Source organism: uncultured Microbacterium sp. (genome assembly GCF_963521645.1).
Lineage (GTDB): Bacteria > Actinomycetota > Actinomycetes > Actinomycetales > Microbacteriaceae > Microbacterium.
The window spans coordinates 111,029-168,038 of sequence record NZ_CAUQVQ010000001.1; the positions used below are offsets into that span (position 1 = coordinate 111,029).

Sequence of the window (57,010 nt, forward strand, 5' to 3'; positions counted from 1 at the left end):
CCTCACACGCGAGCGCACATCCCGCAGCGCGCGAGAACCGGAGGACACATGCCCGTCACCAGCGAAGCAACCACCACCTGGACCGGATCCCTCATGGAGGGCTCGGGCACGGTCGCCTTCTCCTCCTCGAAGCTCGGCACCTTCCCGATCAACTGGAAGGCGCGCAGCGAGGGCAGCGACACGACCACCACTCCTGAGGAGCTCATCGCCGCAGCTCACGCGTCATGCTTCAGCATGGCACTGTCGCATGCGCTGGCCGAGAACGGCACTCCCCCGGAGCGCGTCAACACGAGCGCATCGGTCACCTTCAAGCCCGGCGTCGGGATCACCGGCAGTCATCTGAACGTCAACGCCGTGGTCCCGGGGATCACGTCCGAGGCGTTCCAGACGCTTGCGGCCGAGGCCAAGGCGGGATGCCCCGTGTCTCAGGCCCTTGCCGGCATCGAGATCACGCTCGAGGCGACTCTGGCCTGATCCGGTCAGCCCCGAGCGAGGCGGATCGCCTCCCTGATGCTCGCGCGCGCGTCCTTGCGGCGCCCCGCGGCATCCTGGACGACACCCAGTCGGTACCGCGCTCGCCAATCGGCGGGCGCGGCAGCCGCGTCGTCCGCGTACCGAGCGATCAGCGACTCGGAATCGGCGCGCGCGATACGACCGCTCGGCGTCAGCTCGGTCTCCGCCACCGGCATGCCACCTTCCGCGTCGAGCTCCCGCCCGAGTCGATCGGCTGCGAAACCGAACTGCATCTCGCGGACGAGGGCCCACCCGCCGATCGGTGCCAGGACGATCAGGGCGACGCCCATGCCGATCGATACGGGCGTGCCGACAGCGAAGAACATCACGGCGAGCCAGACGCAGACGGCGAGATAGACCAGCAGCGCGCCGGCCATGAGGCCGACGCCGATCCGGGACATCACTGTCGGATTCCGATGTCGATCATGCTCTCCAGCCCGACGACGACTCCTGTCGCGGCGGCGGCGAAGGGAACAGCGATACGGATGCCGGGCGCGTACGCCAGAGCGGGCTCGACCGTGTCATGAGTGAAGGTCAACGACTCCCCGGGACCCGAGAGGATGACTTCCTGCTTCGCGATCACACCGGGCCTGCGGAGTGAATGCACGGGCACACTGCCCACCTGCTGACCGCGAGCCCGCTGGTCGGCGTGGGGCGCGCTCACGGGCCCGCGATCCGCTCGCGCGGCCGCGATGAGCTCGGCGGTCCTCACTGCGGTTCCGCTGGGCGAGTCGACCTTCTTTTCGTGATGCGCCTCGACGATCTCGGCCGAGCCGAAGAACGGTGCCGCTGCCGCGGCGAGAGCCGATCCCAGCACGGATCCGAGCGAGAAGTTGGGGATGAAGACGATACCGGTGCCCGCGTCTTCCACCAGAGGTCGCACGAGCGCGATGCGCTCGGCCGACCATCCGGATGTCGCCACGAGTACATTGATTCCGCGTTCGACCGCTGCCCGCACGACATCCACGCTGACCTGGGGCGTGGTGGCGTCGATGACGAGATCCGCGCCGCTCAGCTCCGCGAGGTCGCTCCGAGAATCGAGTACGCGCATGATCTCGAAGCCCTCGAGATCACCGACCACGGAGCGGATGATCGAACCGAGCTTTCCGGTGCCGCCGACGAGTGCTACCTGCGTGGTCATGCGTTCAGTCTATTCGCGACAGCGCGCCCGCCCTGCTCCCCCACGCCGCGGCGGACGGCCGACGCGGTGCGGGTGAGGAGCCGCTCAGACGGGCATCTGATCGGGGATGCCCGTGCGCAGCTCGACCGGCAGGTGAGCGGTGTCGTTGTGCGTCAGGAGCGTCCACGGGCGCCCCTGCTTCTGAGCGATCACGGTGAGTCCGCAGTGCGCCTGGTTCAAGGTCATCCAGCGCCACTCCGGCGCGCCGAGGACCTCACGCACGAACCAGGAGATCACGAAGTTGTGGGTGATGAGCACCTCGTGCACATCACCCGGCTTGCGGACCAGGAACTCGTTGACCGCGTCGAACATCTGAGCCCGTCCGGCCTCGACCTCGGCGTCTGTGATGGACCCGAAGAACGGCTCGTAGGCTGCAGGGGTCTCCTCGGTCATGCCGGTGGGCACGCAGTCGAACAGCAGAGCCGTCGGCTGGGGATCGACCGACGGCAGTCGCGCGGCGAGAGCGCGCGCCGTCTCGTTCGCACGCAGCAGCGGGGAATGCCACACCGCGTCGAGCGGCAGGCCCGACAGCCGGTCGGCGATCAACTCGGCCTGTCGCTGCCCGCGCGGCGAGAGCGGACCGTCAGTGAGGCCGTGCTCGGCATCCTGATGCTCGCCGTGCCTGACCAGATATATGTAATGCGTCACTCATTCGCTCGCTTCGTCGACAGCGTCCTCCGGAAACCTCCACCCTATGCCAGGTATATGACAAGGGTGTGTCGACGCTCAGTTGCCGGCCCGAGTGAGGTCGGCGATCTGCACACGAGACAGGGCTGCTCCGGCACCCTGCATCAGTTCGTCGACATGCTCGGCGGCGAAGGTGTTGACGATCGGGGCGACCACGGTCCGCTGCGAGAGCAGCCAGGCGATCGACACCGCCGCGACCGGGAGATCGAGCTCCTCCGCGACCTGGTCGAGCGCCTTGAGCACCTTGGCGCCTCGCCGGTTCAGGTTGCCGCGCAGCTGCTCGCCCCGCACTCCGCGCGACGTGGCCGACTTGTGGCGGTGGCGTCCCGAGAGGAATCCGTGCTCGAGGGCGTGCGACGGCGTGACGGCGAGGTTCTGCGCCCCCGCGACGAGCCGCAGATCGCCCTCGAAGGCCTGCCGTCGAATGAGGTTGTACGGCGTATCGATGACCTCGACGCGCGGGTACCCGGCGGACGCGAGTATCCGGGCCTCGACGAGGCGCTCGGGTGTGAAGCCGTACGCTCCGAGTGCACGGACCTTGCCGGCCTCGACGAGCCACTCGACGGTCGCGAGCGTGTCCTCCAGGTTGGTCGTCGCGTCGAGGGTCGCGTCCAGGTGGAGCACGTCGATGCTCTCCACGCCCAGGCGCGTCAACGATCCCTCCACGGCCCTGACCAGGTTGGTGGATCCGAGTCCCGGATTGTCGGCATGGGCACCGATGCGAACGCTGAGCAGGATGTCATCCCTCACGCCGCGGGATCGCAGCCACTGCCCGATGATGTGCTCGCTGCGCCCGCCGGAGAACCCGTCCGCCGTGTGGATCGCGTTGCCGCCGAACTCGATGTAGCGGTCGAGGATTCCGTGGCTCGTCTCCAGGTCGACGTTCCACCCGAACTCCGCTGCACCGAGCATGAGGGGGAAGGTCGTGAATCCGGTCTCACCGAGTGCGACGCGGATGCCCTCACCGACCCCGGGACCGACGATGGGTATCGGTGCGGAAGGGTGCTCGACGAGCTCTGCGTGTGCGCGCTCGGGCGGTGTCCCTGCGCCTACGCCGAACAACCGCATATCCTCACCCCCGCATGGATCGGCGCGAGCCGATCTGCGTCACTGCTACTGGTGCACCCCCCGGTGCGTACTTCGAGGGTATTCGAGAACCGTGGATGCGCTGACCAATCTGCGGAACGGCGGGAGAACTTCCCGTAACGGTTTGGTCACATCGGATACGACGAAGCCCGGGCGGCCCGTGAGGGCCGGCCCGGGCTCGTGTCAGAGCGCTCGACTACTCGGAGGCGGCCTCTTCAGCAGGAGCCGCGTCCGCAGCCGGAGCCTCGTCGATGACGGGCTCGAGCGAGAGCTTGCCGCGGTCGTCGATCTTCGTGATCTTCACGAGGATCTTCTGGCCGACGGAGAGCACGTCCTCGACGTTCTCCACACGCTTGCCACCGGCGAGTTTGCGCACCTCGGTGACGTGCAGCAGTCCGTCCTTGCCCGGGAGCAGCGACACGAACGCGCCGAACGTCGCGATCTTGACGACGGTTCCGAGGAACTGCTCGCCCACCTCGGGGTTGGTCGGGTTCGCGATCGCGTTGACCTGGGCGCGGGCGGCCTCGGCCGAGGGGCCGTCGGTCGCGCCGATGTAGACGGTGCCGTCCTCCTCGATGGAGATCTGCGCACCGGTCTCGTCCTGGATCGCGTTGATCGTCTTGCCCTTCGGGCCGATCAGCTCACCGATCTTGTCGACCGGGATCTGCACGCTGATGACGCGCGGCGCGGTCGGCGCCATCTCGTCGGGAGCGTCGATCGCGGCGTTCAGCACGTTGAGGATCGTGAGACGCGCATCGCGCGCCTGCGTCAGCGCGCCCGCGAGCACCGACGACGGGATGCCGTCGAGCTTCGTGTCGAGCTGGATCGCTGTGACGAACTCGCTGGTACCGGCGACCTTGAAGTCCATGTCGCCCAGCGCGTCCTCTGCGCCGAGGATGTCGGTCAGCGCCGCGTAGCGGGTCTCACCGTTGACCTCGTCGGACACGAGACCCATCGCGATGCCGGCGACGGGGGCGCGCAGCGGCACACCCGCGTTCAGCAGCGATAGGGTCGAGGCGCACACGGAGCCCATGGACGTCGAGCCGTTGGAGCTCAGCGCCTCGGACACCTGACGGATCGCGTAGGGGAACTCCTCGCGGCTCGGCAGCACCGGCACGAGGGCGCGCTCGGCGAGGAAGCCGTGCCCGATCTCGCGACGCTTCGGCGAACCCACACGGCCGGTCTCACCGGTCGAGTAGGGCGGGAAGTTGTAGTGGTGCATGTAGCGCTTGCTCGTCGTGGGCGACAGCGAGTCGATCTGCTGCTCCATCTTGAGCATGTTCAGCGTGGTGACGCCCATGATCTGGGTCTCACCGCGCTGGAAGATCGCCGAGCCGTGCACGCGCGGGATCACCTGGACCTCGGCGTCGAGCGGACGGATGTCCGCCAGGCCGCGGCCGTCCATGCGGACGCTCTCGGTGAGGATGCGACCGCGGACGATCGTCTTGGTGACCGACTTGTACGCCGCGGCGAACTCGAGCGGAGCCCCCGCCGGCAGCTGGCCGGCCTCGACCGCTTCGATGAGCTGCGCCCTGACGCGGTCCTTGACCTCGTCGTCCTTGCCCTGACGCTCCTGCTTGTCGGCGATCTGGTAGACGTTCACCAGGTCGTCGTAGGAACGCTCGGCCACGAAGTCGTAGACCTCGCTGGAGTACGGCGGGAAGACCGGGTACACGCCCGGCTCCTTCGCGGCGGTCGCCGCGAGCTCGGCCTGAGCCTTGACCAGCTGCGCGATGAAGGGCTTCGAGGCCTCGAGGCCCTGCGCGACGACGGTCTCGTCGGGCTTGGTGGCGCCGGCCTTGATCAGGTTCCAGCTGCCCTCGGTGGCCTCGGCCTCGACCATCATGATCGCGACGTCTTCGGAACCGTCGGCCTTGGTGACCACACGGCCGGCGACGATCAGGTCGAAGACGGCCTCGCTGACCTGCTCGGCGGTCGGGAACGCGACCCACTGGTCGGCGTGCTCGCCGTGGCCGGGGATGAACGCGAGGCGCACACCGGCGACGGGACCCGAGAACGGAAGTCCCGAGATCTGCGTCGACGCGGAGGCCGCGTTGATCGCGAGAGCGTCGTAGAACTCGCCCGGGGCGATCGAGAGGACCGTGATGACGATCTGGACCTCGTTGCGCAGACCGTCGACGAACGACGGACGCAGCGGACGGTCGATCAGACGGCAGACGAGGATCGCCTCGGTCGAGGGACGGCCCTCGCGGCGGAAGAACGAACCGGGGATCTTTCCTGCGGCGTACGAGCGCTCTTCGACGTCGACCGTCAGAGGGAAGAAGTCGAAGCCTTCACGCGGGTGCTTGCCCGCGCTCGTCGCCGAGAGGAGCATGGTCTCGCCGTCGAGGTACGCGGCGACTGCGCCCTGAGCCTGCTGCGCGAGGCGGCCGGTCTCGAAGCGGATGGTGCGGGTGCCGAAGCGGCCGTTGTCGAGAACGGCCTCGGTGGCGGTGATTTCAGGACCTTCCAAGAGGTCTCTCCTTCTTTGTTTAGACTCGCGAATCCGTGTGACGCGCGAGCGCATTCATGAAGGAGCGGATCCGGCCGGATACGGGCGCGCGGGCATTCCCGCGAATCTCACCTGCGCTGGCCACCAGTAGAAAGCCACCCGACGTCTCGCCGAGGAACCCACCACAGGGGACCAGCTCTCCGCCGATCGCTCCATGAGTCGATATGAAGTTGTGCGGTCGACATACGCCGACCTCGTCCAGCTTATCAGCGGGGGTCCGGAAAACCGCGCGAGCGCGGCTCTCGCGTTCCGACATGTCCCGGTCATGCCCTGTTCACCCCCCGGATCCCGCGCGGCGAGGAGCCTCCGGTGTCCTGTCTCCATGCGTATGTCAGTCATCGGATGCGGGTACCTCGGTGCCGTGCACGCCGCCGCGATGGGCTCGATCGGACACGAGGTCGTCGGCATAGACGTCGACGGGCCACGGGTGACGATGCTCGCGAGCGGGACGGCGCCGTTCTTCGAGCCGCAGCTCGACGAGCTTCTCGAGCAGGGTCTCGCATCGGGTCGCCTGCGTTTCAGCACCGAGATGAGCGATGCAGCGGGAGCGGACATCCACTTCCTGGCCGTCGGCACGCCGCAGGCGCCCGGCGGGCACGCGGCCGACCTGCGCTTCGTGAACGCCGCGATCTCGTCGCTGCTCCCCCACCTTCAGCCCGGTGACGTGGTCGCCGGGAAGTCGACAGTGCCCGTCGGCACGGCCGAGCGTCTCGCGCCACAGGTGGCCGCCGCCGGGGCGACCCTCGTGTGGAACCCCGAGTTCCTCCGCGAGGGCTGGGCCGTGCACGACACGCTCACACCCGATCGCCTCGTGGTGGGCGTGCCGACGGACGACGCAGGCGCGCGGGCCGCCGATCTGATCCGCGAGGCGTACCGCGGCGCGGTCGACGCAGGGACCCCGTTCCTCGTGACGGATCTCGCCACGGCCGAGCTCGTGAAGGGTGCGGCCAACGCGTTCCTCGCCACGAAGATCTCCTTCATCAACGCGATGGCGGAGATCGCGGAGGCGGCGGGAGCCGACGTCACGCTCCTGGCGGATGCGATCGGCCACGACACGCGGATCGGGAGGCGCTACCTCGGTTCGGGCATCGGATTCGGCGGCGGCTGCCTCCCGAAGGACATCCGCGCCTTCGCCGCTCGGGCAGAGGAGCTGGGACGCGGCGAGGCGGTCGGCTTCCTCCGCGAAGTCGATGCGATCAACCTGCGCCGTCGTGACCGCGCCGTGCAGCTGGTCGTGGACGCACTCGGGGGGCTCGTCTTCGGCAGGAGGATCGCCGTGCTCGGGGCGGCCTTCAAGCCCTTCAGCGACGACATCCGCGACTCACCCGCGCTCGACCTCGCCGTGCGTCTGCGCGGACTCGGCGCCGACGTCGTGGTCACCGATCCTGCTGCGCTCGAGAACGCCGCCGCGGCGCACCCGCAGCTGGGGTATGCGTCCGAGCGCGACGACGCACTGCGCGATGCCGACGCGGTCGTGATCGTCACGGAATGGGATCTGTACCGGCGCGATCTCACCCCACAGCATGCAGGGTCGCTCGTGGCGGGGCGAGTGATGATCGACGGTCGCAACTGCCTCGACGCCGCCGAGTGGCGCGCGGCGGGGTGGTCGTACCACGGGATGGGGAGGCGCTGACGGCGGTGTCGCGCTGAGGGCGTCCCACCGGGATCAACTCAGCGCGGCACCACGTGGGGCGCGAGAGCGGCCGAGATAGACGTAGTCGTCGTGCTTCGCGACCCGCCCGTCGCCCGCGGCGCGTCCGTGCAGTCGGCGCCAGACCCAGGGCAGCGCGTGTCGCCGCCACCACAGCCCCGCGCCGAGGGGCTCGTTCTCGTGCAGCGCGGCATCGAGAGCACCCAATGCGTCCGCATGCGGCACTCCGAGGACCTCTCCGGCCCGGTAGGCGAGGAATCGGTGCCCGCGACTGCTCAGATGGACGAGATCCTCCCCCCAGTTCGGGCGATCGGGAAGGCTCGGGTACAGGTCCGTGTCGATCAGGATGGCCCCCGTGCGAGCGGCGACTCCCGCGAGCTCCGCCGCGAAGGCGGCGAACCGGCGTGAATAGAGCGACGCGGCCCGGCGACGCGGCAGGAACGGCGTGACCAGAAGGACGTCGGCCCCCGCGTCGCGGAGCTGCCGCACCGCGTGCTCGAGAGCCGCGGCGAGCGCCGGCACATCGACCGCGGGCCCTACGAGGTCATTGGCGCCGATGAGGATCGAGACGAGGTCGGGTTCGAGCGCGAGGGCCCGGGGCAGCTGGGTGAGGCACAGGTCGTCGACCCGCTTGGACCTGATGGCGAGGTTCGCGTAGCGGAGTCCCCCCTGCGCAGAGAGCAGGAGCGCGAGACGGTCGGCCCAGCCGCGCAGCGAGCCGTCGGGAGCGGGATCGCACAGTCCTTCGGTCAGTGAGTCGCCCATGGCGACGTATCGGCGCCAGGGGCGAGCTCCCACGGGCGCGGGAGGCTCCGGGCGTGTGATGCGGCGAGCGCGCGCGGCGGAGTCGACCGAGCGGAGCGACCGCGCCTCGTCGAAGTGCCCCAGGAGCTGATCGCAGACGCTCGCCCAGCTGCGTCCCTGCACGGCGTTCCACCCTGCGTCTCCCCATGCGCGGCGCGTGCGCGCGTCTCCGGCGAGATCCGTCACCCGCATGCGCAGGTCGTCGAGGTCGCCCGGCCGGTACAGCCAGCCGTCGATTCCGTTGCGCACGAGGTCGATCGGTCCGCCGCGGCCGGTGGCGACGACGGGCACACCGCTGGCGTGAGCCTCCTGCAGAGTCTGACCGAAGGTCTCGCTCTCGCCGGGGTGCACGAAGACGTCGAACGACGCCATCGCCGCGGCCAGCGCGTCGCCCTCCAGATGACCGAGGAAGTGCGCGGACGGGATCAGGGTCTCGAGCTTCGGACGGCTCGGGCCGTCGCCGACGATCACGAGCCGTGCGCCCGGGATGCCCTGCAGGACGGCGAGATCCTCGACCTGCTTCTCCGGGGCGAGCCGTCCGACGTACCCGATCACGACCGAGGCGCCCCACGTGGCCCGGAGCTCGGCGCTGCGACGCGAGGGGTGGAATCTCTCTGCGTCCACTCCCCTGCCCCAGCGTCGCACGCGGTCGACGCGCAGCTCGCGGAGCTGCTGCTCGGAGTCAGCTGACGGCGCGAGCGTCATGGTCGCTCTCCGATGCAGACGCGCGATGTGGGAGTGGGCGATCCCGGTGGTCATCGGGAGGCGATATCTCGCGGTGTACGCCGCCACATCGGTCTGGTACGCGGCGACGGCGGCGACGCCGAGCCGGTCGGCGGCGAGCGCTCCACGCCACCCGAGAGCGAACGGGGAGGCGAGGTGCACGACATCGGGGCGGAACCGACGCAGCGATGCCTCGACACGATGTGCGGGCGAGGTCCCCACCCTCACGTCCGGATAACCCGGGAGCCCGAGACTCGCTATCGGCTCGATCCGTGCGCCGTTGAGCCGTGCGGGGATCCCGACGGCGTCCGGAGCGAGCACGTGAGCGTCGTGGCCGCTGCGCTCGAGGTGTCTGAGGATCTGCAGCACGGATCCGGTGACCCCGTTCATGTGGGGAAGGAAGGACTCTGTCACGATCGCGACTCTCACACCCCCAGGATGCAGCGGCCCGGCATCGCGGGACGCCGAAACCAGCGGGAGGCACCAGAAGTTCACCGGATGCTGGAACGCTGGTCACCGGCTATCCGGACGTCGGTTCCCGTTCATCTGCGGCGAGCACTGTGGAGGAGTGCCGACCGACCTGCTCAGCAGCCCGTGGGCCCTCGTGATCATGAGTGCGCTGGTTCTCGGCGACGCGTTCATCGTCGTCATCCCCGGGGAGATCGCGGTGACCGCGCTGGGAGCCCTCGCCTCGACCACCGGTGCGCCCGCGCTGTGGGCGGTGATCGTGTGCGCGGCGGCGGCGGCCGCAGCCGGCGACACCGCCTGCTATCTCATCGGTCGCGCCGTCGGCACCGATCGTTGGCGGTGGATGCGTGCGCGGCGTGTGCGCCATGCCCTCGAGTGGGCGCGGCGCCGTCTGGACGCGGGGACCGCCACGGTGCTCTTCACCGCCCGGTTCGTGCCGTTCGCGCGTCTGGCGATCAACCTCGTCGCCGGGGCCTCGCGCATCCACGCGGGCAGATACCTGCTGCTGGTCTCCGTGGCGGCTCTCGGGTGGGCTGCGTATCAGGCATCCGTCGGTGCCCTCGTCGCCGCGCTGGTGCCGGGCGGCCCCCTGGTCGCCGTACCGGTGTCGGTCGCCGTGGCGGTCGGGCTCGGCGCGGTGGTCGACCTCGTGTCCCGTCGTGCCAGGAGGTGATCCGCCCGTGGGGCATGACGTGCCCTAGGCTGGCGACCATGAGCACCGAAGAAGGCGCCTCCTCCAGCGAGGAGATGAAGCGCAAGTTCAAGGAAGCGCTCGAGAAGAAGAACGCGCACCACCGACAGGGTGAGGCCCACCTGGACGGCGACTCCGCCGTCCACGGCGCGCCCGCCCCGCAGACGAGGCGCGAGTTCCGACGCAAGAGCGGTTGACCGCACAGATGCGGGAGCCGACGACAGTCGACTCCCGCATCGTTCTCCGCGATCAGCCCTGGTTGGCGCGCAGGCGTGCCCGCTCCTCCTTCGCCGCCATCTCGTGAAGAGCCGACTCCTTCAGCTCCTGGATGTCGACGGCCTTCTTCTCGTCCGCCATGCCGTGCTCATCGATCCCGTCGAGTGAGGACTCCTCGAACGGCAGCGCGCCGCTCAACACCTGCTGCACCCGCTCACGGTCGATCTCACGCGTCCAGGTGCCGATGAGCAGGGTCGCTACCGCGTTGCCGGTGAAGTTGGTCAGCGCCCGTCCCTCCGACATGAACCGGTCGATCCCGACGATCACGCCGACGCCGTCGACGAGGTCGGGGCGGTACGCCTGCAGACCGCCTGCGAGCGTGGCGAGTCCTGCGCCGGTGACGCCGGCGGCTCCCTTGCTCGCGATGATCATGAACACCAGCAGTCCGATCTGCTCGCCGATCGTCATCGGCTGTCCCATTCCGGTCGCGATGAAGAGCGAGGCCATGGTCAGGTAGATCGCCGTGCCGTCGAGGTTGAAGGAGTATCCGGTGGGCACCGTGATCCCGACCACCGGCTTCGAGACGCCGATGTGCTCCATCTTGGCGATGAGACGGGGAAGAGCCGACTCCGACGACGAGGTGCCGACGATCAGCAGGTACTCGCGGGCGAGGTACTTGACGAGGCTGAAGATGTTCACCCGGGTCACTGCGAAGAGCAGCGTCCCCAGGACGACCACGATGAAGAGCAGGCAGGTGATGTAGAACGCGATCATCAGCACGCCCAGACTCCAGATGGCCGCGATGCCGGTCTTCCCGACGACCGCCGCGATCGCGCCGAACGCTCCGAGCGGCGCGAGCCACAGGATCATGCCGAGGATGCGGAACACCAGCTTCTGGAGGTTCTTGACCGCCTCCATGATCGGTGCACCCTTGTCGCCCAGCCCCTGCAGTGCGAAGCCGACCAACAGGGCGATGAACAGCACCTGGAGGACGCTCTCACCGGTGAAGGCGGAGAAGAAGGTCGTGGGGATGATCCCGAGGATGAACTCGGTCGTCGTCTTGGCTTCGGTGTCGGTGGTGTCGTAGTTCGCATTGGCCATGTCGAGCCCGGCACCGGGGTGGATGATGTTGCCCACCACGAGACCGATCGCCAACGCGAACGTCGACATCACCATGAAGTAGAGCAGCGCGAGTCCGCCGATCTTGCCGACGGTCGCGGCCTTCGCGATGGAGCCGACGCCCACCACGATCGTGCAGAAGATGATCGGGGCGATCATCATCTTGATGAGCGACACGAAGCCCTTGCCGATCGGCTCGAGACTCTGGCCGACCTCTGGCCAGATGAGCCCCACGGCCGCACCGAGCACGACCGCGATGATCACCGAGACATACAGCCACGTGTGCCGGTCCCACGCCTGCTTGCCGCGCCGCCAATGGAATCCGGGAAGCGAGAACCCCGTCGTGATGGCCATGTTGTTCCTCCTTGATCATGAACGTCTTCGTCTCATGCCCTCCGGCGTCCTCGCCTTCGGTAAGCTCACCGTCGCGGACTTCACTCGGCATGACCATTTGTGGTCGTATTGGTCATCGCCGATATGCCGGACTCCGCGATCACCGCCGATCGGAAGGACGCGATGAGACCCGCGCGCAGCATCGCCTCACGTGTGTTCGCCGTGCTCCTGGTCGCGGCGCTGGTCGTCGGGGCTCTGGTCGCGGTCTTCCTCGTGATCGATGCGCAACGTGCCACGCACGCCGAGGCCGAGCGCGTCACCTCGACCGCTGCCGCGACGCTCGCCGTGTCGCCGCTCGTGGTCGCCGCGCTGGCAGCCGGTGACGACGTCGCAGCCACGCGCACGCTCGAGCCCTACGCCCTCGACGTGATATCGGATGCGGGTCTGGACTTCGTGACGATCATGACGCCGGACGGCACGCGCGTCACCCACCCCGACGTCGAGCAGATCGGGGCGACGTATCTGGGCACCATCCCGGAAACCTCCCGCACCTTCACGGAGGTGTTCACGGGCACGCTCGGCCCCTCGGTGCGTACGATCGTGCCGGTGCTCGCCGCCGATGGCGAACCGGTCGGCTGGGTGTCCGCCGGTGTGACGACCGAATCGATCTCCGACACGCTGGTCCGTCGCCTGCCCCTGTCCCTCGGCATCACCGCGGGGCTCGTGGCGCTCGGAGCCCTCGGTGCCTGGGCCGCCCGCCGATTCACCCGACGCATCGCGGGCGATCTTCCCCCTGGGCAGGTGCGCGATGCGGTCTCCTCTTACGAATCGCTGCGCACGCTCGGGGATGCGCTGCGCGCCCAGACGCACGAGCACGGCAACCGCATGCACACCGCGGTCGCGCTGCTCGAGCTGGGTCGCACCGACGAGGCGATCGGCATCCTGACCGAGACCTCGCGTCAGAGCCAGTCGCTCGTCGATCAGGTCACGGCGCGTCAGGCCGGCGACCCCACCGTGGGAGCGCTGCTGCTCGGCAAGGCGTCGCAGGCCAGGGAACGCGGGATCGACTGGCGCCTGCACATCGCTCCCGAGACACCGAGATCCCCGCTCTCGCCCGTCGACAGCGTGGCGGTGCTCGGCAACCTGATCGACAACGCCATGGACGCCGCGTCGACGGCGACCGAACGGTGGGTGGAGGTGACGCTCGACTCCACGCGCGACGGCGGAGTCCTCCTCACCGTGTCGGACAGCGGGCCGGGGATCGAGCCGGAGCTCCGGACCCGGATCTTCACGCACGGGTTCTCCACGAAACCGGCGGGCTCGTCCGGGCGCGGTGTGGGGCTCGCCCTGGTGCAGTCCGTGGTTCTCGACGCCGGAGGCTCGGTCGAGCTCGACTCGGACCCGACGACGTTCAGAGTCGTCCTGCCACCCGCGAGAGGACGGCGACACCCGTGATACGCACGCTCATCGTCGACGACGACGCGCTGACCCTGGAGCTCCACCGCTCATATCTTGCGAAGATCGACGGCTTCGTCGTCGCGGGAGAATGCACCGGAGCACGCGCAGCCGTGAGCGCCGTGCTCGAGCAGGCGCGCGACCGGCCCTTCGACCTCGTACTGCTCGACATCACGATGCCGGACGGATCGGGCATCGACGTCCTGCGAGCGCTCCGAGCCCGCGCGGCGTCGATCGATGTGATCGCGATCACCGGCGTGCGCGACGCCGAGACCGTGCGACAGATGGTGGCTCTCGGCGTCTACCAATATCTCGTCAAGCCCTTCCCGTTCGCGGTGTTCGAGGAACGTCTTCGCGCATACCGCGTGCACCGGGAGCAGGCCAGGTCGACGGCCGGTGAGGCGACCCAAGCGGAGATCGACGCCCTTCTCGGCCGCTCGACCGCACCCGTCTCGCTCCCGAAGGGCCTCGCGGCCGCGACTCTGCAGAAGGTCACCGCAGAGCTCCGCACGTCCGGTGCGCTGTCGGCGAGCGAGGCGGCCCAGCGGCTCGGGATGTCGCGGGTCTCCGTGCGTCGGTACCTCGAGCACCTCGCATCATCGGGGATCATCGTCCGGAGCCCCCGCTACGGTGCGCGCGGACGCCCCGAGACCGAGTACGAGTGGAACCGGCGAGTCGACGGACTCGACGGCACGAAGGGGCCATGACGTCGCCGTACGCTGCCCCTCGGGCATCGTCGGCGGCCACATGGCCCCGCTGTGCGGCCCGTCATCCGGGCTGCAGGATCTACTCCCCGGCGAGTCCGCCGAGCATGTGACCGAACGACCGGCCCTCTCCGAGATATGTCGCGGGGTCGTAGGGGTCCGCGGTCGCGGTGACCTCCCGCCGCGCGATCGCCTCGGCCAGCTCGCGCGCGCCCTTCTCCACGCGCTTGGCGAGAGGGGCGACGTCGTCGCCGCCTCCGCCCCAGTCGCTGGATGCGGCGAACACGCCCGTCGAGACCGCGTCGGCGTGCAGATACGCGAAGAGGGGGCGGATGGCGTAGTCGATCGCGAGCGAGTGCCGAGCGGTTCCCGCATTCGCGCCGATCAGCACGGGCTTCCCAGTGAGCGCATCCGGGTCGAGCACGTCGATGAACGACTTGAAGAGCCCGTTGTAGCTCGTGGAGAAGATCGGCGTGACCGCGATGAGGGCATCGGCCGAGACCACGGTGTTGATCGCGGTCTCGAGCGCGGGCGGCGCGAATCCGGTGAGGAGATTGTTCGTGATGTCGTGCGCATAGTCGCGCAGCTCGATCACGTCGACGCTCGCCTCGATGTCGTGAGCGGCGAGGGCCTTCACGGTCTCTGCCGAGAGTCGATCCGCGAGCATCCGTGTCGACGACGGGTTCGAGAGCCCGGCCGACACGACGGCGATGCGACGAGTGGTCATCTCACGCCTCCTTCCGGCTGAGTCCGAACGCTGCTCCCGCCGGAGCAGGAGAGTCCTGATAGGGCGAGTCGCCCGTGAGGTTGTCGCCGCGGTTGGCACCGGGACGAGCCTGGCGAGTCGGGCCGTCACCGAACTCCGCCCGCACGCGCGCGGCATGCGTGGGTGCATCCGGCACAGTCGAGGGACGGTCCTTCGCCATCTCGTTGCGCAGCACCGGCACGACCTCGGAGCCGAGGATGTCGAGCTGCTCGAGCACCGTCTTCAACGGCAGACCCGCGTGGTCGATCAGGAAGAGCTGACGCTGGTAGTCGCCGTAGTGCTCGCGCATCGCGGCGTAACGGTCGATGACCTGCTGAGGCGAACCGACCGTGAGAGGCGTCATCTCGGTGAAGTCCTCCATGCTCGGGCCGTGACCGTAGACCGGGGCGTTGTCGAAGTACGGACGGAACTGGTTCACGGCATCCTGCGACTTCGCCGCCATGAAGACCTGTCCGCCGAGTCCGACGATCGCCTGCTCGGGAGTGCCGTGTCCGTAGTGCGCGTAGCGCTGGCGGTAGAGCTCGATCAGACGCTGGTAGTGCTCCTTGGGCCAGAAGATGTTGTTGGCGAAGAAGCCGTCGCCGTAGTAGGCCGCCTGCTCGGCGATCTCGGGCGTGCGGATGGATCCGTGCCACACGAACGGCGCGACGCCGTCGAGGGGGCGCGGCGTCGAGGTGAAGCCCTGCAGCGGAGTGCGGAACTTGCCCTCCCAGTTCACGACGTCCTCACGCCACAGCTTGTGCAGCAGGGCGTAGTTCTCGATCGCGAGCGGAAGACCCTGCCTGATGTCCTGACCGAACCAGGGATACACCGGGCCCGTGTTGCCGCGTCCGAGCATGAGGTCCATGCGCCCATCCGAGACGTGCTGCAGCATCGAGTACTCCTCCGCGATGCGCACGGGGTCGTTGGTCGTGATGAGCGTCGTCGAGGTCGACACGATGAGCCGTTCCGTCTGCGCCGCGAGAGCAGCGAGGAACGTGGTCGGGCTCGAGGACCAAAACGGAGGGTTGTGGTGCTCGCCGATCGCGAAGACGTCGAGGCCGACCTCCTCGCTATGCCTGGCGATCGCCAAGGTCGCCTTGATGCGCTCCTGCTCGCTCGGCGTCACACCGGTGGTGGGATCGCGCGTGATGTCGCTCACCGACATGATGCCGAACTGCACCGGGACGCCTGACTGCTCGCTCATGATGATTGCTCCGTCTTCTCCGAATCGGATGCTCCGCACCCGTTTCTATTCATTTGAATGTATCTGAGTCAACGCCGTCGCTCCAACTTTATTCCCGGCGGTAGCCTCGGAGCATGCACAGCGACGGAGCCGCCACGACGAACCCCACCACAGGTTCGGTCCGGAAGCCCCGCAAGCGCGTCCCGTTCTGGGACAACGCGAGGTACGCCTGCATCGTGCTCGTCGTCCTCGGGCATGCGATCCAGCGCCTCACGTACGATTCGGACATCGCGCTCGCGGCGTATCTCGCTCTGTACGCCTTCCACATGCCCGCGTTCGCGATCATCTCGGGCTACTTCTCGAAATCCGGGTCGCCGACGCGCGTGCAGATGGCGAGGGTGATCACCGACATCCTCCTGCCGTACGTGATCTTCGAGTTCCTGTGGACACTCACCAAGTGGCTCGTCGAGGGACAGGCCGATCCCAACCTCACCACACCGTCGTGGACTCTGTGGTTCCTGCTGGCACTCGGCATCTTCCGCCTCGTCCTCCCCTACCTCGCACTGCTGCGGTGGCCGCTGCTGTGGACTGTCGTCATCTCGATCGGCGTGGGCTACCTCCCCAATGTCGACAGCACCTTCTCGCTCTCGCGGACGCTCGGTCTGCTGCCGTTCTTCGCGCTCGGGTGGTGGCTGCGCGAGCGCGACGTCGTCGATCGTCTCCGCCTGCTCGAACTCCGCCCGTGGTGGATCCGGGCCCTCAGCGTCGTGGTGCTCGGCGCAGCGGGATTCGCCGCCTGGCGGTGGATCGACGTCTGGGAGCAGATCGACCTGCGTCATTGGCTGTTCTACGAGGACGCGTACGCGGACCTCGGCGGAGAACAATGGTGGGCCGGCGGCGTCCGTGTCGTGCTGATGCTCCTCGCGGTCGTCCTGAGCGCTGCGTTCTTCGCCCTCATCCCCCGCGGCACCTTCTGGTGGACGAGGTTCGGGCAGTACACGATGTACGTGTTCCTGCTGCACTCGTTCGTGCTCTACCCGTTCCGCGAGACCGGAGTCCTGCGCGACCTCGACCCGACCTGGCTGTGGCTGCCGCTCGTGACCCTGCTGTCGGTGGTGCTCGCCCTCGCGCTCGCGACGAAGCCCGTGCGCACGCTCTTCCGACCGCTGGTCGAACCGCGGCCGTCCTGGCTCTTCCGAGACCCCGAACTGGCCAGACGGGAAGGCCACCGGAGCGACCCGACGGGCTCGCGTCGACCGCGCCAAGGACCAGCGGTTAGCCTGAAGGAGTGACGAGAGCCGCAGCGATCCGCGACCGACTCGTGGACCACGCGAACTCGTCAGGATTCGGCGCGCACGGTCTCCACGTGCTCGCGGGCGCCGATGTCGCCGAGCACCGGTGGACCGCCGACGTTCGCGAGGAGATCCACTCGGTCGCGAAGGGCGTATGCGTCCTGGCGGCCGGACTCGCGGACGCCGAGGGACTCGTCTCACTCGATGCGTCGATAGTCGAGTACGTGCCCGAGCTCGCTGTGGGCGACGGCGCTGAACGGATCACACTCCGCCGACTGCTCTCGATGACGAGCGGTGTGGATCTCGCCTGGTCGGAGACCCTGATGACCGACTGGCCGGACCTCGCCCAGGAGTTCCTGGCACGCCCGTCCCGTGGTCACGTATTCCAGTACTCCAATGCCAGCACCTACACGGCGATGACGATCCTCGCCTCGCGCACCGGCGACATCCTCGAGTATCTGCGTCCCCGGCTCCTCGACCCTCTCGGTCTCGGCGACATCCAGTGGGACCGTTGCCCCCGGGGGCGCATCGTCGCCGGCAGCGGCATCGCGATGCGGACCGAGGAGATGGCGCGCCTGGGCCGGCTGATCCGCGATCGCGGCGACTGGCACGGTCGCCGACTCGTGCCCGCCGAGGTCATCGACGCGATGCATGCGGACTGGGTCGACGCCGGTCGCAATCCCGGTTACGAACGCTACGCGCTGGCCGGATGGGACGGCCCCGGCGCCGTGTGGCGTCTGCACGGCGCATACGGGCAGCTCCTCATCTTCGGCGACGACGCCGTCGTGACCGTCACTGCAGACGACCATTTCGGCGCCGACGCCTTCGCCACCTTCGTCGCGGAAGCTCTCCGCTGCTGAACGCGGGAACTCAGTCGAAGAGTCCCGCCCCGACGAAGGATCCCGGCCGAGAGCCGCCCGGTACCGCCCAGACCCCCGATCCGACATGGGTGATGTATTCGTTCATCCGGTCCGTCGACAGCCGACGCTGCAGCGCGATGAACTGAGCGGGGTCGCGCTGGTAGGACAGGAAGAACAGCCCCGCGTCGAGACGCCCGAGGGCGTTGTTGCCGTCGACGTAGTTGAATCCCCGGCGGAGGATCCGGATGCCGTCGTTCTGCTCCGGATGCGCCAGACGGACATGCGCGTTCGGGTCGATCGCCGCCGCGCTGAAGTCCGGTGCGCTGAACTCGTCGCCGCCCGACAGCGGAGCCCCTTCGCTCTTGTCCCGCCCGACGATCGTGTTCTGCTCGGACAGGCGCACGCGGTCCCAGGTCTCGATCCGCATCGCGATCTTGCGCGCCACGAGGTACGACCCTCCGGCCATCCACTCCGGCCTGTCCGACGCCCCGGTCCAGACGTGCTCGTCGAGGGCGGCCGCGTCGTCGGCGAGGATGTTCGCCGTCCCATCCTTGAAGCCGAAGAGGTTTCGAGGCGTCGCCTGAGCCGATGTCGTGCGGGATGTCTTGCCGAACCCGAGCTGCGACCACCGCAGCTTGGCCCGACCGAAGGCGATGCGGCTGAGATTGCGGATCGCGTGCACGGCGACCTGCGGATCGTCCGCGCACGCCTGGATGCACAGGTCGCCGTGCGAGGCCTGCGGGTCCAGGCCGTCGCCCAGGAAGGCAGGGAGCCTCTCGAGCGGCCCAGGACGCAGAGAAGCGATGCCGTATCGGTCGCCCTCCTCGTTCTCGAACAGGCTCGGCCCGAAGCCGAAGGTGATCGTGAGGCCCGAGGCGGGCAGACCGAGGGCTTCACCCGTGTCGTCCGGCGGCACTTCGGCATCTCCCCCGACCGCGCCCGTCGCGCTGACCTCGAGCCCCTGCGTCATCCGGGAGGCCGCGTAGGTCCAGTCCTGGAGCAGGGTGATCAGGTCCTCGCGATCGGTGCGAGGCATCATGTCGTACGACGCGAAGTGCAGGTGCTCCTGCACCGGCGTCGTGATTCCCGCCTGATGCGCGCCGAAGAAGTCGTACGCACGGCGGGCATCCGCCTCGGCCCTGGCCCGTCCGAGCGCCACGCCGCCTGACAGGCCGGCGCCCACGCCGACGGCCAGCGATGCCACACCGCCGCCGAACGCGAGGCCCAACAGTCCTCGTCGGCTGAGACCCGCGGCCGGGGGTGCGGGAGCCTCCGACTCCGGCGCGGAGTCGACGGCCGCGTCCTTCGAGCTCTCGTTCACGTGTGAGTCCGTTCCCGCGGATCAGTCGAGGACTGTGCCGGTGAGCTGCGAGAGCGGCTCTGCGAGCGCGTTGATGAGATCCGTGAACTCGCGCTTGTCGGCATCCGTGAGAGCGGCGTACCCCACGAAGCCCTCGGCGAGAGTGCCGTGCGCCGAGAGCGAGTCCTCGAGAGCGGCGTAGCCTCCCTCGATCTCGGCCACGAGCGCGGCCCCCTCCCCGCCCTGTGCCGTGGCGAAGTCCTGCACGAGCGAGAACGCCATCTTCGACCCTTCGACGTTCGCCGCGAAGTCGTAGAGGTCAGTGCCGGACCACCAGTCCTCCTCGCCGGAGATCTTGCCCGTCGCGACCTCGTCGAGCAGTGCGATCGCACCGTTCGAGATGCCGCCGATCCCCTGGTCGTCGAGAGCCGCGGTGAAGTCGTCCGAATGCACGTAGTCGTAGAGCTCCTGCACGTCGGCGATCAGCTGGTCGCCGTACTCGATGCGCTCTTCCGCCGTCGACGGGGCCCACCCCTGCCACGCGGGCGTCTCGCCGTCGGCGTTCAGCGCATCCTGGGCCGGAACCCAGAGATCCTTCTCGATGCGGTGGAAACCTGTCCAGTCGAGGCCCTCGGCGACAGCGTCGACCTCCCGGTAGTCGATGCGCGGGTCGAGCGTTCCCAGCGCTTCCGCGACAGGCTCGATGCGCTCGTAGAATGCGCGCGTCTGCGGGAACAGAGTGCGGGCGGTCTCATCGTCGCCGGATTCGTATGCGGCGACGAGGTCGTCGACCGACGGGACCAGCTGACCGACCTGGTCCTTCACGAAGGCCGCATAGAGGTCGACCGCCTGCTGCTTCTGTTCAGCGTCCTCGCCCTCGACCGCCACCCGGTCGCCCGTCACCGTGAACGCAGACCGTCCGACGCCCTCGCCGATCATCCCGGGCTTGCACAGCGTGAAGTAGTCCCCCGGCTGAGCCACCACGGTGAGGGTGCGAGAAGCGGAAGGGGCGATGTTCTCGACCTCGCCGACGATGCGCAGGCCGTCATCGGCGAGCAGATAGAACTCGGAGGTCTGCGCGCTGTCGTTCTTCACCTCGAACGTGAGTGTGCCGCTCTTCGCCGTCGCCGCCGAGACGGCGCACGCGGAGTCGGTCGACGAGACCTCGAACGCCGCCCCGGACTCCGCGTCGCTCTTGGCGACGCATCCGCTGAGGATGAGTGCGGCCATGCCTGTCGCCGCGACGGCGCCGAGAATTCTCCGGGAGGTGGTCATGCTGCTCCTTGCTGGGTGAGGGTGGTGGCCGGCGAGGTCGCGTCTGCGACGGTCCGGGCGGGTGAAGCGGGTCGCCGCGGACGCAGCCCCCGCACGAAGAAGAGTCCGACGACGGCCATGTACACGGCCCAGGCGCCGACCTGGAGCCAGGTCATCCGCGGCATGAACCCGACAGTCGCCTGGAGGAGCGTGGCCCAGACGCCGCCGGGGGCCACCGCACCCGTCACGTCGAACGCCCATCCGAAGGGGAACGCCGCCCAGCCGAGAGCGACCGCCCCCGTGGCGGCGTCGATCGGTGCCGCCGCAGTGAACGGTCCTGGCAGGGCGCCGGCCTCCTGGAGGTCCATGATCGCGTACGCGAGCACGCCGGCCGCGACGACCACGAGGAATCCGCTGGTCCAGGTGAAGAAGCGTCTCAGGTCGAGGCGCACCGCTCCGCGTGCGATCAGCCACCCGATCACCACGGCGGCGAGAAGCCCGACCATCGCTCCCAGGAGAGCCGACGGCGCGTCGCCGAAGGATTGCACCATCGACCACAGCAGGAGCGTCGTCTCGATCCCCTCTCGAGCCACCGACACGAATCCGATCGCGATCAGCGCCCAGACGCCGCTCTGCGTGAGAGCGCGGTCGAGCCCGTTCTCGAGCGTGGCCTTCATCGTGCGCCCGGCTTTCTGCATCCAGAAGATCATCCAGGTGACCATTCCGACGGCGAGAAGCGAGAGCGATCCGCCGATCAGCTCCTGGGCCTCGAACGTCAGCGAATAGGCCCCGAACGTCAGGACTGCGCCGATGGCGAGCGCGAGCGCGATCGCGAGCACCACTCCGGCCCACAGCCTCGGCAGAGCGTCGCCACGTCCGAGCCGACGGAGATAGGCGACGAGGATGCCTACGACGAGTGCGGCTTCGAGGCCTTCACGAAGACCGATGAGAAGAGTGGCGAGCACGAGAGAACTTTCCAGCCTGACTAAGGTAAGGCATCCCTTACTCAGGAGACACTAGCATCCCTCGACGCGGAGCCCTGTACGTCGCCGCGCAGCTCGGAGTAATTCAGCGCAACACTGAACCATCTCGGATCGACCCGATCTACGCTCGGTGCATGGCTGATCTCTCGCTTCCCATCCTCGACCTGTCGCAGCTCGACGCCGGCCCCGAGGCCGCGGCCCGATTCCGCGACGATCTGCGCGCCGCCACGCACGACGTCGGGTTCTTCTACCTGACCGGCACCGGCATCTCCCCCGAGCTCGAGGCCCGGCTGCACCAGGCAGCGCGCGACTTCTTCGCACTCCATGACGAGGACAAGCTCGCGATCGAGAACGTCAAGAGCCCGCACTTCCGCGGTTATACGAGAATCGGCGGCGAACGCACTCAGGGCAAGGTCGACTGGCGTGAGCAGATCGACATCGGTCCCGAACGCGAGCCCATCGAGGGGGGCCCCGCCTTCAACCGCCTGGTCGGTCCGAACCTCTGGCCCGCCGCACAACCCGAACTCAAGGCGGTCGTCACGGAGTGGCACGACACCCTGACCGAGGTGGCGCACAAGCTGCTGCGTGCCTGGGCCGTCACGCTCGGAGCGGACGAGACGTACTTCGACGAGCCTTTCCGTGATCCGTCCACCCTGATCAAGATCGTGCGCTACCCGGGGACTCACGAACCGGAACCGCAGCAGGGCGTCGGCGCCCACAAGGACTCCGGCGTGCTGACGCTGCTGTGGGTCGAGCCCGGCAAGGGAGGGCTGCAGGTCGAGCGAGACGGCGAGTGGGTGTCTGCTCCGCCGATCCCCGGCGCCTTCGTCGTCAACATAGGTGAGCTCTTGGAGTACGCGACCGGTGGGTATCTGAAGGCGACGAACCACCGCGTCATCTCACCTCGCGCTCCCGAGGAGCGCATCTCGATCCCGTTCTTCTTCAACCCCGCACTCGACCAGCAGCTCCCCCTGCTCGAGCTTCCGGCCGACCTGGCGGCCGAGGCGACCGGCATCACCGAGGATCCGAGCAACCCGATCCACGCCACCTACGGAGAGAACGCCATGAAGTCGCGCCTGCGTGCGCACCCCGACGTCGCGGCGATCCACCACCCCGACCTCGTCGGGGCCACAGCCTGACGCCGGTCGCGACGCCGACCGCGGCGCACCCCGTGTACGACGAAGGCCGCCCCACACCTGGGGCGGCCTTCTCAAGAATGTTCTGCGCGATTGTACGCTGGCTCGCTCTGCCTTATCGGCGGAGGCCCAGGCGTGCGATCAGCGAGCGGTAACGCTCGATGTCGACGCTCTGGAGGTAGCCGAGCAGACGACGGCGCTGACCCACGAGCAGGAACAGGCCACGACGCGAGTGGTGGTCGTGCTTGTGCTCCTTCAGGTGCTCCGTGAGGTCCTTGATGCGCTGCGTCAGCATCGCGGCCTGCACCTCGGGGGATCCGGTGTCACCGGGGTGCGTCGCGTACTCTTCGATGATCGCCTTCTTGACGTCTGCTTCCAGTGCCATAGATTCGATCCCCTCTCTGCTTGTTGCGCGGCGCCCGACGCCTGATGCGAGGGCTCTCTTTATCCGCGGCCGATCGAACGGCAACCTCTGGAGTCTACCAGGCATCTGCTGCCCCCGAGAACGCAGAAGACCCCGGGCCTCGACGGGCCCGGGGTCCTCCGATCACGCGGGATCAGTCCTGCTGCAGCGCGCCCTGCAGGTCGAGGCTGATCGTGACGTCCTTGCCGACGAGCACTCCGCCGGTCTCGAGAGCCGCGTTCCAGGTGAGACCGAAGTCCTCGCGGTTGATGACCGTCTTCGCGGAGGCGCCGGCCTTGTAGTTGCCCCACGGGTCGGAGCCGAAGCCGCCGAAGTCGAGCTCGAAGCTCACCGGCTTGGTGATCCCACGGATGGTGAGGTCTCCGTCGACGAACAGCTCACCGTTCTCCGCGCGAGCGCCGGTCGAGACGAAGTCCATGGTCGGGAAGTTCTCGGTGTCGAAGAAGTCGGCCGAGCGGAGGTGCTGGTCGCGACCCTCGTCCTTGGTGTCGATCGAGGTGACGTCGACGCTGGCCTCGACGCGCGCGTCGAGCGGGTTCTCGGGAGCGATCAGCGTCGCGCTCTTGACGCCGAACGTGCCGCGCACCTTCGAGATCATCATGTGACGAACGCTGAAGGTGACCTCGCTGTGCGAGGGGTCGAGCACCCACGTGCCTGCGCGGTAGCCGGGAATGTCGATGGTCATGTCTTCTCCTGAAGAGATCAGCCGCTGACGCGGCGACGGATGAGGGGCCGCGTCCGCGGCATCACACGGAATAACTTACATGCACACGCATATATTCCCGCGCTTCTCCTGTCCCGGACACGACGAAGGCGCCGACCGAAACGGGTCGGCGCCTTCGAGGACGCTCGGATCAGCCGACGGCGACGAGGTCGATGATGAAGATCAGGGTCTTTCCGGACAGGAAGTGTCCCCCTCCGGTGGGGCCGTACGCGAGGTGCGGAGGAATCACCAGTTCGCGGCGTCCACCGACCTTCATGCCGGGGATGCCGTCCTGCCAGCCCTGGATCAGTCCGCGCAGCGGGAACTGGATGGTCTCGCCGCGGCCCCACGAGGAGTCGAACTCCTCGCCGGACTCGAACTCGACACCGGCATAGTGCACGGTGACGGTGTCCCCGGGCCGCGCCTCGGTGCCGTCTCCTTCGATGATGTCGCGAATCACGAGCTCCGTAGGAGCCGGACCGGACGGGGCGTCGAACTCAGGCTTTGTGCGATCAGTCATGTCCCCCATCCAACCTGAGCCGCCCGCGCCGGTCAACGCGATCGCTCCGCTGAGGGCGAAACCCCCGGAGCGCCGCCGAACGCGGATGCCGCTCGGCGACGGCGCCCCGGCCATCGCGGCAGACCTCTTGACAGCCGTACGACCCCGGGTGCACCCTGTTCGTAGACCAACTCAGCGCCCGGGAGACATGCAGGCATCGCCGCAGCACCGGGTGCTGAGTCTTGAATTCCGCGGGGTGGCTGCGCCGCTGAGCCCGCGGGTGTGCGGCCTCAGTACGCCAGCAGAGCGGCTCGGGCGGCGCGCGTACGGGCGAGGAGAGCCTGCTCGTCCGCAGGAGCCATCGGGTCGCGCCCGGTGATCGCCCGCTGACGCACAGAGGCGAGCGTCGTCGCGTCCTTGATGAATTCGCGCATCAGGGGTCGGCGATCGCCGCGCAACTGCGCCGCCCATCGGAGTCCGGTCTTGCGCCCCGCCGGAGTCGCGAGCATGACGACCTCCTCGGGAGTGAACCACCCGGCAGCCGCGTACTCGCTCAGACGGGCCTTCGTCACTCTCGCCTCCTCTCTCCGCAGCGCCACGACTCCCAGGATGAACGCGACGAACAGAGGCACCTGGAGGAGGAAGTACAGCAGGAAGAAGTTCGCGAAGGACGACCCGTTCCACAGCGCATGCAGCACGATCGCCCCGAGCAGACCGAGGATTCCCGCGCCGAGAGCAGCCCCTGTGGAGGCGTGGCGTCGTGCGGCCAGTCCGATCGCGAGACCCGTGAGAGAGGTGAACATCGCGTGCGCGAACGGCGACATGACGGCCCGCAGGATGAAGGTGACGGTCAGCTGGCCGCTGCCGCCCTCGATGAGGCTGATGGCGAAGTACTGGATGTTCTCGGTGAACGCGAACCCGGCACCCACCAGAGCGCCGTAGACCACGCCGTCGACGGGTCCGTTGAAGGATCGCCGCGCGATCAGGAACACGATGAAGACGCCGACGCCCTTCCAGAGCTCCTCCACGATCGGCGCCTGGACGACGGCGCTCGCCACCTCGCCGCGGTACCCGAGGACGAGGGTCAGGCCGAGGTCGACCAGCAGCGTGAGCCCCACGGCCGCGATCGCACCCCAGGCGATGGCGAAGAAGACGAGGGACTTGGGCTCGGGCTCCCATCGGTCGATCATCCGCACGACGAAGAACACGATGGCGAGCGGCACCAGGGCGAGGACGAGTCCCACGACCGAGGCGAACGTTCCGAGGAAGAGCCCGAAGTACGCGATCAGTCCGAGCATCAGCATGCCGAGGACCGCGAACAGGATGTAGAGGGTGACGCGTGCTCCGGATCGACCGGCCGGCAGAGGAGGCAGCCCCGGTGCCGGCGCCGGCGCGACGGGCGCCGGCGGTGAGTACGACGTCGGCTGCGCGAGCACCGACGCGTATCCCGGCTGCTGCGAGTACTGCGGCGGCACGTAGGTCGAACGCGCGAACTGCTCGGGTGAGTACTGCGGCGGATGCTGCGCCGGCGGCGGCGTGTACGGCGATGGCTGGGACGGTCCTCCGGAACTCATGTGAACGAGCATATTGGCAACAGACATCTTCATCCGCGTCTGGAGATTTCCTCCCGACATAACCGTGTGGCACCGGATAGCGTAGAGGCATGCGGTTCGCTCATCTGCGTCGTGCCGACTCCTCCGTTGCGAATCTCGCAGTGGTGGACGGTGCCGACGCCATCCTCGTCTCCGACCTCCTCACCGACCCACCCGCGACGCTTCAGCAGCTGATCGAGGGCGGCGACGCGATGCTCGAGTCCCTGCGTTCCGCTGTGCAGCGGGGCGATGCGGCGCGGCATCCGCTGACCGACTGGGCTTTCGACTCAGCGGTGATCGCCCCGCCTGCGGTTCTCGCCGTGGGACTCAACTACGCGGCGCACTCCTCCGAGCTGGGACTCAAGACGGACTCCGCCCCCACCGTGTTCACGCTGTGGCCCAACTCCCTCACCGGCCATCAGCAGACGACCTCGTGGCCGCGGTCGCTCAGCGAGGCCGTCGACTACGAGGCGGAGCTCGGAGTCCTGATCGGCACACCCGCGAAAGACGTCGCCGAGGCCGATGCGCTCTCGCACGTCTGGGGGTACACGGTCGTCAACGACATCACGGCGCGCAATGTGCAGTTCTCGGAGGCTCAGTGGTCTCGCTGCAAGTCCTTCGACGGCTTCTCCCCCACCGGTCCCTTCGCCGTCACCGCCGACGAGGTCGCCGATCCTCAGGATCTGCACATCTGGGCGGTCGTCGACGGGGAGACCGTGCAGGACGCCAGCACGGGTCAGATGGTCCGCTCGGTCGCGACGCTGATCGCACACCTCTCGCAGTCCCTGACACTGCTGCCGGGAACCCTGATCTCGACCGGCAGCCCGGGAGGCGCCGGATACTCGCGCGACCCCCAGATCTTCCTCCGCGATCGCTCGACGGTGACCGTGGGGATCGACGGGATCGGCGAGCTCACGACTCACTGCCGCGTGATCGACTGACCTCGTAGCTGCAGACGACGATGGCCCCGGCATCCGCCGGGGCCATCGTCGTCTGAGGGTCAGATCTCGATGAGATCCTCGGGCGCGATGACGGGAATCGCCGCCGTCACCGCCTCGAGCCCGGACAAGCGCGCCGGCGACAGCTGCTTGGTGACCTCGTCGCGCGACATGAGACCGGCCTCGACGACGAGGTCGGCGACGTTCCGGTTGGTCAGCAGGGCGGTCTTGGCCAGTGCGGCCGCGGCGGCGTAGCCGATGAACGGCGTGAGGGCCGTGATGACTCCGACCGATGCGCCCACCATGGCTCCGAGACGATCGCGGTTCGCGGTGATGCCGTCGACGCAGTTGACGCGGAGAGTCCACATCGCCTGGCGCATCCACGTGATCGACTGGAAGATCGAGTGAGCGATCACGGGCTCGAAGGCGTTGAGCTGGAGCTGCCCCGCCTCGGCCGCCATGGTCACGGTCATGTCCGCGCCGGCGACCGCGAAGGCGACCTGGTTGACGACCTCGGGGATCACCGGGTTCACCTTGCCCGGCATGATGCTCGACCCCGCCTGCATCGCCGGGAGGTTGATCTCGCCGAAACCGGCCTGCGGCCCGGACGACAGGAGCCGGAGGTCGTTGCAGATCTTCGAGAGCTTCATCGCGTTGCGCTTGAGCGTCGAGGAGAACGACATGAACGAGCCCGTGTCACTGGTGGCCTCGACGAGGTCGGCCGAGGTGACGAGGTCGAGCGACGTGATCTCTCGCAGATGCTTGAGCACCGCGGGCGCGTAGTCGACATGGGTCGTGATGCCGGTGCCGATCGCCGTGGCACCCATGTTGATCTCGAACATGAGCGACGCGTTCTCGGTGAGTCGCGTGTGGTCGTACCCGAGCGTGGAGGCGAAGCCGTGGAACTCCTGACCGAGGGTCATCGGCACGGCGTCCTGCAACTGGGTCCGACCGACCTTGAGCACGTCGTGGAACTCGTGCGACTTGTGGAGGAAGGAGATGCGGAGCAGGTCCAGCTCTTCGAGCAGCGACCGAAGAGTGAGCGAGAGACCGATCTTGACCGCGGTCGGGTAGACGTCGTTCGTGGACTGGCTGCGGTTCGTGTGGTCGATCGGCGAGAGGTACGCGTAATCGCCCTTCTCGCGACCGGCCATCTCGAGCGCGATGTTGGTGATGACCTCGTTCGCGTTCATGTTCGTCGATGTCCCCGCACCGCCCTGGATGACGCCGACGGTGAACTGATCGTGGAACTCCCCGTCGATCACGCGCTGCGCGGCGCGGTCGATCAGGTCGGCGCGCACGGGGTCGAGCACACCGATCTCGCGATTCGCGCGGGCGCTCGCCTGCTTGACCATCGCGAGAGCGATCACCAGGTCGGGATAGACCGAGATCGGGCGCTTCGTGATCGGGAAGTTCGCGTCGGCTCGGGCGGTGTGGATGCCCCAGTACGCGTCGGCGGGGATCTCCATGCTCCCGAGCGAATCGGTCTCGATACGGGTGGGAGCGGGCGCGGCAGATGCCATGTCACATCCTTGTGGGTAGTGGCGAGTGTGGACTGCGGGGGATGCCTCCATCCTACGCCCGAGGGTATGCGGCTCCGAGGATACGTCCGCGCGTCACCGCTTGCGCGAGAACGCCTCGAGCCTCTGCTCGGGGGTCAGCGCAGCCATCGCCTCGATCCATGCGTCCGAGAAGTAATCCCCCGTCGGCGCATCGACGACCGGCACCACCGAGTGCGTGATCACGTCAGGGCGCACGTGCACGATTTGGAATGCCTGTGCGGCGTCCATCCCGTTGACGTCGGGCGCGCGACGGGCCACATTCATCGTGTAGCAGGTCGCGGATGCCACGCTCACCGGGATCCCGGCGAACGTCCCATGCGAGGAGTAGTGCAGGTGCCCGGCCAGGATGCCCCGCACGTCGGTGCCGTCGATCACGCGTGCCAGCTCGTCCTGATGCCGGAGCTCGAGGATGTCGAACAGCGGCAGGTGACTCGGGAGCGGAGGGTGATGCATCGCGAGCAGGGTGCCGTGCGGCGCCGGCTCGCTGAGCACGTCCTCGAGCCAGGCGAGCTGTCGATCGTCGAGGTCGCCGTGGTGCCAGCCCGGAACACTCGTGTCGAGAGCGACGAGTCGGAGCCCGTCGAGGTCCCAGACCCCGGTGACGGGCTCCTCGGTCGGATCGAGATCGAGGAGTCCGGCTCTCAACGCGGGCCTCTCGTCGTGATTCCCCGCAACCCAGACGACCTTCGTGCCCAGGTGCTCGGCGACCGGCTCGACCGCTGACCGGAGGCGGCGATAGGCATCCGGCTCCCCGAGATCGGCGAGGTCTCCCGTGACGACGATCGCCGCCGGGTGAGGATGCACCGCGGTGATCGCCGTCAGCGTGCGGGCGAAGTTCGACTCGACGTCGTAGCGACCGCCCAGCTTCGCCCCGTCGGCGAGGAAATGCGGGTCGCTGACATGGATGATCACATGCGAGGGCTGCTCATGACGACCGAAGACGGGAGAACTGGCGGAAGACGCGAGCATGCCTTCAGCCTAGACGGACGCCGCCTGTCATGCGGCAGTGCCGCTCAGTGCCCGACCACGATGATGAGGATCCCCACGATGACCGCGACCGCGCACAGCGCGAAGCATCCGTAGGCTCCGAACAGGGAGACCCTCTTCTGCACCTCGGTGAGGGGACTCTTGCGCGCAGCCTTCGCGGCCTGCTTGGCGGCGCGCTTGAGCTCCTTCTCGGTGATCACCGTGATGGCGTCCGTGAACTCGGCCGGGCTCACGACGGGAGCGTGGCCGCTGCGCACCAGGAGCCGGAGTCCGAAGGCGTAGAAGGTCACGACGGCGCACGCGCCGAGCAGCGCGGCGAGGAAGACCTGGACGAATGCGCCCCAGTCGATGTCGACGCTCACTTCGTTCCCTCGCTGCTCTTCGTGTCGCTCTTCTGCGTCGTGCCGCTCTTCTGCTTCGTGCCGGCGGACTTCGCCGCCGACTTCGCCTCGGCCTCCGCCTTGGCTCGGGCCTTCGACTCGTCGCGCGCGACGGCACGGGCCTTCGCCTCGGCCTTGGCCTGCGCGGCGCGCTGCTGGCGGCGTGTGGGCGGCGGGCTGTCGGGCAGATCCACGGCCAGGCCCGACTCCGCGACGTCGCTCATGGCGTTCGCCGAGGTCACGGCATCCTTGCGCGAGCGCAGGAACAGACCGATGATCACCGCCAGGGCGAGCAGGGCGTCGATCGCGATGCCCCACAGACCGAGCCACGTGATGAGCAGAGCCGCGAACGCGCCGACCGCACCGGCCGCGGGGAGCGTCAGCAACCAGCCGATCGCGATACGGCCGGCTGTGCGCCACCGCACGGTCGATCCGCGGCGACCCAGTCCCGAGCCGATCACCGACCCCGACGCCACCTGTGTGGTCGAGAGCGCGAACCCGAAGGCGCTGGAGGCCAGGATCGTCGCGGCGGTGGAGCTCTCGGCCGAGAACCCCTGCGCGGGCTTGACCTCGGTCAGTCCCTTGCCGAGGGTGCGGATGATCCGCCAGCCGCCGAGATACGTGCCGAGGGCGATGGTCACGGCACACGCGATGATCACCCAGAGGTAGGGATCGGCCTGTTCGCTGTTCTGCCAGCCGACAGTGATGAGCGCGAGGGTGATGACACCCATCGTCTTCTGAGCGTCGTTCGTGCCGTGCGCGAGCGCCACGAGTGACGACGTGAAGATCTGTCCCCAGCGGAAGCCGTCTCGGCCGTCGGGCCTGCCGTCGTAGCGGCGGGTGATCGAGTACGCGAGCTTGGTCGCCGCGAACGCGATGATCCCGGCCGTCAGAGGGGCGATGAGAGCGGGGAGGATGATCTTCGACGCCACCATGCCGAAGTCGATGCCGTTGACCCCGACGCCGACGAGCGTGGCTCCGATGAGTCCGCCGAACAGCGCGTGGGACGAGCTCGACGGGAGGCCCAGCAGCCACGTCAGCATGTTCCAGGTGATGGCCCCGATGAGGCCGGCGAAGATCATCGGCAGGAACACATCGCCTTGGATGGTGTCCTCGCGGATGATGCCGTGTGACACGGTCTTGGAGACCTCGGTCGACAGGAACGCGCCGACGAGATTGAGGACGGCTGCCAGAAGCACTGCCGTCTTGGGCTTCAGCGCACCCGTCGCGATGGGGGTGGCCATCGCATTGGCGGTGTCGTGAAACCCGTTGGTGAAGTCGAAGAAGAGTGCCAGCAGGATAACCAGCACGACGATGAGGGCTGCGGTTTCCACCGTTCGCTTTCGGTCGTTGAGGAAGAAAGGAGAGGTGTCGACGGGATCGACGTGACGAACGAAGAGTTCACCGTGGGTTTTACTTCCGTTAACCGGCCCCGGTAGATCCTCCCACCCGTCCGGGTGCCGGTCAACTCGACGTCGACTAGCGTGGGAGAGTGACTGACGCTCCGATCGCAGACCGCCGTTCCACCCTCCGCACGCACCACGGCCACACTTTCGAGGATCCGTACGAGTGGCTGCGCGACAAGGACTCCCCTGCGGTGATCTCGCATCTGGAGGCGGAGAACGCCCACACGGATTCCGAGCTCGCCCACCTCGAGGGACTCCGGGACACTCTGTTCCAGGAGATCAAGGCGCGCGTGCAGGAGACCGATCTCTCGGTGCCCACCCGACGGGGGGCATGGTGGTACTACAGCCGTACCGAAGAGGGCGCCCAGTACGGCATCCACTGCCGTACCGCGGCCGCCGCGGACGACTGGACTCCCCCGCTGCTGGAACCCGGCGTCGCGGTTCCCGGCGAGGTCGTGCTGCTCGACGGGAACGTGGAGGCAGAGGGACACGAGTTCTTCTCCCTCGGAGCCTTCGACACGTCGGATGACGCCACGCGACTTCTCTGGGCGACCGACTTCGAGGGCGATGAGCTCTACACGGTCCACGTCCGCGACCTCTCCACGGGAGAGACTCTCACGGATGAGATCCCGAACACCGCGGGCGCGTTCTTCACACCCGACGGCACGGGGATCCTCTACACGACGCGGGACGACGCATGGCGGCCCGACACCCTGTGGCTGCACCGGCTCGGAACCCCGATCGAGGAGGACGTGAAGCTCTTCCACGAACCCGATGAGAAGTTCTGGCTGGGCGCGGGCATCACCCGCAGCCGGAGATACCTGGTGATCGCGGTGGGATCGAGCATCACGAGTGAGGAGTATCTGGTCGACCTGACCGGAGACCTGACCGCTCCGCCTCGCGTCGTCTGGCCGAGGCGGGAAGGAGTGGAGTACTCGCTGGAGCACGCCGTCGTCGACGGCGAGGACCGGCTCTACATCCTCCACAACGACGGAGCCCTGGACTTCGAGCTCGTGTCGGTCGCCGCGTCGGCCCCGGACGGCGAGCGTCGGATCGTGCTTCCGCACGAGCCGGGACGACGATTGCTCGGCGTCGATGCCTTCAGGGATTTCGCCACGGTCGAGTATCGCCGAGAGGGCCTCGAGCGGGTGGGTCTGCTCGACTACTCGGATCATTCGGTCGAGGACATCGTCTTCGACGAGCCCCTCTACTCGGCAGGAGTGAGCGGCAACCCCGAATGGCATTCGCCGTTCCTGCGTCTCGGATACACGTCGTTCGTGACGCCCGGCACCGTCTACGAACTCGACCTCGCCTCGCGCGAACTCGTGCTGCGCAAGCAGGTCGCAGTCCTGGGCGGATACGACCCCCTCGAGTACGGGCAGGAGCGTGCGTGGGCGACGGCCGCCGACGGCACCCGTGTGCCGATCTCGCTGGTCTGGAAGCGCTCGTTCGGCGCGCCCGGCGACGCGCCGCGCCCTGTGCACCTGTACGGCTACGGCTCGTACGAGCACTCGATCGACCCGGGGTTCTCGGTCGCACGCCTCTCCGAGCTCGACCGTGGAGTCGTGTTCGCCGTCGCCCACGTGCGCGGCGGTGGGGAGATGGGGCGTCAGTGGTACGAGGACGGCAAACTGCTCAACAAGCGCAACACCTTCACGGACTTCATCGCCTGTGGCGAGCACCTCGTCGCGACGGGCATCACGACGCCCGAGCTCATGGTCGCCGAGGGCGGAAGCGCCGGAGGACTGCTCATGGGCGCCGTCGCCAACCTCGCGCCGGAGCTGTTCGCCGGCATCCTCGCCGCCGTCCCGTTCGTCGACGCTCTCACGACGATCCTCGACCCGTCATTGCCGCTCACCGTGGTCGAGTGGGATGAGTGGGGCGACCCGCTGCACGGAGCAGACGTCTACGAGTACATGAAGTCCTACTCGCCGTATGAGAACGTGCAGGAGGGCGTGGAGTACCCCCGCATCCTCGCCGTCACCTCGCTCAACGACTCCCGCGTGATGTACGTCGAGCCCGCCAAATGGGTCGCCGCACTTCGTGCAGCCGGCGCGAAGGACGTGCTCCTGAAGTGCGAGATGGTGGCAGGTCACGGCGGGGTGAGCGGACGCTACAACTCGTGGAAGGAACGCGCCTTCGAACTGGCCTGGCTTCTCGACACCGTGGGGCTCGCCGAGGCGTGATCGGCGAACCCTCGTGCGGTCGCACCGCGTGAGATCCGGCGAACCGCGCGAGAAACGGCTGTGACGCGCGATGTCGTCCGCATTCGGCGCGGTTCTCCGGATCTGAGTCGCGGGGACCTCCTCTGCACAAGCAGTCGATCACGGAGACTTCCCTCGCTGCGTGGGACGGCGCTCCGGGCGGCAGCGCGTCACTGGCCAGAGTGGTCGGATGCATCTGGACGAATGGCTCGCTTCGCGCGAGGGTGTGGCTCACACGTCGGAGATCTACGCCGCGGGGTTCAGCAGGCACGCGGTCGACACGGCGGTGGCACGAGGCCGGGCTCAGCGGGTGCGCCGATCGTGGATCGCTCTGCAGCCCGGTGACGACGAACTGCTCGCCGCGGTCACAGCAGGGGGACGGCTCACGTGCGTGAGCGCCGCTCGCAGACTGGGCCTGTGGGCGCCCGCGCATGATGTGCGCCACGTGGCGGTAGCTGCCGGCGCCGGGACGACCCGGGGGACGGACATCCGAGTGCACTGGTCTCGCGGCCCTGCACCGGTCCACCGGCGCCAGACCATCGATCCGCTGATCAATGTGCTGCATCATGTCGCCCGGTGCCAGGAGCCCGCGGTGGCACTGGCGATCTGGGAGTCGGCGCTGAACCGACGGCTGATCGGCGCCGAGGTACTGGAGCGCGTCGCGTGGCAGGGGGCACGGGCCCGCCGACTCGCCGGAGTCGCCTCCAGCCTGTCGGACTCGGGGCTCGAGACCGAGTTCCTCCTGCTGATGCGCTCCATCGGAGTGGTGGTCCGACAGCAGGTCCAGCTCGACGGACGCCGCGTCGATGCACTGATCGGCCGGAGGCTCGTCGTCCAGTTGGACGGGTTCGCGCACCACAGCGATCCGGCGTCACGCCGTCGGGACATCGAAGCCGACGCTCGTCTGCGCCTGCGCGGCTACACCGTGCTGAGGTTCGATTACCACCAGGTGTTCTTCATGCCGGATCTCGTCGCCGACATCGTTCGTGCGTCCATCGCTCAACGTCTGCACATCGACGGCTGACCCTCGCGGGCCGAGGCGGCGAGCAGCGCCAGATCCGGTCGACCGCTCGAGATACGGATGTTCGACGCTGAAGCATCCGCACCTCGAGCGGTTTGCCGGATCTCGGCAGGAGCTCCCCCGACGAGTTCACGCCGGCACGATCACACTCAGCCGAAGAGCGCCGCAGCCTCGTCGTACCGGCTGCGCGGAACGGTGTTCAGCTCGCCGAGGGCCTCGGCGAAAGGAACCCGCACGATGTCGGTGCCCTGCATCGCCACCATCTGCCCCCACGCCCGGTCGACGATCGCGTCCGCCGCGTGCAGCCCCAATCGGGTGGCGAGCACTCGGTCGAACGCCGAGGGAGAGCCACCGCGCTGGATGTGGCCGAGGATGGTGGCACGGGTCTCGATGCCGGTGATGCGCTCGATCTCCGGCGCGAGCTGATCGCCGATCCCGCCGAGGCGAGGGCGGTTGAAGGCGTCCAGGCCCTTGTCGCTGTACGCCTCTTCCATGCCCTGCAGGGTGAATCCCTCGGAGACGACGACGAGAGGGGCACGGCCGCGATCGTGTGCGCTCGTGACGAGGGCCGCGATCTCCTCGAGAGTCTGGGGCACCTCGGGGATCAGGATGGCATGCGCGCCCGCCGCCATCCCCGCGTGCAGGGCGATCCATCCGACGTGGCGACCCATGACCTCGGCCACCATGCAGCGCTGGTGCGAGTCGCCGGTGGTGCGCAGCCGGTCCATGGCGTCGGTCGCGATGTTGACCGCGGTGTCGAAACCGAACGAGTAGTCGGTGGCCCGCAGGTCGTTGTCGATCGTCTTGGGGACGCCGATGACGTTGATGCCGTCTTTCGCCAGCCTGTCCGCTGCCGCGAGGGTGCCCTCGCCGCCGATCGCGATGATCCCGTCGATCCGGTGCCCGTAGAGCGTCTTGGCGATGTTCTCCGCTCCGCCCCGCTCCCCCTCGTAAGGGTTCGTGCGGCTCGTGCCCAGGATCGTTCCGCCGACCTTCGACAGCCCCTTCACCTCGTGGCGGGTCAGCGGGAAGAAGTCTCCGTCGACCACACCCCGCCAGCCGTCGCGAATGCCCACGAACTCGATGTCGTAGGTCGTGGTGCCCTTGAGCACGATTCCGCGGATGACCGCGTTGAGTCCGGGGCAGTCGCCGCCGCTCGTCAGGATGCCGATCTTCATGCTTGCCTCAGACGGTCAGGGGAAAGGGGGAACAGGCGACACTGCCTGCGAACGACACTAGCGCCCGGGCCGATCCCGCGCCATTCGAGACGACGAGAATCGAGGATCTTGCGCGTCACCGACGACGAATCCACGGATATGCGCCGAAACTCGACTCATTACGAAAAATCGGCGTCAAGAACCGAGATTCTTAACGCCGATTCCGGATCGAGTGTCAGACGCCGCTCAGAGCGTTCCTGAGCAGGTGCATCAGAGCGCCGAGCTGCACGGGCTCCGCGGCGACCTCGTCGAGCGCTTCGCCGTCGAGGGCTCGGGCAGCGAGGCCCTGCTTCTGGTCGATGAGCTCTGCGATCTTCGCGTCGACGGTGTGCGCCGCGATGATGCGCCATGCCGTGACCGGCTCGTCCTGCCCGATGCGATGCACGCGGTCGATGGCCTGCGTCTGCTCGGCCGCCGTCCACGACAGCTCCGCGAGCACGACGTTCGATGCCGCCTGCAGGTTGAGACCGACACCAGCGGCAGTGAGCGAGCAGACGGCGATGCCGACTCCCGCGTCTCCGTTGAAATCGTCGATGGCCTGCTGCCTCGCGGTCGACGTCTGGTCGCCCCTGATGGACACCGAGCGAATGCCTGCGGAGGCGAAGTGTGCCTCTGCCTGATCCATCACGTCGATGTGCTTCGCGAAGAACACGACCTTCCCGACCGAGCGCTGCAGCTGGGCGGCGTAGTCCGCGGCGAGGTGGGCCTTCGCCTGACCGATGCGACGCACCATGGTGAAGACGTTGTCCCCGCCGGTTCCGGCCGCCTTCGACTCCTCGAGCTCGTTCTGGGCGACGAGACGCACGATGTCCTCGTCGATCTCGCCGGCCGCGACCCGCGACGATCCTGTCGTCGAGGTCCGCGCCTCGACGATGCGCCGATAGCGGGCGGCGAGGCGTTCTCCGAGTTCGCGCTCTGCGTGGCGGATGCTGCGCCCGAACTCGTCGTCGAGCTGCACCGGCAGATCGGCGATGAGCTTGTCCGGGAGATCCGCCGCGACATCCTTCTTCTTGCGGCGGACGATCCCCATGGAGATCACCGCATCGCGCGCTTCGGGGTAGAAGGCCTTGTCGGCGGGCGTGAGCCCGGTCGCCTCGAGCTTCTCCATGAGCTCGGGCCCGGGCTTCTCGCCCGTCGTCCAGTCGAGGAACCGCCAGATCGCGTCGAAGTCCTCGACGTCGTTGATCAGCGGGGTTCCGGTCAGAGCCAGCAGGAGCGGCTTGCCTCCGGGCGTGCGCTCCCGCACGCGTGATGCGAGCGTCAGGACGTTCTGGGAGCGCTGCGAGCTCAGGTTCTTGATGAAGTGGGCCTCATCCACGACCATCCCGCGGAGTCCGATGGATGCCAACCATGACATGTGGCGGTCGAGGATCTCGTAGTTGACGATGAAGACGTCGGCGAACGCATCGATGTCCGTACCGTCACCCTGGATCACGGTGGCACGCCGTTGCGGCGTCCAGCGCTCGACCTCGCGCGCCCAGTTCATCTTGACGACGTTCGGGACGACGACGAGCAGCGGATACGCCTCGGCGACCGAGGCGGCGAGAACGGACTGCGCGGTCTTCCCGAGACCCGGTTCGTCCGCGAGGAGGAAGCTGCGGTGCCCGGCGCGGACCGCTTCGAGGAAGCGCGACTGGTGCACCATGACCTCGAGGCCCTTGGGCGAGACGTGGTCGTATTCGGGTGCGGGCGGCAGATCCATGCTCGCCGCCGATCCCCCCGCCCCGGTTTCGAACGCCTTGTACAGCGGCCCCATCAGCTCCCAGCCGTCGAGACGGCGGCGCGGCGTGGTCGTCGCGCGGGGCGTGAGATCGGGCGCGAGGAACGGGTTCGCGAGCTGGCGCGCCTCGACGGACGGGGGCGTCACCTGACGCTCGGCGATCGCGGCAGGCACCACGGGCATCTGCACCGGGGCGATGTCGGCGATGATCAGCTCTTCGGGCGCGAGCTCCGCCCCCGACTCGAGCAGCCAGTCGCGTCGCATGCGCTTCGCGACCGGCGAGGTGGCCTGGTCGGCCTCGAGGAGCTGGATCAGAGACGTGTCGCGGGCGGCGGTCTTCGCCAGGATCGTCGCCACGCCGTCGAGTCGCTTGAGCAGTTCAGCCCGGGCCCCGTCCGCGATCTCGGTGTCGGCCTTGACCCGCGCGCGCTCTTCTCGCACCAGGAACGCGATCACCTGGAACTTCACGCGGTTGGTCGGACCCAGCTTGCCGCGCTGCGACTTGGCCTCGATCTCGCGCACCTTGCGCGCCAGGATCGGGATCAGCGGTGCCTCGTCATCACGACGAGATGTCTTCTTGCGCCGCGTGGCGGCGGTTGCCGTGGTCGGCATGCTCCTCCTGAGCGTGAAGGCCAAGGTATCGATGGATACGAGGGCCGTTCTCGATGTCCGCGTGTGGCGTGAGCCAGGACCGTACGAACAGTGGTTCCGGTTCCCGACGATGCGAGTTACGAACAGCGAGATCGTCGGCAACCAAGCCTCATTCTATGCCATCGCGCCGTGCCGACGCCGAATCGTTCCCCGGAGAGTCGGGTCGCGGGGTCGGACGATCAGGAGGCGAGGACGCGCTCGGCGTCCGCCACGTCCGCGGACATCTGGGCCATGAGCTTCTCCACGCCTTCGAAGGCGACCATCCCGCGCAGCCGTTCGACGAACTCCACCGTGACGTCGTGGCCGTACAGATCGAGGCCGGTCTCGCCCAGCACATGCGCTTCGACCTGACGCTGGAGGACGTCGTCGAATGTCGGATTCGTACCGACCGATATCGCCGCGGGATGCGTGATCCCGGTCTCATGGTCGTGCAACCATCCCGCATACACCCCGTCGGCGGGCACGAAGGAGTCCACGGAGGCCGAGAGGTTCGCCGTCGGGAAACCCAGCTCCCGACCGCGCTTGAGGCCGTGCACGACCTCGCCGCGGACGTCGACGTTGCGTCCGAGCACCCGTGCGGCCATCGTGACATCGCCGTCGACCAGCAGCTCGCGGATCCAGGTCGACGACACGCGCCGGTCCGAGCCTTCGAGGAAGACGTCGTCGACGACCTCGACCGCGAAACCGTAGGTGGGTCCGAGCTCTCGCAGCAGTGAGGGGTTACCCGCGCCGCCACGACCGAACCTGAAGTCCTGCCCGACCAGCACGGTCGACACGTGCAGGGCCCCGACGAGGATGTCGACGACGAACTCCTCGGCGGTGCGCGACGCCAACTCCTCGTCGAAGGTGAGGAGCAGAGTCGCGTCGAGCTCGAGCTCGCCGAGGAGCTCGAGCTTGCGCTCCACGGTGACAACGTTCTCGGGGCAGCGATCGGGACGCAGCACGGCGAGCGGATTGCGGTCGAACGTCACGGCCACCGAGCGCTCGCCCGTCTCTGCGGCTTTCCGTCTGAGGCGGTCGATCACGGCGCGGTGACCGGCGTGCACGCCGTCGAACTTGCCGATCGCCACGACCGACGGGCCGAAGTCGGCTGGGACGGACTTCGGATCCCGGAAGACGATCATGCCGTCACCTCGGCGCGCTCGCTCCCCGCCGCCCGGAGGGCCGGACGATGGGTGCGAAGCCACCAGATCCCGAAGACCGGGAGCACCAGAGGGATGAACAGGTAACCGCGACCGAACATCGACCACACGGTGTCATGCGGGAAGAGATCGGGGAAGAACACACTCAGTGCGCCCACGACGACGACGCCGGTCAGCTCGAAGACGATCGCGATCCAGGCGATGGCGTACCAGCCGCGTCTGTTCGCGAGCACGAGCGCGAGGGTGGCGAGGACGTAGACGACGGCGGCCAATGCAGACAGGGAGTATGCGAACGGCGCCTCGTCGAACTGCCGGAAGATCTGCACGAAGCTTCGGCCCGTCGCGGCGAGCGCCATGACCGCGTAGACGATCACGAGGACGCGGCCGATGCCGGTCATTCGAGAAGGGGGGACGGAGGTGCTCATAGCTCCGTCCATTCTACGCGCGGCGCAGCGATCGCGGATTCGTACGGGCCCGCTGAGGTCACGCGACCTGGACGGTCCAGATGACGTGCATGCGCCACACCATGATGGCCACAGCGAACGCGGCCACACCGAGGATCACGGTGCTCCACCTGCTGCGCTCCATGAGCGCCCACAGCACCGCCCCCACCGGCAGCAGCACGGCGGAGACCAGATACACCCAGTACTCGAGCAGATCGCCGGTCGGGGCGTTTCCCGCGAGCGGCGACACTATGGCGGCCACCACCTGCACGATCAGGAGGAGCTCCACGAGCGCGAGCGCACCGACGGAGAAGTCGCTCGGCCGGCGACCGACGAGCCCGAGGACGAGACAGAATGCTCCCGCGGCGACCGCGATGACCGACTGCACGACCGTCAACCAGAGGATCATCGTGAGATCTCCGGCATGTTCATGGCGCTCTTGAGGTCTTCCCCGCGCTTCTCCACGACCCCGACCAGTGTCCCGTCTTCGTCGACCGCTGCCGCCACAGCCCCGCGGACTCGAGGCGCCTGGCCCACCAGTCGCTTTCCGTGCCGCAGATCCCTCGCGTCCTCGGCAGACACATCGAGGACGTCCAGCACCCGGGCGGCCGCATCGGCCGGAGACATCAGCTGCGCACCCTCGAGATCGTCGATCCCCACGGCATCCACCACATCGAAGTCCCCGACCCGTGAACGACGCAGCGCGGTGAGGTGACCCCCCACCCCGAGATCGGCGCCCAGGTCCCGAGCCAGCGAACGGATGTACGTCCCCGACGAGCAGTCGACGATCACGTCGAGATCGATGAACCCCGCGCCCTGACGCCGGGAGAGCACCTCGAACCGTGAGACCGTGACCTCTCGCGCGGCGAGCACGACCTCCTCGCCGGCGCGCACGCGGTCATACGCCCGGCGTCCGTCGACTTTGATGGCCGAGACCGAACTCGGCACCTGTCGGATGACGCCCGTGAGCGTCCGAACGCCCGCCGCGACCCCCTCATCGGTCACCCCCGCGATCGCCTCCTCGGAGGCGCGGCTGAGTATCTCGCCGTCGGCGTCGTCGGTGTCGGTCGACTGTCCCAACCGGATCGTCGCGGAATAGGTCTTGTCCGCGCCGACGACGTACGTCAGCAGACGTGTCGCCCCCTCGACGCCGATCACCAGCAGCCCGGTGGCCATGGGATCGAGTGTGCCGGCGTGACCGACCTTGCGGGTGCCGAGTGCACGTCGAGTGCGAGCGACCACATCGTGGCTGGTGAGTCCAGCCGGCTTGTCGACGAGAAGGATGCCGGGTGAGACCATCCCTCCAGACTACGGTGCTCCGCGCCGCGCTTCCGAACGGGTCACGCGCCCTCGCGTTCGCCTAGGCTGTCGGCTGTGCCCCCGAACACACGACCCGCTGACGAGTTGGCGGCACCCCTCATCGACTGGTACCGCCGCACCGCGCGCGACCTGCCCTGGCGACGACCGGATTTCCGTCTCAGGTACGGCGCATGGGGAACCCTCGTGAGCGAGTTCATGCTGCAGCAGACCCCTGTGACTCGCGTCATCCCCCATCTCACGGCATGGCTCGATCGCTGGCCGTCGCCCGCCGCGCTCGCCGCCGCGACCCCTGCAGAGGTCGTGCAGCAGTGGGCCAACCTCGGTTATCCGCGCCGCGCCCTGTGGCTCCACCGTGCGGCGATCGAGATCACGACGAACCATGACGGCGTGGTGCCGAGAGACGTCGATGCGCTTCTGCGTCTGACGGGCATCGGCGATTACACCGCCAGGGCCGTGGCCGTCTTCTCGTACGGCGACCGTCATCCGGTCGTCGACACGAACACGAGAAGGGTCATGGCGCGCGCCGTGCTCGGTCAGTCGCAGCCCGGCCCGCCCTCGCGACGGGACCTCGGGGTGATGGAGTCGCTGCTCCCGGCGCCGGACGACGAATCGGCCGTGTTCAACGCGGCGGCGATGGAGCTGGGCGCAGTCGTGTGCACGGCGAGGAACCCCCGGTGCGAGACCTGTCCGCTGCTGGACGGCTGCGCATGGGTCGGCGCCGGGCGCCCGGACACCGGCGACACCCGCCGACGCCAGGCCGCCTTCGAGGGCTCTGACCGCCAGGCCAGAGGAGCAGTGCTGCGGACGCTGCGAGCGGCGGCTCCTCACCAGGTCCCTCTCGACGCGGTGATCCCCGAGTGGGCCGACCCTCTGCAGAGGGACCGAGCGATCGATTCGCTCATCGCCGACGGGCTGGCGGAGGCCGACGGCGAGATGCTGTCGCTCCCCCGCTGACCTGCGCGTGACGCTCAGACATACTGACCGATCCGGTGGGCGAGCACTGTCAGCTCCACGCGGCTGCGCACCTCGAGCTTCGCGAACACCCGCCCGAGATGGACCTCGACGGTACGCACCGACACGTGGAGCGACTCCGCGATCTCGCGATTGGAGGCTCCCACGGCCGCGAGCATGGTGACCTCGAGTTCGCGGGCGGTCAACATCGGCTCCCAGATGCGACGCGATGCCGCGAGCGGATCGCCGGAAGCGCCGCGCCCGACCGCGTCGGTCCGGAGGCGTGTCAGTCTGGCGTCCACGGCACGAGCCCACGCGTGAGCCCCCGAGACCTCCAGCAGGTTACGGGCGGCGTCGAAGTGCTCGCGCGCGCGAGCGACGTCTCCGGTGATCAGACAGCGGGCACCGATCATCGCCTCCACCCTGCCTCGCGTGAACGGGGACGACAGAGTCCGGGCCGCGTCGACGACCACTGCGCGCTCCGACCGCCATTCCTCGTCGGAGCAGCTCAGCATCCGCGCACGGAGCTCCTGGGCGAGTGAGATCCCCGGGGGCTCGATCCTTCGCCGACGCGTTGCGCCCTGATGTCCGATCAGCACGGCCTCCTCGAGCCCGGGCACTGACAGCGTCGTCTGCGGCGCGCCGGAATCGCGCCACAGTCGCATGCATGCTGCGGCCTGCTCGAAGGATCCGGCGAGAAACGCCTCGATGCCCCGGTCGACCAGATCGTCGATGCGCATCGCCCGCGGCAGCACGGCCGTGAGCGAGCGTGCGAATGGGCCCAATCGCCCGAGCACCGCGAGATCGAGCCTCCGCGCGATGACCGCCGCGAGTCCCGCGAAGGGGATCGCCACGGGCAACTCCATCGACGCGCTGAGCAGCTTGACGCGCGCCGTGCCGATGTCGCCGCTCCACATGAGCAGGAGCACCTCGACGATCGCTCGATACGCGCCGACGAGGGGACTGCGCTCGAATCCTGCCACGAAGGGATCGACCTCGGTCCCGATGCCCGAGTCCCCCGCGGCCAGCACGCGCAGGGCTCGCTCGAGGTCGCCGTCCAACGCAGCGCGCAGGGCACGCAGCATCCCTCCGCTGAGAGGGCCGGTCCCGGTGATCTCCGCGTCGACGTCGCGGTCTCCCGCGATGAGCCAGGCGAGCGCCACGACCGGGTCGCGCAGCTCGGCTCCGGCCGCCGTCTTTCCCGCGCCCTCGCGGAGCGCGTCGATCCACGAGCGCATTCCGTCGCGATCGTCGCGCTCGGCACACAGCACGGCGGCGAACGCCGCCGCCCGCGCCCAGAGGTGCCAGTGATCGAGCTCGCCGATGCGTGGGCGCAGCGCGGCAGGATCGACGTGGGGCACCGCCCCCTGAAGATGGGTCTGCGCGATGAGCATCCCTCCCAGCGCACGCAGCCGATGCGACTCGGCGCCGTCCGGGAACAGGGTGCCGAGGCGGTTCACCGCTTCGACGGCGTAACCGGCTGCGATCGCCGAGACCCCGGCGAGGGCCGTCGCCTCATCGCGTTCTGCGTCGCTCGAGTGCACCGCGGCCTCGGAAGCGAGGTGCATCGCCCCCTCGTTCGCCCCGGCCGCGGAGAGCTCTTGCGCGCCGCGCATCAGCGCGGTCGCCGCCTCGGGAACACCGTGCACGGATGCGCGCGCACCGTGCCAGGCTGCGTGCACGTGCTCTCCGCGCGCCTGGAAGACCCGATGCAGCCGCGCGTGCACACGAGCCGCTTCTGCGGCTCCGGTCGTCGCGCGCAGCCAGATCGCGAGGCGCGGGTCGGCGAGGCGGACCCGGCCTGCGTGGATGCGCAGGAGTTCGGAGACCGTGCTCGTCGCGAGGTCGTCGGCCGTCCTGCCATCGAACGCGAGCAGGGGCTCCAGACGATCGTCCAACCGCATCGACGTGGCGATGAGGATGTCCCGATCGCGCGGTGCGAGCTCCAGGTCGGCGAACATCGCCGAGATCGACTCGATCATCGGCAACGGAGACGGCAGCGGCCGCAGGCCGTGGCGCTGCTGCCGGTCGAGCATCCGTGCCACTGCACGGACGCTCGGCGGGTCAGCCGTCACCTCGGACACGATCCGTGCCACAACATGCGGCGCTGAGCCGAGGTCGTGAGCAAGGAGATCCTCGAGGATTCCCCCGAGGATCTCGATCGTCACGGAAGGCGCACCGCGCGCACCAAAAACGTCGATTCCGAACCCCCCAGTCCGAACGAGCGATCGCTCGTCAGGCCGAGGTTATCAACGCATCGAACCGGTTCTGCCGACGTGCTGGTATATCACGCCGAGGCGTCGTCGTCTTCCTGACGGAGGTACGGATCCGCGTCGCCGGCATGCGACGCCGACGAGGCGAGCTTCGCCACTTCCGCATCACGCTGCTGCGCCTCACGCAGCAGCGCCGAGATGTGATCCGCGTTCTCGGGCAGAGCATCCGGGATGAACTCGAGCGTCGGCACGAGGCGTGTGCTCAGCTGCTTTCCGACCTCGCTGCGCAGCATCCCGGTCGCCGAGGTCAGCGCCGCTCCGCTGGAGAGACGCTCCTCTTCGGTGCCGAGAACCGTGTAGAACACGGAGGCGTGCTGCAGGTCACCACTCACACGGACATCCGTGATGGTCACGAATCCGAGGCGCGGATCGCGCAGCCCCTTCTCCAGCCGCTCCGCGAGGATCACACGAATACGATCGGCCAGACGTGCCTGTCGTTCACCAGCCATTGTTCTCTCCCTCTACGTACCCGACGGGCGAGGTTGCTTTACGCACCCTCGCCCGAAGATATCGAACTCGATCAGCCGCGAGGCTTCTCGATCATCTCAGTGGTCTCGATCTCGTCGCCGATCTGGATGTCGTTGAACTTGCCGAGGCCGATACCGGCCTCGTAGTCCGTACGGACCTCGGTGACGTCGTCCTTGAAGCGACGCAGCGACTCGATGGCGAGACCATCGGCGATCACCACACCGTCGCGGATGACACGAGCCTTGGCGTTTCGCGTGATCGTTCCCGAGCGCACGATGACACCGGCGATGTTGCCGAACTTCGAGGAGCGGAACACCTCGCGGATCTCGGCGACACCCGACTGGACCTCTTCGTACTCCGGCTTGAGCATGCCCTTGAGCGAGCTCTCGATCTCGTCGATCGCGTTGTAGATCACGGAGTAGAACCGGATGTCCACGCCCTCACGCTGTGCGCGCTCGCGCGCCTTCGTGTCGGGGCGGACGTTGAAGCCCACGATGATCGCGTTGTCGATCGTCGCGAGGTTGACGTCGGACTCCGTGATCGCACCGACACCGCGGTGGATGATGCGCAGCTGCACCGAGTCGTCGACCTCGATCTTGAGCAGCGACTCCTCGAGCGCCTCGACGGCACCGGAGACGTCACCCTTGATGATGAGGTTGAGCGACTCGACCTTGCCCTCTTCGAGAGCACGGGTGAAGTCCTCGAGCGAGATGCGCTTGCGGGCCTTGGCCAGCTGGGCGTTGCGCTCGACCGCTTCACGCTTCTCGGCGATCTGACGGGCCGTACGGTCCTCTTCCGTGACGATGAAGACGTCACCTGCACGCGGCACGGAGTTGAGACCCTGCACCTGGACGGGTCGCGACGGGTAGGCCTCGAGGACCTGCTCGCCGTTCTCGTCCGCCATCGCACGAACACGTCCGTAAGCCGTACCGGCGACGATCGCGTCACCGATGCGCAGCGTTCCGGACTGGATCAGCACGGTGGCGACCGAACCGCGGCCCTTGTCGAGCTTCGCCTCGATGGCGACACCACGGGCGGCCTTGTTCGGGTTCGCCGTGAGGTCGAGACCGGCGTCGGCGGTGAGCAGCACGGCGTCCAGGAGCTCCTGGATGCCGGTGCCTGCACGAGCCGACACGTCGACGAACATGACGTCTCCGCCGTACTCCTCGGCGACCAGCCCGTACTCGGTCAGCTGCTGGCGGACCTTGGCCGGGTTGGCGTCGGGCTTGTCGACCTTGTTGACCGCGACCACGATCGGCACGTTCGCCGCCTGGGCGTGGTTCAACGCCTCGACCGTCTGCGGCATGATGCCGTCGTCGGCCGCGACCACCAGGATCGCGAGGTCGGTGACCTGCGCTCCACGGGCACGCATGGCGGTGAACGCCTCGTGACCGGGGGTGTCGATGAAGGTGATGGCACGCTCGATGCCCTCGTGCTCGGTCCAGACCTGGTAGGCACCGATGTGCTGGGTGATGCCGCCGGCTTCGCCCTCGATGACGTTCGTCTGACGGATCGCGTCGAGCAGTCGGGTCTTACCGTGATCGACGTGACCCATGACCGTGACGACGGGGGGACGGATCTCGAGGTCGTCCTCGCTCTCCGCCTCCAGCTCGGCCTCGAGGTCGAGACCGAAGCCCTCGAGGAGCTCCTTGTCCTCGTCCTCAGGCGAGACCATCTGGATCTTGTAGCCGAGCTCCTCGCCGAGGACCTCGAACGTCGCCTCGTCCAGCGACTCGGTGGCCGTGGCCATCTCGCCGAGGTTGAAGAGGATCGTGACGAGGGTTCCCGGCTGGACCGTGTAACCGGTCAGCGTCTCGATCTTGTCGGCGAAGTCCGCGATGGAGGCGCCACGGCGCATGCGGATGACCTCTCCGTTGCCGCGGGTGACGTTGACGCCACCGACGACCGGAGCACTCCGCATCTCGAACTCTTGCCGCTTCGCCCGCCGCGACTTGCGCTGCTTGCTCTTGCCGCCGCCCTTGCCGAAGGCACCTGCGGTACCTCCACCGGGGCCACGACCGCGACCGCCGCCGCCACCGGGACGACCTGCGAAGCCGCCGCCGCCACCGGGACGAGCACCGGGACCGCCACCGGGTCCACCGGCACCACCGGGACGGCCGGGACCGCCCGGACGCTGCTGGAACGGAGCACCAGGACGCCCGCCCTGACCACCGCGCGGAGCGCCGGGACGGGGGGAACCGGGGCGAGGAGCCCCGGGACGCGGAGCACCCGGACGCGGAGCCTGCGGACGCGGGATGTTGCCGGGCGTCGGGCGCTGGCCCATGCCCTGCGCCGACGCGAACGGGTTGTTGCCGGGACGCGGACCTGTCGGCCGCTGACCCATGCCCTGCGCCGAGGAGAAGGGGTTGTTACCGGGACGCGGCGCGCCCGGCTTGGGGGCAGCGTCGCCGGAGGGCTTCGGCGAGGCGTCGCCACCCGATGCGGGGGTCGACGCGGCCGGAGCAGACACCTCTGCGGGTGCCGCCGGGGCTTCCGCGGCCGGAGCCTCGGGAGCAGGCTTCGGGCCGGGCTTCGGACCGGGGACAGGAGCACCGGGCTTCGGTGCGCGTCCCGGTGCCGCCGGCTTGGCGCCGGTCGCTGCGGACTTGGCCGCGGAAGCCGCGGGCTTGGCTGCAGGCGCCGCCTCCGAGGACGGCTTCAGTGATGCATCGGACTCGATGGCAGCGCGCAGCTTGCGCGCCACCGGCGGTTCGATGGTCGAAGAGGGGCTCTTGACGAACTCTCCGAGTTCCTTGAGCTTCGCAAGTGCGATCTTGCTGTCGACGCCGAGTTCGGCGGCGATCTCGTGTACGCGTGGTTTACCAGCCACAATTCTCCTGTCTGGGGTCGGTCCACCCAGACAGGGCAGACCACTAGTCGCGGACGGGTCTCATTTCGAGCCGTTCACTTTGTTTCCATAGCCGTTCAGCCTTTGTTTCTTGGTGGGTGCTGTTCGATGTTCCGCGTGTCCAGATCGCTGGAGACGCGCAGTGCTCTTCCGAACGCGCGACGCCGCAGGGCGGCATCGATGCATTCCGGTGCCGGATGGACCCACGCGCCTCGCCCTGGCAGAACGGCGCGCTCATCGATGATGAGGACGTCGTTCTGAGACACCACTCTGAGAAGAGCGGAGCGGGGAGCACGCGTGCGACAGCCGACGCACGTTCGAACAGGTTCCATCTTACACCTGACTTCCCGCGTGACTCGCGCGACGGCCGCGAGTCACGCGCGTCGATCCGTCAGTCGAGCACGCTGTCGGGCTGGATGTCGATCTTCGCACCGGTCAGCTTCGCCGCGAGACGGGCATTCTGACCTTCCTTGCCGATCGCCAGCGACAGCTGATAGTCCGGGACGAGCGCGCGGACCGCTTTGGTGTTCGCGTCGAGGATGAAGGCGCTCGTCACCTTCGCGGGCGAGAGCGCGTTCGCGACGAATGCGGCGAGCTCGGGATCGTGGTCGACGATGTCGATCTTCTCCCCCGCGAGCTCCTCGGTCACGGCACGCACGCGGCGTCCCATCTCGCCGATGCACGCACCCTTGGCGTTGATCGCCGGGTCGTTCGCGCGGACCGCGATCTTCGTGCGGTGTCCGGCCTCGCGCGCCAACGACACGATCTCGACGAGCCCCGCCGCGATCTCGGGGACCTCGAGCGCGAACAGCTTGCGCACGAGTCCCGGGTGCGTGCGCGAGACCGTGATCTGCGGACCCTTGAGGCCCTTCGCGACGCTGGTCACGTAGACGCGCAGACGCGATCCGTGCGTGTACTCCTCGCCGGGAACCTGTTCCTCCGGGGGGAGGATGGCCTCGACGGCTCCGAGGTCGACGTGGATCATGCGAGGGTTGGGCCCCTGCTGGATCACGCCTGCGACGATGTCGCCTTCCTTGTCCTTGAAATCGCCCAGCACCACATCGTCCGCGATGTCGCGCAGACGCTGGCTGATGACCTGCTTGGCGGCGAAGGCGGCGATCCGGCCGAAATCGTCGGGGGTGGCATCCTCTTCCCCGACGATCGCACCCTCTTCGTCCTTGACGACCTGCAGCACCGCGACGTGCCCGGTACGGCGATCGAGTTCGACGCGAACGCCCTCGGGGGTGGCACCGTCGGCCGAGACGTGCTTGGAGTACGCGGTCAGGATGGCCTGTTCGATGATCGAGACCAGCTCGTCGAACGGGATCGCCTTCTCCTTCTCGATCCCACGCAGCAGACTCAGTTCGATATCCATGACGGCTCCCTATTCAGCTCTCGTCGCGCGGGTGTGCACGCACGACATCCGTACCACGATACCCTGTGCCCAGCGCCGGTCGCCACGAAGGAGGCCGCGCCGAGGCGGTGCCGAGCATGCGGGAGGACTCAGTGACGAGATACGACACGATCGTGGTCGGAGCAGGGATGTCGGGCGTGACTGCCGCGCGGATGCTCACCGATGCGGGCGAGGACGTGGTCGTCCTCGAGGCGCGCGAGCGCGTCGGCGGGCGTATGCACACCGATCGCGAGTCGGGCTTCCCTGTCGACCTCGGCGCGTCGTGGGTCCACGGCATCGCGGGCTCTCCGCTGTGGGATCTGGTGCAGGCCCTCGGGATCCCCACGCTCGAATACACGGTCGGCAGTTTCCAGGTCGGCGGACGCCCGATCGAGAACTTCGACGGCGATGGACGCCCGATGGACGCCACGCGCACCGCGCAGTGGGTGTCCGACGTCGAGGAGGCGGATCGCCTGCTGCTCGACGAGATCGCCCGCTCCTCCCCCGGCGACACCTATCTCGACGTCACGGAACGCGCACTCGACCGCTCCGGACTCGACCCCGAGCGCATCGACGAGATCCGGGAGTTCTTCCGCCACCGCGTGGAGGAGCAGTGCGGTGCGTGGATCGGCGACCTCGACGCGCACGGCCTCGACGAAGACGCGATCGACGGCGACGAGGTCATCTTCCCCCGGGGGTACGACGAGCTGCCCCGACGCATCGCGGCGGGTCTCGACATCAGGTTCGGACATGCGGTCACGCGCGTCGCCCGCACGGACGCCGGAGTCACGGTATCGACCATGGACGGCGAGTTCTCGGCACGCAACGCGATCGTCACGGTACCGCTCGGCGTGCTCAAGGCGGGGGCGATCGAGTTCATTCCTTCTTTGCCCGCCGCAGTCTCCGCGCCGATCGCTCGTCTGGGAATGGGCGTCTTCAACAAGATCTTCATCCAGTTCCCGGAAAGCTTCTGGAACGACGACAGCTACGTCGTGCGGGCGCTCGGCGAGGCCGGTGAGCACTGGCACTCGTGGTACGACGTGTCGGCGATCAGCGGCCGTCCGACTCTGCTCACCTTCGCCGCCGGCCCGTTCGGGCGCCGGGTGCAGGAGCTGTCCGATGACGAGATCGTGACGGATGTCGTGGCCGCTCTGCGCGCGCTCTACGGCGGTGCCGTGGGCGAACCCACTGCTCACTGGATCACCCGCTGGGGGCAGGATGCCTTCTCCCACGGTTCGTACTCGCATCTGGCCGTCGGATCGTCACACCACGACCACGACGACCTCGCGGGACCTGTCGACGGGCTCCTGCACTTCGCCGGCGAGGCGACCTGGGGCGAGGAGCCGGCGACCGTCGGGGCGGCGTACTACTCGGGTCATCGGACAGCGGAGCGGATCCTCGGGCGTACCGTCGACCTGGGCGGGTTCGCGGCGGGGATCATCGCTCGGGAGCAGAATCCAGCGCGTTGATCGCGCCGATCAGGCGGAACAGATTCCCGACCTGGCGCAGGTCGAGATGCAGCGCGAGGCGCGGGAGGTGCAGGACGTCGTCGTCGGCGACCTCCGGCGCCCGGGGCGCGATCCGCTCGATACGGCCGCTCGACAGCATTCCCGCGAATCGCTCGTTGAGCTGCTCCACCTCTGCGTCCGTCGGTTCCGCCCGGAGACGGAGCACCAGAGTGTCGCCGATCCACCTCAGCGAGTCGTAGTTCCTCCAGAACCCGGCGATCACGGCCGCCGCGGATTCGACGGAGTCGGTGATGACCACGCGGTCGAAGTCGCCTTCGGAGATCACGCCCGTGGGAGCGAGGTACTCGTCGACGAACCTCTTGAGTCCGTTCCAGAACGTGCCGCCCTGTTCGTCGAGCAGGACGATCGGGGTGGGCTCCGCCTTGCCCGTCTGCTGCAGGGTGAGCAGCTCGAACATCTCGTCCAGCGTGCCGAATCCGCCCGGCAGGCAGATGAAGCCGCTGGACTCCTTGATGAGCATGAGCTTGCGGGTGAAGAAGTACTTCATGGCGACGACGTGGTCGCTTCCCGCGATGAGGCTGTTCGCCTTCTCCTCGAACGGGAGTCTGATCGACACTCCGAGCGACAGCGCCGGGCCCGCCCCTTCGGCGGCGGCCTGCATGATCCCTGGTCCGGCTCCGGTGACGACCATCCAGCCGTCCTCGGCCAGCGCGGCCGCGACGTCGCGGGCCTGCACATAGAGCGGGTCGTCGTGGCGCGTCCGCGCCGAGCCGAAGACCGTGACCTTGGGCACGCCCTCGAACGGCGCGAACAGCCGGAAGGCGTCGCGCATCTCCGCGAGTGCCGCAGACGCGATCTTGAGATCGAGGCGGTCGGTTCCGTCCTCTCCCAGCAGCACGGCGGTGCGCATCATGCGCATGACCAGGCGGCGATCGGTCGTCACGCCCGCCTCATCGAGCACGCCGTTGATCTCAGCGCTCAACGTCTCCGGCAGCAGTTCATCCGTCATGCGCCCAGCCTGTCACGCGGCGCGCTCGGACGGTGCGACGCAACGCCGCCCCGTCCCACCACGCACGACGGCCCGTGTCAACCCCGTGCGAAGACGGATGCCCTGGGGCACAGTGACGGGATGACTGAGATCACTGGACCGGAAGCACTGGCGCGCGTGACCGAGCTCGTCGAGGACATCGACTTCACGATGCTCACGACGACCGACGACGACGGCAACCTCGTGAGCAGACCGATGTCGACCCGGCAGATGGACGATGCCGGGGACATCTGGTTCTTCACCGCGGAAGACACCGAGAAGGTCGAGGAGGCGCGGGCCCACCGCCAGGTCGGCCTCGCCTACTGCGACGCCAAGGGCATGCGCTACGTGTCGGTGGCGGGCATGGCGTCTGTCGTGCACGACCGCGCGAAGATGGAGGAACTCTATTCGCCGTCGCTCGACATCTGGTTCGAGGAGGGTCTCGACACCCCCGGCATAGCACTGCTGAAGGTGTCGCCGACGATCGCGGAGTTCTGGGAGCCCGCCAAGGGGCGGATCGCCATGGCGGCGGGAGCGCTCAAAGCCCTCGTCACCAAGGACACCCCCGACGACGACACCATGAGCCACGGACGCATCGTCCGCTGACCGGAGAACCGTTTCCGCTCAGACGGAGAGGATGCCGCGCGCCACACCGGGCGCGCGGCATCCTCTGTCGGCAGCATCAGCGACGGGTCAGCTGCTCCACCGCCTCCGCGACGGACGCCGCGCTGCGGTCACCCGTGCGGCGATCCCACAGCTCGACCTGTCCCTCCGCGGCACCACGGCCGACGATGACGATCTTCGGCACGCCGATGAGCTCCGCGTCGCCGAACTTCACGCCGGGTGAGACCTTGGGCCTGTCGTCGTACAGCACCTCCAGTCCCGCGGACTCGAGCTGCGCCGACAGGTCGGCCGCCACGTCGAACGCCACCTGATCGCGGCCGGCGGCCACGACCTGCACGTCGAAGGGCGCGATGGAGGCGGGCCAGATCAGACCCTTCTCGTCGTTGTTCAGCTCAGCGATGATCGCCAGGATGCGCGTGACGCCGATGCCGTAGGAGCCCATCGTGACGGTGACGAGCTTGCCGTTCTCGTTGAGCACCTTGAGCCCGAGGGTCTCCGCGAAGAAGCGCCCCAACTGGAAGACGTGCCCGATCTCCATGCCGCGAGCGAGTTCGACCGGCCCCGACCCGTCAGGAGCGGGGTCCCCGGCGCGCACATCGGCGATCTCCACGATCCCGTCGCCGAAGAAGTCACGTCCCGCGACGACCGAGTGCGCGTGCTTCTCGTCGAGGTTCGCACCGGTGATCCAGCTGGTGCCCTCGCTCACGCGGGGGTCGACGAGGTAGCGGATGCCCGTCGCGGACTCCTCACCGAGTACCGCGCCGGTCGGAGACCAGGGGCCGATGTAGCCCTTGACCAACAGGGGGTTGTTCTCGAAGTCCTCCGCCGTGGCCGTCTCCACCTCGGCCGGAGCGAAGGCGACCTCGGCGCGCTTCTCGTCGACCTCGCGGTCACCGGGGATGCCGACGACGACGAGCTCGCGCGTGCCGTCGACGTGCGTGAGCGCCAGCACGACGTTCTTGAGCGTGTCTGCGGCCGTGTGCTCACCCTCGAGGTGTGCATTCGCGTGCGCCACGAGCGTCTCGATCGTGGGGGTGTTCGGCGAGTCGAAGATCACGGGCGACGCGTCGGGGTCGAACGCGATCGCCTCGGGCACGGCGGTCGTGAAGGCCTCGACGTTCGCCGCGTACCCGCCGGCGCTGCGCACGAAGGTGTCTTCGCCGACCGGGGTGGGATGCAGGAACTCCTCGCTCCGCGCGCCGCCCATGAGACCGTTGTCGGCGTTCACGATCACATACTCGAGCCCGAGACGCTGGAAGATCCGCTCGTACGCGTCGCGCTGCGACTGATAGCTCGCCTCGAGCCCTTCGTCGGACGAGTCGAAGGAGTAGGCGTCCTTCATCGTGAACTCACGACCGCGGAGCAGGCCGGCCCGCGGACGCGCCTCGTCGCGATACTTGTCCTGGATCTGGTAGATCGTGAGAGGGAGGTCCTTGTACGAGGAGTAGAGGTCCTTCACCAGAAGAGTGAACATCTCCTCGTGCGTCGGCGCGAGAAGGTAGTCGGCACCCTTGCGGTCCTGGAGACGGAAGATCCCGTCTCCGTACGACTCCCACCGCCCGGACAGCTCGTAGGGCTCTCGCGGGAGCAGCGCGGGGAAATGGACCTCCTGCGCACCCGCGTTCGTCATCTCCTCGCGGACGATCGCCTCGATGCGCGCCTTGACCTTGAGCCCGAGCGGCAGCCACGTGAAGACTCCCGGAGCCGCGCGGCGGATGTAGCCGGCGCGGATCAGCAGCCTGTGGCTGGCGACCTCTGCGTCAGCAGGGTCTTCGCGGAGCGTGCGGAGGAAGAAATTCGAGAGACGAGTGACCACCGGGCAAGTCTACTGACCGGCGGCCACTCGTCTTCGCGATGCGTCAGTTGAGTGCGGGCAGGCCGTTGGGGATCACGCCGCCCGCGTACAGGCTCGCCGCGAGGTCCTGGACGGCGGTCAGCGCCACCCGCTGCGGAAGCGGCCCGTACGAGATGCGGGCGACGCCGAGCTTCTCGTACTCGGATGCCGCGAGTGTGCCGGGCAGGCCGATCACGCTGAGCTTGCCTTCGCCGAGCCCGTCCACGAGCTGACGCGTGATGTTCGCGTCGAGCATGCCGGGCACGAAGACCGCGGTGGCGCCGGCGTCGAGGAAGGCCCGACCGCGCTGGATCGCGTCGGCGATGCTCTCGGCGACCGGACGGTGGCCGGCGCGCACGAACGCGTCGGTGCGGGCGTTGAGCGCGAACGGAACGCCCTCGGCCTCGGCGGCCTTGACGACGGCCTCGACGGCCGCGACGGACTCGTCGAAGGGCTTCAGCCGGTCCTCGATGTTCGCGCCGACGACACCCACCCCGATCGCGAGGCGGGTGGTCTCCCCCGCGTCGCCGTATCCGTCGTCGAGGTCGGCCGTCACCGGCACCGGGACGGACGCCGCGATGCGTCCCACCATGTCGATCATGATGTCGCGGGAGATCGTGCCGTCTTCGAAGCCGAACGACGCGGCGATCCCGTGACCGGCGGTCGCGATCGCCTTCGTCTCGGGCAGCTTGGAGACGGCGCGGGCGGACACGACATCCCACACATTCACGACACGGAGGATCTCCGGAGCCTCGTAGAGTCCGATCAGGGTCTTGGCCTTCGCAGCAGCAGTGGTCATGTCACCACGCTAACGCCCAATATTCCGGTCTGGGGCGGACAGACACGCGAATCATCGCTCCGGACTGCGCAGGACGGGGTCGGAATCGGCTCGTCCGGTCCGCCGCGCAACGCCCCCTGGCAGGGTCTCCCCGGCTCGGCGACATAGTGTGGGTCCATGCCTCAGCGCCGATCTCACGTTGCTCCGTCCGCCGCGCAGACCGAACTCGCGGCGTCGCTCGCGGCGCTGCGGGAATCGCTGGATGCGCCCGCGGACTTCCCTGCAGAGGTCCTGGCGGAGGCTGCCGCGTCGGATGCGCCGACCCCTCGCCTCGACCTGCGCGACATTCCGTTCGCGACACTCGATCCGCTCGGCTCGCGCGACCTCGATCAGGCCTTCCACCTCGAACGGCGGGACTCCGGATACACGGTTCGCTACGCGATCGCCGATGTCCCCGGCTTCGTGTCCCCCGGCGGGGCCGTCGACAGGGAGGCGCGACGCCGAGGGCAGACGCTGTACGCGGCCGACGGCACGATCCCGCTGCACCCGAAGGTGCTGAGCGAGGACCGCGCGTCACTGCTGGCCGACGTCGATCGCCCTGCGCTCGTCTGGACCTTCGCGCTGGACGCCGACGGAGTCGTCGAGGAGTTCCGGCTCGAGCGCGCCCTGATCCGCTCGCGTGTCCAGCTCGATTACGCCGGCACCCAGACGGCGATCGACCGAGGCGAGGACGGCCCGGCCGCACTGCTGCCGGAGATCGGCGCGTTGCGGATCGCGCTGGAGAAGCAGCGGGGCGGGGCGAGTCTCAATCTGCCCGATGAGGAGGTCGTGCAGAGCGCCGACGGCGCCTTCGCGATCGAACGCCGGCATCCTCTCCCCGTCGAGGAATGGAACGCGCAGCTGTCGCTCATGACGGGCATGGCCGCGGCGTCCCTGATGCTCGAGGCCCGTATCGGCATCCTCCGCACGATGCCCCAGCCCGACGAGAAGGCGTTCGAGGCGTTCCGCCACCAGACCGAGGCGCTCGGCCGCCCGTGGACCGGCGGCCGGTACGGCGACTACCTTCGCGAACTCGACCGCGGCGACCCCCTGACCCTCCCGATCCTCGAGGCCGCGGCATCTCTTTTCCGCGGCGCGGGTTACGTGACCTTCGACGGCTCGGTGCCGGCCGACGCCGAGCAGGCGGCGATCGCCGCGCCGTACGCGCACGCCACCGCGCCGCTGCGCCGCCTCGTCGATCGTTGGTCGCTCGTCATCTGCCTCGCCGTCTCCGAAGGGCGTGAGATACCGGGCTGGGTGCGTGAATCGCTCCCCGAACTCCCCGCGCTGATGCAGGAATCCGGTCAGCGCGCCTCGCAGCTGGACTCCGCCACGATCAACAGCGTCGAGGCCGCCCTGATGACGCCCCTGGTCGGCTCGGCCATCGAGGCCACGGTCATCGAGATGCGCGGCGAACGAGCGACGGTGCAGATCGCGGATCCCGCGGTGACGACCTCCGCACCCGTGCCGGCGGACGCCGTGCCCGGTGGCGTCGTCCGGCTCCGAGTGAATCGCGTCGACATCTCTCGAGGCGAGATCGAGCTCACTGCCTGACGACCCGAGGGACGGCGCACCGCGATCGCGAGGAGCGTGCGCGACCGACGACCCTGCGGCGGGGCTCAGGCGGCGGGAACGGCCCTCGTCGTCATGACCAGCAGCTGCGGATCGGTCAGGTCGAGTGTCACCGAGATCGAGACGAACTCGGCGAGGGACGCCGCGTGCGTGCCTCCGCACAGGATCTCCGCCGTGCCCTCCGGCAGCTCGCAGTGCCAGCTGCGACGATCGACGATCGTGGGCCCCTCGGTCACGACACGGCTCACAGCCCCCGATGCCACCCAGTGCGCCAAGCGCTCGTTGATCGACGACTCACGTTCCTCGAGTGTCGCCGCGAGAGTCTCGGTGTCGAATCCGGCCCGGCGCAGACTCTTGCCCAGCCGGTACTCGTCGACGGCGCCGTCCATGTGGATCCGGCTGGACTGATTGGCCCTGCCTTCGAAGTCCGGATTGCCCAGAGCATCCGCCCCCGGATCCTTGCGCCAGAGGTCCGTGAGCGCCAGATCGAGCGCGAGCGACGCGACATGGCAGGCGGTGTGTCCGCGGCTCAGCCCCGCCCGCCGGGACGAATCGACCGACAGCTCCACGCGCACGCCCTCGACCAGCCAGTTCGGCGCCTCCCCGTCGATGACATGGCCGACGAGC

The 57,010-nt window shown here is 68.3% G+C and carries 51 protein-coding genes (1 of these 51 only partly in view); 16 read left to right on the forward strand and 35 right to left on the reverse strand.

The features are described from left to right. Positions 1 to 48: 48 nt before the first annotated feature. On the forward strand, positions 49 to 474 hold the full coding sequence (locus RWO82_RS00585) for an OsmC family peroxiredoxin (RefSeq protein WP_314422116.1): 426 nt from the start codon (positions 49 to 51) through the stop codon (positions 472 to 474). A gap of 5 nt (positions 475 to 479) precedes the next feature. Here RWO82_RS00585 and RWO82_RS00590 read toward each other — a convergent pair whose 3' ends face one another. The 5 genes from RWO82_RS00590 to RWO82_RS00610 form a co-directional block, all read right to left on the reverse strand. Beyond that, entirely contained in the window at positions 480 to 914 is a 435-nt protein-coding gene (locus tag RWO82_RS00590) for a hypothetical protein (RefSeq protein ID WP_314422117.1), read from the reverse strand. Then, the gene (gene dapB / locus RWO82_RS00595; RefSeq protein WP_314422118.1) at positions 914 to 1,654 is read right to left on the reverse strand and encodes a 4-hydroxy-tetrahydrodipicolinate reductase; all 741 of its coding nucleotides are present in this window, start codon (positions 1,652 to 1,654) and stop codon (positions 914 to 916) included. The genes RWO82_RS00590 and dapB overlap by 1 nt, the downstream gene beginning before the upstream one ends. 84 nt (positions 1,655 to 1,738) lie before the next feature. After that, entirely contained in the window at positions 1,739 to 2,341 is a 603-nt protein-coding gene (locus tag RWO82_RS00600; RefSeq protein ID WP_314422119.1) for a histidine phosphatase family protein, read from the reverse strand. Positions 2,342 to 2,419: 78 nt separating this feature from the next. Continuing rightward, positions 2,420 to 3,448: an aldo/keto reductase gene (locus tag RWO82_RS00605; RefSeq protein ID WP_314422121.1), complete on the reverse strand. Its 1,029-nt coding sequence runs from the start codon at positions 3,446 to 3,448 to the stop codon at positions 2,420 to 2,422. Between the two features lie 214 nt (positions 3,449 to 3,662). Then, positions 3,663 to 5,939, reverse strand: a complete 2,277-nt coding sequence (locus RWO82_RS00610; RefSeq protein WP_314422123.1) for a polyribonucleotide nucleotidyltransferase — start codon at positions 5,937 to 5,939, stop codon at positions 3,663 to 3,665. 361 nt (positions 5,940 to 6,300) lie between these two features. On the opposite strand from RWO82_RS00610, the gene RWO82_RS00615 reads away from it, so the two are divergent. Then, positions 6,301 to 7,611 carry a UDP-glucose/GDP-mannose dehydrogenase family protein gene (locus RWO82_RS00615; protein WP_314422124.1) on the forward strand — a complete coding sequence of 437 codons (1,311 nt, stop codon included), beginning with the start codon at positions 6,301 to 6,303 and terminating at the stop codon, positions 7,609 to 7,611. A 33-nt stretch (positions 7,612 to 7,644) separates the two neighbouring features. Here RWO82_RS00615 and RWO82_RS00620 read toward each other — a convergent pair whose 3' ends face one another. Next, the gene (locus RWO82_RS00620; RefSeq protein ID WP_314422125.1) at positions 7,645 to 9,570 is read right to left on the reverse strand and encodes a GDSL-type esterase/lipase family protein; all 1,926 of its coding nucleotides are present in this window, start codon (positions 9,568 to 9,570) and stop codon (positions 7,645 to 7,647) included. A 154-nt stretch (positions 9,571 to 9,724) separates the two neighbouring features. Between RWO82_RS00620 and RWO82_RS00625 the strand changes: the two genes are divergently transcribed. After that, positions 9,725 to 10,297 carry a VTT domain-containing protein gene (locus RWO82_RS00625; protein ID WP_314422126.1) on the forward strand — a complete coding sequence of 191 codons (573 nt, stop codon included), beginning with the start codon at positions 9,725 to 9,727 and terminating at the stop codon, positions 10,295 to 10,297. Positions 10,298 to 10,335: 38 nt separating this feature from the next. Further along, the gene (locus RWO82_RS00630; protein ID WP_091232420.1) at positions 10,336 to 10,512 is read left to right on the forward strand and encodes a DUF5302 domain-containing protein; all 177 of its coding nucleotides are present in this window, start codon (positions 10,336 to 10,338) and stop codon (positions 10,510 to 10,512) included. A gap of 52 nt (positions 10,513 to 10,564) precedes the next feature. Here RWO82_RS00630 and RWO82_RS00635 read toward each other — a convergent pair whose 3' ends face one another. Continuing rightward, complete coding sequence (locus tag RWO82_RS00635) at positions 10,565 to 12,004, reverse strand: cation:dicarboxylate symporter family transporter (RefSeq protein ID WP_314422128.1); 1,440 nt, start codon at positions 12,002 to 12,004, stop codon at positions 10,565 to 10,567. 162 nt (positions 12,005 to 12,166) lie between these two features. Between RWO82_RS00635 and RWO82_RS00640 the strand changes: the two genes are divergently transcribed. Continuing rightward, positions 12,167 to 13,438 (forward strand): ATP-binding protein, encoded by a 1,272-nt coding sequence (locus RWO82_RS00640; protein ID WP_314422129.1) that lies wholly within the window; start codon positions 12,167 to 12,169, stop codon positions 13,436 to 13,438. Then, positions 13,435 to 14,145: a response regulator gene (locus tag RWO82_RS00645; RefSeq protein ID WP_314422130.1), complete on the forward strand. Its 711-nt coding sequence runs from the start codon at positions 13,435 to 13,437 to the stop codon at positions 14,143 to 14,145. Before RWO82_RS00640 ends, RWO82_RS00645 begins: the two co-directional genes overlap by 4 nt. 79 nt (positions 14,146 to 14,224) lie before the next feature. Here the strand turns inward: RWO82_RS00645 and RWO82_RS00650 are convergent, their stop codons facing one another. Together RWO82_RS00650 and RWO82_RS00655 are read right to left on the reverse strand one after the other, a co-directional pair. Beyond that, positions 14,225 to 14,869: an FMN reductase gene (locus RWO82_RS00650; RefSeq protein WP_314422131.1), complete on the reverse strand. Its 645-nt coding sequence runs from the start codon at positions 14,867 to 14,869 to the stop codon at positions 14,225 to 14,227. A 1-nt stretch (position 14,870) separates the two neighbouring features. Continuing rightward, positions 14,871 to 16,094 carry an LLM class flavin-dependent oxidoreductase gene (locus RWO82_RS00655; RefSeq protein WP_314422134.1) on the reverse strand — a complete coding sequence of 408 codons (1,224 nt, stop codon included), beginning with the start codon at positions 16,092 to 16,094 and terminating at the stop codon, positions 14,871 to 14,873. A 113-nt stretch (positions 16,095 to 16,207) separates the two neighbouring features. Between RWO82_RS00655 and RWO82_RS00660 the strand changes: the two genes are divergently transcribed. Next, the gene (locus RWO82_RS00660) at positions 16,208 to 17,365 is read left to right on the forward strand and encodes an acyltransferase family protein (protein ID WP_314422135.1); all 1,158 of its coding nucleotides are present in this window, start codon (positions 16,208 to 16,210) and stop codon (positions 17,363 to 17,365) included. Beyond that, positions 17,362 to 18,225, forward strand: coding sequence for a serine hydrolase (locus tag RWO82_RS00665; RefSeq protein ID WP_314422136.1), 864 nt, complete (start codon positions 17,362 to 17,364; stop codon positions 18,223 to 18,225). The genes RWO82_RS00660 and RWO82_RS00665 overlap by 4 nt, the downstream gene beginning before the upstream one ends. 10 nt (positions 18,226 to 18,235) lie before the next feature. On the opposite strand, the gene efeB is transcribed toward RWO82_RS00665, so the two are convergent. The 3 genes from efeB to efeU are packed head-to-tail and all read right to left on the reverse strand — an operon-like array spanning position 18,236 to position 21,744. After that, positions 18,236 to 19,546 (reverse strand): iron uptake transporter deferrochelatase/peroxidase subunit, encoded by a 1,311-nt coding sequence (gene efeB, locus RWO82_RS00670; protein WP_314422137.1) that lies wholly within the window; start codon positions 19,544 to 19,546, stop codon positions 18,236 to 18,238. A 21-nt stretch (positions 19,547 to 19,567) separates the two neighbouring features. Continuing rightward, positions 19,568 to 20,800 (reverse strand): iron uptake system protein EfeO, encoded by a 1,233-nt coding sequence (gene efeO / locus RWO82_RS00675; protein ID WP_314422138.1) that lies wholly within the window; start codon positions 20,798 to 20,800, stop codon positions 19,568 to 19,570. Next, positions 20,797 to 21,744 (reverse strand): iron uptake transporter permease EfeU, encoded by a 948-nt coding sequence (gene efeU / locus RWO82_RS00680; protein ID WP_314422140.1) that lies wholly within the window; start codon positions 21,742 to 21,744, stop codon positions 20,797 to 20,799. The genes efeO and efeU overlap by 4 nt, the downstream gene beginning before the upstream one ends. A 152-nt stretch (positions 21,745 to 21,896) precedes the next feature. Between efeU and RWO82_RS00685 the strand changes: the two genes are divergently transcribed. Continuing rightward, positions 21,897 to 22,901 carry a 2-oxoglutarate and iron-dependent oxygenase domain-containing protein gene (locus RWO82_RS00685; RefSeq protein ID WP_314422141.1) on the forward strand — a complete coding sequence of 335 codons (1,005 nt, stop codon included), beginning with the start codon at positions 21,897 to 21,899 and terminating at the stop codon, positions 22,899 to 22,901. A 112-nt stretch (positions 22,902 to 23,013) separates the two neighbouring features. On the opposite strand, the gene rpsO is transcribed toward RWO82_RS00685, so the two are convergent. From rpsO to RWO82_RS00705, 4 genes are all read right to left on the reverse strand, one after another. Continuing rightward, positions 23,014 to 23,283, reverse strand: a complete 270-nt coding sequence (rpsO, locus tag RWO82_RS00690) for a 30S ribosomal protein S15 (protein WP_017203073.1) — start codon at positions 23,281 to 23,283, stop codon at positions 23,014 to 23,016. 172 nt (positions 23,284 to 23,455) lie between these two features. Beyond that, entirely contained in the window at positions 23,456 to 24,007 is a 552-nt protein-coding gene (locus RWO82_RS00695) for a YceI family protein (protein ID WP_314422142.1), read from the reverse strand. A gap of 169 nt (positions 24,008 to 24,176) precedes the next feature. Continuing rightward, positions 24,177 to 24,545 carry an FKBP-type peptidyl-prolyl cis-trans isomerase gene (locus RWO82_RS00700; protein ID WP_314422144.1) on the reverse strand — a complete coding sequence of 123 codons (369 nt, stop codon included), beginning with the start codon at positions 24,543 to 24,545 and terminating at the stop codon, positions 24,177 to 24,179. A 269-nt stretch (positions 24,546 to 24,814) separates the two neighbouring features. After that, positions 24,815 to 26,098 (reverse strand): PrsW family glutamic-type intramembrane protease, encoded by a 1,284-nt coding sequence (locus RWO82_RS00705; RefSeq protein WP_314422146.1) that lies wholly within the window; start codon positions 26,096 to 26,098, stop codon positions 24,815 to 24,817. Between the two features lie 89 nt (positions 26,099 to 26,187). On the opposite strand from RWO82_RS00705, the gene RWO82_RS00710 reads away from it, so the two are divergent. Next, entirely contained in the window at positions 26,188 to 27,057 is an 870-nt protein-coding gene (locus tag RWO82_RS00710; protein ID WP_314422148.1) for a fumarylacetoacetate hydrolase family protein, read from the forward strand. Positions 27,058 to 27,116: 59 nt separating this feature from the next. On the opposite strand, the gene RWO82_RS00715 is transcribed toward RWO82_RS00710, so the two are convergent. The 4 genes from RWO82_RS00715 to RWO82_RS00730 all read right to left on the reverse strand — a co-directional run bounded on the left by RWO82_RS00715 (position 27,117) and on the right by RWO82_RS00730 (position 31,317). After that, positions 27,117 to 28,577: an aspartate ammonia-lyase gene (locus RWO82_RS00715; RefSeq protein ID WP_314422149.1), complete on the reverse strand. Its 1,461-nt coding sequence runs from the start codon at positions 28,575 to 28,577 to the stop codon at positions 27,117 to 27,119. Between the two features lie 93 nt (positions 28,578 to 28,670). Then, positions 28,671 to 29,585 carry a phosphodiesterase gene (locus RWO82_RS00720; RefSeq protein WP_314422150.1) on the reverse strand — a complete coding sequence of 305 codons (915 nt, stop codon included), beginning with the start codon at positions 29,583 to 29,585 and terminating at the stop codon, positions 28,671 to 28,673. Between the two features lie 44 nt (positions 29,586 to 29,629). Continuing rightward, positions 29,630 to 29,965 (reverse strand): peptidase, encoded by a 336-nt coding sequence (locus tag RWO82_RS00725; protein ID WP_314422151.1) that lies wholly within the window; start codon positions 29,963 to 29,965, stop codon positions 29,630 to 29,632. Next, positions 29,962 to 31,317, reverse strand: a complete 1,356-nt coding sequence (locus tag RWO82_RS00730) for an anion permease (protein ID WP_314422152.1) — start codon at positions 31,315 to 31,317, stop codon at positions 29,962 to 29,964. The genes RWO82_RS00725 and RWO82_RS00730 overlap by 4 nt, the downstream gene beginning before the upstream one ends. 158 nt (positions 31,318 to 31,475) lie before the next feature. On the opposite strand from RWO82_RS00730, the gene RWO82_RS00735 reads away from it, so the two are divergent. Next, entirely contained in the window at positions 31,476 to 33,575 is a 2,100-nt protein-coding gene (locus RWO82_RS00735; RefSeq protein WP_314422153.1) for a S9 family peptidase, read from the forward strand. 208 nt (positions 33,576 to 33,783) lie between these two features. After that, entirely contained in the window at positions 33,784 to 34,617 is an 834-nt protein-coding gene (locus tag RWO82_RS00740) for a DUF559 domain-containing protein (RefSeq protein WP_314422155.1), read from the forward strand. Positions 34,618 to 34,763: 146 nt separating this feature from the next. On the opposite strand, the gene RWO82_RS00745 is transcribed toward RWO82_RS00740, so the two are convergent. From RWO82_RS00745 to truB, 6 genes are all read right to left on the reverse strand, one after another. Then, complete coding sequence (locus tag RWO82_RS00745; RefSeq protein WP_314422156.1) at positions 34,764 to 35,792, reverse strand: ATP-dependent 6-phosphofructokinase; 1,029 nt, start codon at positions 35,790 to 35,792, stop codon at positions 34,764 to 34,766. A 214-nt stretch (positions 35,793 to 36,006) separates the two neighbouring features. Next, a complete protein-coding gene (locus RWO82_RS00750) occupies positions 36,007 to 38,163 on the reverse strand; it encodes a DEAD/DEAH box helicase (protein WP_314422157.1) in 2,157 nt (718 codons plus the stop codon). 218 nt (positions 38,164 to 38,381) lie between these two features. After that, positions 38,382 to 39,326 (reverse strand): bifunctional riboflavin kinase/FAD synthetase, encoded by a 945-nt coding sequence (locus RWO82_RS00755; RefSeq protein WP_314422159.1) that lies wholly within the window; start codon positions 39,324 to 39,326, stop codon positions 38,382 to 38,384. Beyond that, complete coding sequence (locus tag RWO82_RS00760; RefSeq protein WP_314422245.1) at positions 39,323 to 39,742, reverse strand: hypothetical protein; 420 nt, start codon at positions 39,740 to 39,742, stop codon at positions 39,323 to 39,325. The genes RWO82_RS00755 and RWO82_RS00760 overlap by 4 nt, the downstream gene beginning before the upstream one ends. Before the next feature lie 85 nt (positions 39,743 to 39,827). Beyond that, positions 39,828 to 40,196 carry a hypothetical protein gene (locus RWO82_RS00765; RefSeq protein ID WP_314422161.1) on the reverse strand — a complete coding sequence of 123 codons (369 nt, stop codon included), beginning with the start codon at positions 40,194 to 40,196 and terminating at the stop codon, positions 39,828 to 39,830. Continuing rightward, positions 40,193 to 41,086, reverse strand: coding sequence for a tRNA pseudouridine(55) synthase TruB (truB, locus tag RWO82_RS00770; protein ID WP_314422162.1), 894 nt, complete (start codon positions 41,084 to 41,086; stop codon positions 40,193 to 40,195). The genes RWO82_RS00765 and truB overlap by 4 nt, the downstream gene beginning before the upstream one ends. A 75-nt stretch (positions 41,087 to 41,161) precedes the next feature. On the opposite strand from truB, the gene RWO82_RS00775 reads away from it, so the two are divergent. Continuing rightward, positions 41,162 to 42,061, forward strand: a complete 900-nt coding sequence (locus RWO82_RS00775; RefSeq protein ID WP_314422163.1) for an A/G-specific adenine glycosylase — start codon at positions 41,162 to 41,164, stop codon at positions 42,059 to 42,061. 14 nt (positions 42,062 to 42,075) lie between these two features. Here the strand turns inward: RWO82_RS00775 and RWO82_RS00780 are convergent, their stop codons facing one another. From RWO82_RS00780 to nusA, 5 genes are all read right to left on the reverse strand, one after another. Next, entirely contained in the window at positions 42,076 to 44,226 is a 2,151-nt protein-coding gene (locus RWO82_RS00780) for a helix-turn-helix transcriptional regulator (RefSeq protein WP_314422164.1), read from the reverse strand. Positions 44,227 to 44,345: 119 nt separating this feature from the next. After that, a complete protein-coding gene (gene rbfA, locus RWO82_RS00785; protein WP_314422165.1) occupies positions 44,346 to 44,780 on the reverse strand; it encodes a 30S ribosome-binding factor RbfA in 435 nt (144 codons plus the stop codon). 71 nt (positions 44,781 to 44,851) lie between these two features. Next, positions 44,852 to 47,629 (reverse strand): translation initiation factor IF-2, encoded by a 2,778-nt coding sequence (infB, locus tag RWO82_RS00790; RefSeq protein ID WP_314422166.1) that lies wholly within the window; start codon positions 47,627 to 47,629, stop codon positions 44,852 to 44,854. Between the two features lie 95 nt (positions 47,630 to 47,724). After that, positions 47,725 to 47,979 (reverse strand): YlxR family protein, encoded by a 255-nt coding sequence (locus tag RWO82_RS00795; protein ID WP_314422168.1) that lies wholly within the window; start codon positions 47,977 to 47,979, stop codon positions 47,725 to 47,727. Positions 47,980 to 48,038: 59 nt separating this feature from the next. Further along, positions 48,039 to 49,022, reverse strand: coding sequence for a transcription termination factor NusA (gene nusA / locus RWO82_RS00800; RefSeq protein ID WP_314422169.1), 984 nt, complete (start codon positions 49,020 to 49,022; stop codon positions 48,039 to 48,041). Positions 49,023 to 49,153: 131 nt separating this feature from the next. On the opposite strand from nusA, the gene RWO82_RS00805 reads away from it, so the two are divergent. Beyond that, positions 49,154 to 50,509, forward strand: a complete 1,356-nt coding sequence (locus tag RWO82_RS00805; RefSeq protein ID WP_314422170.1) for an FAD-dependent oxidoreductase — start codon at positions 49,154 to 49,156, stop codon at positions 50,507 to 50,509. On the opposite strand, the gene RWO82_RS00810 is transcribed toward RWO82_RS00805, so the two are convergent. Next, a complete protein-coding gene (locus tag RWO82_RS00810; protein WP_314422172.1) occupies positions 50,478 to 51,518 on the reverse strand; it encodes a TIGR00730 family Rossman fold protein in 1,041 nt (346 codons plus the stop codon). The genes RWO82_RS00805 and RWO82_RS00810 overlap by 32 nt on opposite strands. Before the next feature lie 120 nt (positions 51,519 to 51,638). Here RWO82_RS00810 and RWO82_RS00815 point away from each other — a divergent pair, with 120 nt between their 5' ends. Next, positions 51,639 to 52,142 carry a pyridoxamine 5'-phosphate oxidase family protein gene (locus tag RWO82_RS00815; protein WP_314422174.1) on the forward strand — a complete coding sequence of 168 codons (504 nt, stop codon included), beginning with the start codon at positions 51,639 to 51,641 and terminating at the stop codon, positions 52,140 to 52,142. Positions 52,143 to 52,218: 76 nt separating this feature from the next. Here RWO82_RS00815 and RWO82_RS00820 read toward each other — a convergent pair whose 3' ends face one another. After that, on the reverse strand, positions 52,219 to 53,976 hold the full coding sequence (locus RWO82_RS00820; RefSeq protein WP_314422175.1) for a proline--tRNA ligase: 1,758 nt from the start codon (positions 53,974 to 53,976) through the stop codon (positions 52,219 to 52,221). Positions 53,977 to 54,019: 43 nt separating this feature from the next. Beyond that, positions 54,020 to 54,793, reverse strand: a complete 774-nt coding sequence (locus tag RWO82_RS00825) for an isocitrate lyase/phosphoenolpyruvate mutase family protein (protein WP_314422176.1) — start codon at positions 54,791 to 54,793, stop codon at positions 54,020 to 54,022. Positions 54,794 to 54,949: 156 nt separating this feature from the next. Here RWO82_RS00825 and RWO82_RS00830 point away from each other — a divergent pair, with 156 nt between their 5' ends. After that, positions 54,950 to 56,365 (forward strand): RNB domain-containing ribonuclease, encoded by a 1,416-nt coding sequence (locus RWO82_RS00830; RefSeq protein WP_314422177.1) that lies wholly within the window; start codon positions 54,950 to 54,952, stop codon positions 56,363 to 56,365. A gap of 65 nt (positions 56,366 to 56,430) precedes the next feature. On the opposite strand, the gene RWO82_RS00835 is transcribed toward RWO82_RS00830, so the two are convergent. After that, positions 56,431 to 57,010, reverse strand: the 3' portion of a protein-coding gene (locus tag RWO82_RS00835; RefSeq protein WP_314422178.1) for a hypothetical protein. The gene runs 287 nt beyond the window's last position; the window shows 580 of its 867 coding nt (coding positions 288–867); its start codon lies beyond the right edge, outside the window; the stop codon is at positions 56,431 to 56,433.

What these genes read in the sequence shown, in the direction of transcription:
- RWO82_RS00585 (WP_314422116.1), top strand. Translation starts at nt 49, where the DNA reads ATGCCCGTCACCAGCGAAGCAACCACCACCTGGACCGGATCCCTCATG.
- RWO82_RS00590 (WP_314422117.1), bottom strand. Translation starts at nt 914, where the DNA reads ATGTCCCGGATCGGCGTCGGCCTCATGGCCGGCGCGCTGCTGGTCTAT.
- dapB (WP_314422118.1), bottom strand. Translation starts at nt 1,654, where the DNA reads ATGACCACGCAGGTAGCACTCGTCGGCGGCACCGGAAAGCTCGGTTCG.
- RWO82_RS00605 (WP_314422121.1), bottom strand. Translation starts at nt 3,448, where the DNA reads ATGCGGTTGTTCGGCGTAGGCGCAGGGACACCGCCCGAGCGCGCACAC.
- RWO82_RS00615 (WP_314422124.1), top strand. Translation starts at nt 6,301, where the DNA reads ATGCGTATGTCAGTCATCGGATGCGGGTACCTCGGTGCCGTGCACGCC.
- RWO82_RS00630 (WP_091232420.1), top strand. Translation starts at nt 10,336, where the DNA reads ATGAGCACCGAAGAAGGCGCCTCCTCCAGCGAGGAGATGAAGCGCAAG.
- RWO82_RS00635 (WP_314422128.1), bottom strand. Translation starts at nt 12,004, where the DNA reads ATGGCCATCACGACGGGGTTCTCGCTTCCCGGATTCCATTGGCGGCGC.
- RWO82_RS00640 (WP_314422129.1), top strand. Translation starts at nt 12,167, where the DNA reads ATGAGACCCGCGCGCAGCATCGCCTCACGTGTGTTCGCCGTGCTCCTG.
- RWO82_RS00650 (WP_314422131.1), bottom strand. Translation starts at nt 14,869, where the DNA reads ATGACCACTCGTCGCATCGCCGTCGTGTCGGCCGGGCTCTCGAACCCG.
- RWO82_RS00655 (WP_314422134.1), bottom strand. Translation starts at nt 16,094, where the DNA reads ATGAGCGAGCAGTCAGGCGTCCCGGTGCAGTTCGGCATCATGTCGGTG.
- RWO82_RS00660 (WP_314422135.1), top strand. Translation starts at nt 16,208, where the DNA reads ATGCACAGCGACGGAGCCGCCACGACGAACCCCACCACAGGTTCGGTC.
- efeO (WP_314422138.1), bottom strand. Translation starts at nt 20,800, where the DNA reads ATGACCACCTCCCGGAGAATTCTCGGCGCCGTCGCGGCGACAGGCATG.
- RWO82_RS00685 (WP_314422141.1), top strand. Translation starts at nt 21,897, where the DNA reads ATGGCTGATCTCTCGCTTCCCATCCTCGACCTGTCGCAGCTCGACGCC.
- rpsO (WP_017203073.1), bottom strand. Translation starts at nt 23,283, where the DNA reads ATGGCACTGGAAGCAGACGTCAAGAAGGCGATCATCGAAGAGTACGCG.
- RWO82_RS00695 (WP_314422142.1), bottom strand. Translation starts at nt 24,007, where the DNA reads ATGACCATCGACATTCCCGGCTACCGCGCAGGCACGTGGGTGCTCGAC.
- RWO82_RS00700 (WP_314422144.1), bottom strand. Translation starts at nt 24,545, where the DNA reads ATGACTGATCGCACAAAGCCTGAGTTCGACGCCCCGTCCGGTCCGGCT.
- RWO82_RS00705 (WP_314422146.1), bottom strand. Translation starts at nt 26,098, where the DNA reads ATGAGTTCCGGAGGACCGTCCCAGCCATCGCCGTACACGCCGCCGCCG.
- RWO82_RS00710 (WP_314422148.1), top strand. Translation starts at nt 26,188, where the DNA reads ATGCGGTTCGCTCATCTGCGTCGTGCCGACTCCTCCGTTGCGAATCTC.
- RWO82_RS00715 (WP_314422149.1), bottom strand. Translation starts at nt 28,577, where the DNA reads ATGGCATCTGCCGCGCCCGCTCCCACCCGTATCGAGACCGATTCGCTC.
- RWO82_RS00720 (WP_314422150.1), bottom strand. Translation starts at nt 29,585, where the DNA reads ATGCTCGCGTCTTCCGCCAGTTCTCCCGTCTTCGGTCGTCATGAGCAG.
- RWO82_RS00740 (WP_314422155.1), top strand. Translation starts at nt 33,784, where the DNA reads ATGCATCTGGACGAATGGCTCGCTTCGCGCGAGGGTGTGGCTCACACG.
- RWO82_RS00745 (WP_314422156.1), bottom strand. Translation starts at nt 35,792, where the DNA reads ATGAAGATCGGCATCCTGACGAGCGGCGGCGACTGCCCCGGACTCAAC.
- RWO82_RS00750 (WP_314422157.1), bottom strand. Translation starts at nt 38,163, where the DNA reads ATGCCGACCACGGCAACCGCCGCCACGCGGCGCAAGAAGACATCTCGT.
- RWO82_RS00755 (WP_314422159.1), bottom strand. Translation starts at nt 39,326, where the DNA reads ATGATCGTCTTCCGGGATCCGAAGTCCGTCCCAGCCGACTTCGGCCCG.
- RWO82_RS00760 (WP_314422245.1), bottom strand. Translation starts at nt 39,742, where the DNA reads ATGACCGGCATCGGCCGCGTCCTCGTGATCGTCTACGCGGTCATGGCG.
- RWO82_RS00765 (WP_314422161.1), bottom strand. Translation starts at nt 40,196, where the DNA reads ATGATCCTCTGGTTGACGGTCGTGCAGTCGGTCATCGCGGTCGCCGCG.
- truB (WP_314422162.1), bottom strand. Translation starts at nt 41,086, where the DNA reads ATGGTCTCACCCGGCATCCTTCTCGTCGACAAGCCGGCTGGACTCACC.
- rbfA (WP_314422165.1), bottom strand. Translation starts at nt 44,780, where the DNA reads ATGGCTGGTGAACGACAGGCACGTCTGGCCGATCGTATTCGTGTGATC.
- RWO82_RS00795 (WP_314422168.1), bottom strand. Translation starts at nt 47,979, where the DNA reads ATGGAACCTGTTCGAACGTGCGTCGGCTGTCGCACGCGTGCTCCCCGC.
- nusA (WP_314422169.1), bottom strand. Translation starts at nt 49,022, where the DNA reads ATGGATATCGAACTGAGTCTGCTGCGTGGGATCGAGAAGGAGAAGGCG.
- RWO82_RS00810 (WP_314422172.1), bottom strand. Translation starts at nt 51,518, where the DNA reads ATGACGGATGAACTGCTGCCGGAGACGTTGAGCGCTGAGATCAACGGC.
- RWO82_RS00815 (WP_314422174.1), top strand. Translation starts at nt 51,639, where the DNA reads ATGACTGAGATCACTGGACCGGAAGCACTGGCGCGCGTGACCGAGCTC.
- RWO82_RS00825 (WP_314422176.1), bottom strand. Translation starts at nt 54,793, where the DNA reads ATGACCACTGCTGCTGCGAAGGCCAAGACCCTGATCGGACTCTACGAG.
- RWO82_RS00830 (WP_314422177.1), top strand. Translation starts at nt 54,950, where the DNA reads ATGCCTCAGCGCCGATCTCACGTTGCTCCGTCCGCCGCGCAGACCGAA.